The sequence below is a fragment of the Pseudomonas sp. FW305-25 genome, assembly GCF_017351415.1.
Classification (GTDB): domain Bacteria; phylum Pseudomonadota; class Gammaproteobacteria; order Pseudomonadales; family Pseudomonadaceae; genus Aquipseudomonas; species Aquipseudomonas chlororaphis.
In genome coordinates, this window is sequence record NZ_JACNDE010000007.1 from 170,388 (window position 1) to 214,156 (window position 43,769).

Here is a 43,769-nt window from a genome sequence, read left to right on the forward strand (position 1 = left end):
AGGCCCGATCCCAGAATCCGGACATGATGTTGACTCCTGTATGGCAAACGAATGGCTGGAAATACCGCTGTCTCGTAGGAGCGAGGCTTGCCCGCGATGGCGGATTCATAGCCACGTATGCGTCGACTGCAAGGACGCTATCGCGGGCAAGCCTCGCTCCTACAGAGGGAGTTATTTGCTGCCGGCGACCTGCTGGTACAGCGCATCGGCGTTGGCGTTGGTCACCGGCACCCACGGCAGGATGTACAGCTTGTCGGTACCGTCACCCCATTTCAGGTCCTGGGCATAACGCTCCCAGATCACCGACTGCGGCTTGTAGTCCTTGCCGGCCAAGGTGCGCAGGGCCACGTCCAGGGCACCCTGGGACTGAGCCTGGGCGTCCTGCAGGAAGGTGGTGATGTCGCCTTTTTTCGCCGCCTGGATCGCATCCGGCATGCCGTCGATGGAGGTCACCGGCACGTCGCTCGGCGACAGGCCGCGGGACTTCACGGCCTGCAGGGCACCGAGGGCCATGTCGTCGTTCTGCGCGATGATCCCGGAGATGCCGCCGTTGGGGTGGGCATTGAGCCAGTCCTCGGTCAGCGACAGGGCCTCGGCGCGGGACCAGTTGGCGGTCTTCATTTCGATGACCTTGATCCCGGGGTTGTTCTTCAGCACCTCCATCTCGCCTTTCTCGCGGTCGATCTGGGCCGACTGGCCGATCGGGCCCTGGATGATCACTACGTTGCCCTTGCCCTGGAGCTTGTCGACCATGGCCTGGGCCTGCAGGCGGCCGCCCTCGACGTCGTCGTTGCCGACATAGGGCACGCTGGCGCTGGCGACCTTGGTGTTGGAAGCGATCACCGGAATGTCGTTTTCCTGGGCGCGGGCCACGGCGCCGACGCCGGCCTTGGTGTCGATCGGCACGAAGATGATCGCGTCGTAGTGCTGGGTGACCATGGTCTCGATCTGGTTGTTCTGGGTCAGGGCGTCGTAGTTGCCGTCGAACACGGTGATCTGCACCATGCCGTCCTTGACCGCCGGATGCTGTTTCAGCTCGCGGACCCAGTTTTGCATGAACTGGCCCTTGAGGCCGTAGACCGCGGCGCCGATCTTGTAGGTCTTGCCCTCGGCCAGGGCCATGCCGCTGGCGAGCAGGGAGGCCGTGGCCAGGGCGAACAGGGAGGTGCCAAAGGTGGTAGGAGAAAGCTTCATGGGGAACTCCGTTATTGTTGTAGTCGTGCCATGGAAAGGACGGGGGGAGTCAAGGTTTCTTCTTGCGCCAGACATCGATGAGCACCGCGAACACGATGATCAAACCCTTGGCGACTTGCTGGTAATAGGAAGACACCCCGAGCAGGTTCAGGCCGTTGTTGATCACGCCGATCAACAGGGCGCCGAACAGGGTGCCGACGATGCTGCCGGTGCCGCCGGAGAGGCTGGTGCCGCCGATCACCACCGCGGCGATGGCGTCCAGTTCATAGGAAGTGCCGGCCTGGGGCAGGGCGGAGGTGGTGCGGGCCGAGAGCACCACACCGGCCAGGCCAGCCAGCAGGCCCGAGACCACGTACACCGAGAACATCACCTTGCGTACGCCGATCCCCGAGGTGCGGGCACTCTTTTCGTTGCCGCCCACCGCGTACACGTAACGGCCGTAGGTGGTGTAGCGCAGGACCATCCAGAAGATCAGCGCGACGATGGCGAAGATCACGATCGGCACGCCCACCGGGCCGATCTTGCCGATGCCCAGGGCCAGGTAGTTGTCCGGCAGGTCGGTGACCGGGCTGCCGTCGTTGAGAATGAAGGTCATGCCGCGGGCGATGCTGAGCATGCCTAGGGTGGCGACAAAGGGCGGGATCGACAGGTTGGCGACCATGAAACCGTTGACCACTCCGAGCATCGCCCCGGCGAACATCCCGGCGCTGACCGCGGCCAGCAGCCCGTAGCCCTGGGTGGCCACCAGGGCGCTGCACAGGCCGGCGAAGGCGAGGATCGAACCCACTGAGAGGTCGATGCCCTTGGTCAGGATCACGTAGGTCATGCCCACCGCGAGAATGCCGTTGATCGAGGTCTGGCGCAGGATGTCCATCCAGTTGCGCCAGGTCATGAAGTACTCGCTGGCAAAGGCCATGACCACGCACAGCAGGATGAATACCAGCGGCAGGCCGAAGCGGTCGAGGGCCAGACGCAGGCGGCTGCGGGGTACCGGGCCGACGGCGGTGGAGGCGGGTGTGGCGGCGGGGGTGACAAGGGTCTTGGCATTCATGAGGCGAGACTCAGCAGGGCTTCCTGGGAAAGAGCGGTATCGGTGCTGATGGTGACCAGGCGGCCGCCCTTGAACACCGCGATGCGATCGCTCAGGTGGAGCAGTTCCGGGGCTTCGGACGAGACCACTATGGCCGCGCCGCCAGCCCGCACGAACTCGTCCAGCAGGTGGTAGATCTCCTGCTTGGCGCCCTCGTCGATGCCCCGGGTCGGTTCGTCGCACAGCAGGCACACCGGCTGGGTCGACAGGCACTTGGCGAGCACTACCTTCTGCTGGTTGCCGCCGCTCATGGAGGCCACCGGCAGGTCCAGGGAGGAGACCTTGATCTGCAGGCGCTTGACCATGTCCCGGGCCAGCGCCTGTTCCTTGCGGGCGTTGATCAGCGACCAGCTCGACAGCTGCCGGTAGGCCGACAGGGCAATGTTGGAAAGGATGCTGCCGCTGAGCACCAGGCCGCTGTCCTTGCGGTCTTCGGTGACCAGCGACAGGCCGGCGCGAATGGTCGCCGCCGGTGCGCCGACCGGCAGCGGCCGGCCTTGCAGGCTGACCGTGCCGGCGTCGGGTTCGGTGAGGCCATAGAGGCAGTTGAGGAATTCGCTGCGGCCCGAGCCCATCAGACCGTAGATGCCGAGAATCTCGCCCTGGCGCAGTTGCAGGCTGATGTCCTGGAACTCGCCGTCGCGGCTCAGGCCCTGGACTTCCAGGCAGTTGTGCGCCGTGCATTCGCGCCCGACCTTGTGGTCGATGCGTTGCAGTTCCTGGCCGACGATCCCGCGTACCAGGTGGGCGCGATCGATGTCGGCCATGCGCCCGCTTTCGACGAAGGCGCCGTCGCGGAAGATGCTGTAGTCGTCGGCGATCTGCGCCAGCTCGCTCAAGCGGTGCGAGACATAGACGATCCCGGCGCCGCGGGCGGTGAGGCGGCGGATGGCCTTGAACAGGGTCTCGGTTTCGCGCTCGCCGATGGCCGAGGTCGGTTCGTCCATGATCATCACCTGGCAGTCATGGCTGAAGGCCTTGGCGATTTCCACCAGTTGCACCTGGGCCACGCTCAGGCGGTGCATGGGGCTGTCGGGGTCGACCTCGAACTCCAGGCTTTCCAGCAGCTCGCGGGTGCGCCGGTTGAGGGACTTGCGGTCGACGATGCAGCCGGCGCGGCGTGGTTCGCGGCCGAGCCAGATGTTCTCGGCGACGCTCATGTAGGGAATCGGTTCCAGTTCCTGGGTGATCATCGCTACCCCGGCGGCCAGCGCCTCGCCGGGGCGATTGAACTGCACCGGGCGGCCGTTGAGCGCAATGCTGCCGGCGTCACGCTGGGTGATGCCCATCAGGATGCTGAGGAAGGTGGATTTGCCGGCGCCATTGCCGCCGCACAAGGCGTGCACGCTGCCGGCGCGCAGGGCGAGGCGGCCATCGCGCAGGGCAGGGATCCCGGCATAGGCCTTGGCGACATGTTCAGCCTGGAGCAGTAATGGCGTGGCCATCGGCGTGTCCTCGTGCTGTGAATTCTTATTAGGTCGCAGAGTCATGTTTCGCTGTGATCATATGTGTATCAAATGAAATTCTGATCAGTCAATCTCTTTCAGGGTAAATCTGTATCGGCGGTCACTCATGCATTCGTAACCCTTTGTATAGGGCTTTGACTCGGCTGTCAGGTAAATCCTGCTTGACAGTGAGGGGGGTAATGCTTGAGAAATGACTGAACAAAGTTTCATATAGTGATCATATGATCATTCTTGCTCTCACCCAGACAGCGGAGCGAAATGCCATGAACACAGCCTTTTCAGTGGCCATCGGATGTGATGAAGCGGGTTTCGAGCTCAAGGAGTTGCTCAAGCGCCATATCGAGACCCTGGGCCATGCGGTGGAGGATTTCGGCACCCATTCCCTGGAGCCGGTGCTCTACCCGGACATTGCCCTGGCGGTGGCCACGGCCATCGGCGCCGGGCATCACCGCCTGGGGGTGCTGGTCTGCGGCACGGGCATCGGCATGGCCATCTCGGCCAACAAGGTGCCGGGCATCCGCGCGGCCCAGGCCCACGACACCTATTCGGCCGAGCGCGCACGCAAGAGCAACGATGCACAGATTCTCTCCATCGGCGCGCGGGTGGTGGGGGCCGAGCTGGCCAAGAGCATCGTCAAGTCGTTCCTCGAGTCGGAGTTCGAGTCCGCGCGCTCGGGGGCCAAGGTCGAGCGGATCAACGCCATCGAGCGCGATGGCCACCGGTAGGCGCCGACTCCCATGGAACCGACTGCCCATGTGGCGGAAGCGGTTGTAGACGCGACCTGCATCGACTAGAGAGAATGCGCCTTTGATGCCCATACGGAAGCCAGTCCACATGAGTGACAGTACCCCGCGCGGAGCCAGCGACATCGATCTGATGACCGAGGTGGCGATGCTCTATTACCTTGAGAACGTCACTCAGGAGGCCATCGCCAAGCGCTTCGATCTGTCCCGGGCCAAGGTCAGCCGCCTGCTCAAGCGCGCGCGGGACGAAGGCATAGTCGAAGTCCGGGTGTTGCAGCATCCGGCGATGAACAACGAGCTGGAGCAGGCGCTGGTGGAGCGCTTCCAGCTGGATCGGGCGCTGATCGCGGTCGACCACAGCGACCCCGACACCCAGCGCTCGGCGGTGGCCAGCCTGGTGGCCAACTACCTGAACAAGACCCTGAGCGACGGCATGATCGTCGCCGTCGGTATGGGCCGCAATGTCGGCGCGGTGGCCGACAACGTGTTCCTGCCGGTGACCCGCAACTGCACCTTCGTCTGCGCCATCGGCGGTTCGTTGCGCGCCGGCGAGTACATGAACCCCGACCATATCTGCCGGCGCCTGGCCCTGCGTTTCGGCGCGGAAAGCGAAACCCTGTACGCCCCGGCGCTGGTGGCCAACCCGGAACTGCGCAGCGTGCTGATCAGCAACGACACCGTGCGCTCGACCCTGGACCGCGCCCGGCGCGCCGACATTGCGCTGATCGGCATCGGCGACATGAGCGAAAACAGCAACATGGTGCGCATGGGCTGGTTCTCGCCCCAGGAAATCGCCCAGGCGCGGCTGTCCGGCACCGTGGGCGACATGATGGGCTACGACTTCATCGACATTCATGGCCAGCCGGCGGTCAACGCCATCCAGGGCCGGGTGATCGGCCTGACCGTGCAGGAGCTGGTGCGCATTCCCGATGTGGTGGCCATCGCCAGTGAGAACACCAAGGCCGCCGCGACCCTCGGCGCCTTGCGCTCCGGGGTGATCAATACCCTGGCGACCACCGTGACCAATGCCCACACCATCCTCGCGCTGGACGATGCGACGCGTAAGGGCTGAGGTCGGTGGAGTGCTTCATGAACCAGCCTGCTCCTGCAAAAAATCGCCTTTGCAGGAGCAGGCCGGTTCACGATAGCGCGGGTCCAGGCAGCCCCCGATAAGATCTTGAAATGATTTCCCCATGGGAAATTCCCCTTGGGGTTGTAGGATTCAAGTCCGTTTTTCTTCACAGGACTTGCATGAACACCCTCTCGGAGCCTCCCAGTCGTCCTTATCCCTGGACGCCTCAGCCTTTCCCCGCTCGATCCGCCTCACGGTGCCTTTCGCCAGTCATAAGGCGCGGCCGTTACCCCGAACTCGCTGTTTTTCGCTGCTCGCCGCCGGTCGTCGTGACCGTTGGGCGCTGGCCTGCGTTCGCCGTTCAAAGGCCCTGTGGCCTTGCCTTGCCGTGTCCGGCTGTTTGATTTCACTGGAGAGATAGAGTCGTTTTTATGGAATGGATAATGGACCCCACGGCCTGGCTTGGCCTGTTGACCCTGATCGTGCTGGAGCTGGTGCTGGGGATCGACAACCTGGTGTTTATCGCGATCCTCGCGGACAAGTTGCCGCCCCACCAGCGTGACCGCGCGCGGATCATCGGCCTGTCCCTGGCGCTGATCATGCGCCTGGGCCTGCTGGCGAGCATTTCCTGGTTGGTGACCCTGACCGCGCCGCTGTTCGAGGTGTTCGGCAAGAGCTTCTCCGGTCGCGACCTGATCATGCTGTTCGGCGGTGTGTTCCTGCTGTTCAAGGCCACCATGGAGTTGCATGAGCGCCTGGAAGGCCATGTCAGCCAACGCGCCGGCAATGCCGCTTACGCGTTGTTCTGGCCGATCGTCGCGCAGATCGTGGTGCTCGATGCGGTGTTCTCCCTGGACGCGGTGATCACCGCCGTGGGCATGGTCGACGAACTGGCGGTGATGATGATCGCGGTGATCATTTCCATCGGCCTGATGATCGTCGCCAGCAAGCCGCTGACCCGCTTCGTCAACGCCCACCCGACGGTGATCATGCTGTGCCTGGGCTTCTTGATGATGATCGGTTTTGCCCTGACCGCCGAAGGCCTGGGTTTCCACATCCCGAAAGGCTACCTGTACGCGGCCATCGGTTTCTCGATCCTGATCGAGCTGTTCAACCAGATCGCCCGTGCCCGCCGCAAGAAATCCATGCAGGGCCTGCGGCCGATGCGCGAGCGCACGGCCCACGCGGTGATGCGCCTGCTCGGCGGTCGCCAGTTGGCGGTGGAGGAGGTGGGCGAAGAGATCGCCGACCTGCTGGACAATGGCCAAGCGCCGAGCACCGAGCTGTTCGACCGCCGCGAGCGGGTGATGATCAGCGGCGTGCTGCAACTGGCCGAGCGACCGATCCGCACCTTGATGACGGTGCGCGCCGACGTCGACTATATCGACCTGGCCGACGATGCCGAAGCCATCCGCAACAGGCTGATGCATTCGTCCTACTCGCGCCTGCCGCTGATTCGCGACGGCGCGGTGGAAGAGCCGCTGGGCTTCGTGCACAAGAAGGAGTTGCTCAAGGAATACCTGGCCGGCAACGAGCCGAACCTGGAACACCTGGCGCGCACGGCGATCAACCTGCTGGACAGCTTCTCGATCCTCAACGCCCTGGAGCAGATGCGCAAGGCCTCGACCCACATCGCGTTCGTGATCAACGAATTCGGCGATTTCGTCGGCGTGCTGAGCATGACCGACATCCTCGAATCCATCGCCGGCGAGTTGCCCGACGCCAGCGAGATCGAAGGCCCGGACATTGTCGAAGAGCAGGGCGGTTTCATGGTCAGCGGCGCCTTGAACCTGGCGCAGATCCGCCAGCGCACCGGCTTCGACGCCGAACCGACCGAGGACTACCAGACCCTGGCCGGGCTGGTGATGAGCCTGCTGGACCGCTTGCCGGTGATTGGCGACCGACTGCAATGGCAGGGCTGGACACTGCAGGTGGTGACGGTGGAAGAGCGGCGAGTGACCCGGGTGCTGCTGCACCGGCAGGATGCCGCCTGAGCCATGAGCTGACAGAAAGCCGGACGCGAGTCCGGCTTTTTTTTGCCTGGAGCATGACCCGAGCCAAGGCCAGGCTCCGGCTGATTAAGTTTTACTTAAAAGCTTTCAACCCCGTGGCTGATTATCATTGCCGGGTGGCTGCCGCAGACTGGTTTCGTATCTCCATGCACCCTCGTTCTTGCAGCGCGGGTCTTGAAACGAGCGGTCTATGTCAGTCAATCCCGCAATACCCCCGCAGCCAGCCCGGGTCGAATGCCCGGCCATGGCGGAGCTTTCCGCCACGGCGGCCGTCCACTCGGCCCTGGCCTGTTGCCAACTGCTGCTGCAACTGACCCAGGAGCGCGCGCCACAGGCCGCCGACCCGGGAACCGAACGCGACCTGCGCCGGGCGCTCAAGGACTACGCCCGGGGCGCCGGTGCCGACCTGCGCCTGGAGCGTCTGGCGCTGGCCCGGCTGACCCCGAAGATGCTGCCCCTGGTCTGGCGCGACCGCAGCGGCGCGTTCATCCTGCTGGCCCGGTTGTCCGACGCGCAGGCGCTGATCCAGCGACCCTCAGCCCATACCCCGGATGTGATCGACCGCGCACAGTTGGCCGAAGAGTGGAGTGGCGAGGTGATTCGCCTGCGCCAGGGCGGCCTGCGCTTCGATCTGTCCTGGTTCGTTCCGGAGCTGCTGCGCCACCGGCGGATCCTCGGCGAAGTGCTGCTGTGCTCGCTGCTGCTGCAAGTGCTGGCCCTGGCGACCCCGTTGTTCTTCCAGGCGGTGATGGACAAGGTCATGGTGCACCGGGCGCTGTCGACCCTCGACGTGCTGGTGATGACCCTGGTGGTGGTCGGCCTGTTCGAGGTGCTGCTCAAGGGCCTGCGCGAATACCTCTCGGCGCACACCGCCAATCGCATCGATATCGGCCTGGGGGTCAAGCTGTTCCGCCATCTGCTCGGCCTGCCGCTGCTGTACTTCAAGCAGCGCCAGGTAGGCGCGATCATCACCCGGGTCCAGGAGCTCGACAGCATCCGCGAGTTCCTCACCGGCTCCTTGCTGACCCTCTGTGTGGATGTGGCCTTCACCCTGGTGTTTTTCGCGGTGATGGCCTGGATCTCCTGGCCGCTGACGCTGCTGGTGCTGCTGACCCTGCCGCTGTATGTGCTGCTGGCCTGGGCCAGCAGCGGCCCGCTGGAGAAGCGCATCGAGCGGCAGTTCTACAGCGCCGCGCGCAACACGGCCTTTCTCAATGAAAGCGTGAGCAGCAGCGAAACCATCAAGAGCCTGGCGGTGGAGCCGCGCATGCAGCGGCGCTGGGAGGCGCAGACGGCGGAGATGGTCGAGGCCGGTTTTGCCAGCCAGACCCTGGGTAGCGCGATCAGCCAGATGGTCACACTGTTGCAGAAAGTCACGGCGGTGGCGGTGATCTGCTGGGGCGCGAGCAAGGTCATCGACCTGCAGATGACCATTGGCCAACTGATCGCCTTCAACATGATGCTGTCCCACGTCAGCCAGCCCCTGGCCAAGCTGATCGAGGTCTGGCAACAGTTCGTCCGGGTGCGGGTGTCGGTGGACAAGCTGGGCGACATGCTCAACCTGCCGGTGGAGCAGGCCGAGGGCGACCAACGCCCGGCGCAGGCCCTGCGCGGCGAGGTGCGCATCGAGCAAGTGACGTTCCGCTACCGCCCGGAACTGGAGCTGGTGCTGCGCGGCCTGGACCTGCACATCGCCGCCGGCCAGACCCTGGGCATCGTCGGGCCGTCCGGGTCGGGCAAGAGCACGCTGACCCGCCTGCTGCAAAAACTCTATACCCCCGATGCCGGGCGCATCCTCATTGACGGCATGCCGCTGCAGCAGCTGCAGCCGGCCTGGTTGCGCAGCCAGATCGGCGTGGTGCTGCAGGAAAACTACCTGTTCAACCGCAGCGTGCGGCACAACATCGCCCTGCGCCATCCCACGGCGTCCCTGGAAAGTGTGATCGCCGCGGCGCGCCTGGCTGGCGCCCACGATTTCATCCTGCGCCTGCCGCTGGGCTACGACACGGTGCTGGCCGAAGCCGGCAGTTCCCTGTCCGGTGGCCAGCGGCAACGCATCGCCATTGCCCGCGCGCTGATGGGCGATCCGCGGATCCTGATTTTCGACGAAGCCACCAGCGCCCTGGACGACGAATCCCAGGCGCTGATCCAGGACAATATGGCGCGCATCGCCGAGGGCCGCACGGTGATCATCATCGCCCACCGGCTGTCCGCGGTCCGCCATTGCCAACGCATCATCGCCCTGGAACAGGGGCGTATCAGCGAGTCGGGCAGCCATCAGCAACTGCTGGCCAACGGCGGCTGTTATGCGCGCTTGTGGGCGCTGCAACAGGCGCTGCGCAAGGAGGCCCAATGATGCGCGGCGCATTGACCCATTTGCGGCGCGCCTGGCAGCAGCTGCGCGAGGCGCCGGCGCTGCGGGGGCGTAGCCGCGACGAATACGAGTTCCAGCCCGGTTACCTGGAGATCGTCGAGCGCCCGCCCGCGCCCTGGGCCCGCGGCACGGCACTGGTGTTGATCCTGTCGATCCTGCTGGCCCTGGGCTGGGCAATCCTCGGGTTCCTCGACATTCATGCCAGCGCCGCCGGGCGCCTGATGGTCTCCAGCTACACCAAGGTGATCCAGGCCCATGAGGCCGGCGAAGTGCGGGCCATCCATGTGCGGGACGGGCAGCGGGTCAAGGCCGGCGACGTGCTGGTGGCGCTGAACCCGATCGGCATCGACGCCGAATTGAGCGAGTTGCGCGCGCAACTGGCGTTCAAGCGCCTGGAGCTGGCCCGGGCCCGCGCGCTGCTGACCCCGGACCCGCTGGGCAGCTACCAGGCGCCGGACGGCCTGGACGCGGAACAGCTCGCGGCGGCGCGGGAACAGTTGGCGAGTACCTGGAAGGAGATCCGCGCCAACCTCGACAGCCTCAATGCCGAGATCGCCATCAACCAGGCCAACCAGCGGGCCCGCAATGGCGAGATCGCCGCCCTGGGCAAGCTGGCCAGCAACGTCCGCCGGCGCCTCGATGCGCGCCGGGCGATGGCGGCCGAACAACTGATGCCCCGGGTCGAATTGCTCGAACAGGAAAAGGAGCAGCTGGAGGTCGAGCGTTCCCTGGCCCAGCAACATGCCGAGTTGCAGGTACTCAAGGCCCAGGCGCAGAACCGCCGGGAGCAGCGCGACAGCTTCCTGGCCAGGACCCAGCGCGAACAGCACGACCTGCTCAACCGCAGCCACCAGGATGTCGCCGTGCTCGAACAGCAACTGATCCGCGGCCGCGACCGGCAGCGCCTGCAAACCCTGCTGGCGCCGGTGGACGGGGTGGTCCAGCAACTGGCGGTGCATACCCTGGGCGGCGCGGTGCAGCCGGCGCAGCAACTGCTGGTGATCGTGCCCGAGGGCGCCGAGCTGGATGCCGAGGTCATGGTGCTGAACAAGGACGTCGGTTTCGTCAGGGCCGGCCAGCCGGTGGAGATCAAGGTCGACGCCTTTCCCTACACCCGCTACGGCACCTTGCGCGGCACGGTCGAGCATGTCTCCGGCGACGCCATCAAGGACGAACAACTGGGCCTGGTGTTCCCCACTCGGATCCGCCTGGAGCGCGCCGCGATCGCCGCGGGGCAGGAGTGGATGCCCTTGCAGGCCGGGATGAGCGTGACCGGCGAGATCCGCACCGGCGAGCGGCGGGTGATCAACTACCTGCTGAGTCCGATTCGCGAGTATCAGTCCGAAGCGTTGCGGGAGCGTTGAGCATGACCACCGCCTTCAATCCCGCGGCCGAACAGTCGCCGACTATCCTCGATACCGGCCTGCATGCACTGGCCTGGGCTGCCCGACGGTTTGACCTGAGCATCAGCGTGGCGCAACTGAACCACCGCCTGGGGCGGGTCGAGGGCCTGGCCGACAGCCTCGACTTGCGCCGCTGCGCCGGCTGGATCGGCCTGCGGGCGCGGGCGCTGCAAAGCCAGGTGCAGCGTTTGCAGCACCTGCCGTTGCCGGCCCTGCTGGAAACCTCCCAGGGCTGGGCGGTGCTGGACGCGGTGGACGGCGACCAGGTGCGGCTGTTCTGGCCGTTGCAGGGGCAGTGCCAGAGCTTGTCTCGCGAGGAACTGGCAGCGCTCTGGCAGGGCCAGGTGCTGCTGCTGGCCGAGCGGCATGTCGAACCCAGGGCGCGCGGTTTTGGCATCGGCTGGTTCCTGCCGTCGATCCTCAAGCACGCGCGGCAGTTTCGCAGCGTGCTGCTGGTGTCGCTGATGCTGCAACTGGTGGCGCTGGTCACGCCGCTGCTGTTCGAGAACATTATCGACCGGGTCCTGGTCAGTCGCGGCCTGTCCAGCCTGCAGGTGCTGGGCATCGCCATGCTGGCCCTGGCGCTGTTCGAGCCCTTGTTCGGCCTGCTGCGTTCCTGGCTGTTCAGCAACGTGGCGAGCAGGATCAACGCCGAGTTGTCCGCGCGCCTGTACCAGCACCTGATCCAGCTGCCGCTGGGCTATTTCCAGGGGCGGCAGACCGGCGAGATCATCGCCCGGGTCGGCGAGATGCAGCAGATCCGCCAGTTCCTCACCGGTTCGGCCCTGACCCTGGTGCTGGACCTGGCCTTCTGCGGGCTGTTCATCGCCGTGATGTATGCCTACGCACCGCTGCTGACCTGGGTGGTGGTCGGCTCCCTGGCCTTGTACTTCCTGTTCTGGCTGTGCGTGGGGCCCTTGCTGCGCAGCCGGGCCTTGCGCGAATACGAGTTGAATGCGGCCAACACGGCCTTTCTCACCGAGGCCGTGACCGGCATCGAGACCATCAAGACCGGGGCCATCGAAAGCGGCTTCCAGCAGCAGTGGCAACGCCAGCTGGCGGCCTATGTGCGCGCGGCGTTCCACACCCGCATCGTCGGCATCTGGGCCGGGCAGGGCATCGGCGTGATCCAGAAACTCACCGCGGCGCTGTTGCTGTGGTGGGGGGTGATGCTGGTGCTGGACGGCCAGTTGAGCCCCGGCCAGCTGGTGGCCTTCAACATGCTGGCCGGCCATGTGGTGGAGCCGATCCTGCGCCTGGCCCAGGTCTGGCAGGACTTCCAGCACACGCTGATTTCCCTGCGGCGCCTGGGCGACATTCTCGACACTGAGTGCGAAAGCGGCAGCGGCGGCCTGGCTTCGGTGCCGGCGTTGCAGGGCGGGGTGAGTTTCCAGGGCGTGCGCTTTCGCTATGAGGAGGACGGCCAGGAAGTCCTGCGTAGCCTCGACCTGGAGATCCGGCCGGGGGAATTCGTCGGCATCACCGGGCCTTCCGGCTCCGGCAAATCGACCCTGACCCGCCTGTTGCAGCGCCTCTATGTGCCCCAGCACGGCCGGGTGCTGGTGGACGGCATCGACCTGGCTATCGCCGACCCGGTGGCCCTGCGCCGCAACATGAGCGTGGTGCTGCAGGAAAGCGTGCTGTTCGCCGGCAGCGTGGCCGAGAACATCCGCCTGTGCCGGCCCCAGGCCAGCGATGCCGAGGTGCAGCATGCGGCCAGCCTGGCGGGAGCGGCGGCCTTTATCGAAGCCCTGGCCCAGGGCTACGAGACCCAGGTCGGCGAGCGCGGCGGCCAGCTTTCCGGCGGCCAGCGCCAGCGCATCGCCCTGGCCCGGGCCCTGCTGAGCAACCCCGGAATCCTGCTCCTGGACGAAGCCACCAGTGCCCTGGACTACGAGTCGGAAGCGGCGGTGATGGCCAACCTGCAAGGCATCGCCCAGGGCCGCACGGTGATCAGCGTGGCCCATCGCCTCAATACCCTGCGCCACGCCGACCGGATCCTGGTCATCGATCAGGGCCGGGTGCTCGAACAGGGCACCCACGAACAACTGCTCGCCCTGGACGGGCTGTATGCCCGGCAGTGGGCCTTGCAGATGAAGGATTGAACCCACTGACGGCAGGAGTACGCACGAACCAGGCATGCCTCCCCATCCCGGATATTCATAGCGACAGGCAGCCTTTCGCGACACGAAGGGCTTCGCTCAAAACAGACAAAGGATCACTGCAATGGCTTCCATGTCCAAGGACTTCACGCGCCTGCTCAATACCCTGATCGATCAACAGGTCAAGGCGGCAGGCAGGCAAACCGAATGGTTCAACATGAGCGCCGACGAGCGCGCCACGTACATCGCCCAGGTCGGCGAGCGCCTGCTGGAAATGCAGCAGAGCACCCTGAGCGTGCTGGCCGCCCAGCACTATCAGATGCAGGACAACCCGGTCTCGGTCGGCGACCAGTTGCAGACCCTGCAACAACGCCGCAAACAGATGAACGCCATTCCCGACACCCCGGCCACCAGCGCCTACAAGCTGCAACTGGACCGCGACATCCAGTTGTACAGCCGCCAGCAGACGGCGATCACCCACTATGACAGCACCTGGAACAAGGCCCTGGGCATGCTCAGCCCCGGTGGCGCCAAGCAGCTGGACATCAAGGGCCTGAAGGCCGATGCGCTGGCCAAGCAGGACAAGCTCGACGGGCGGATCAAGCGCCTGGAGCAGCAGTTGACCATCCAGGTGGCCGACTCCACCTTCAGCCAGGCCTACGTGACACTGTTCTCCGAGCTGCAGGCCTACAAGGACGTCAGCGCCCGCTACAACACCTTGCTCAAGGCCGCGCCCGAGCAGCAGGCCGCGAGCCTCGGCGCGCTGGCCAAGGCGCCCCGGGCCTCCGACGATCTGCCGGTGAACATTTCCCTGCTGATGATGGAAGAGCGCCCCGGCTATATCCGCATGAACGTGGCGCTGGTCAATGCCAGCACCGATGGGCGTTTCAAGGACTTCTTCCTGGAGAACGGCAGGCTGGTGGTGCCCACCGACGGGGTGCTGAACTTCTCCTTCGGCACCGCGGCCCGCTCCCTGGCCTGGCAGCAACAGTACCGGCTGAAGAACGAGCCGCCGTCCTTCCGCTCGCCGACCTACGCGCCGATTCGCTCGGTGCTGGTCAAGACGTCCTTTGTCGAGCAGTACTTCGCCAACCACCTGGTGTCGGAAAGCTCCTTGCGCGAAGGCTTCAAGGCCCAGGTGCTGGGCAACGGCCACAAGCTGCTGTTGACCAGCGTCGATCGCAAGGTGCCGAACCAGGTCGGCATCCAGGTTTCCGGCCAGTCGCCCACCACCACCGTTACCCGCGAAGTGCCCCTGGCCGGCGCCTTGAGCGAGCTGATCAACCAGAACGCCGACATCGCCAGCTTCCAGACCATTGGCCTGGAGGGTTTTCGCCAGAACAGCTACCACCCCGACCGTGACGGCGTCTTCGTCAATATCCACGAGCTCGAACGCTCGGTGGGCCTTGCCGAGCGCCAGTACCTGCTGGAAATGCCTCAGGGCGGCGAGTACCGCGCTGCGACGCCTTTTGCGCTGATGACCGTCGACGGCGACAAGGTCAGCAGCAGCCACCTGAGCAAGGCGCAGACCGACGCCCTGTATCAATACAACGCGGCGTTTTTCGACAAGCTGGAGCAGCTGCGCGATGGTGGCATCAAGGCCAGCCGCCTGTTCGAAGGCAGCCGCGAACGCGCGGCCTTCACGCAGCAGCTGACCCGCTTGCTCGAACGCAACCACATCACCCCGGCCGGGGTGCTGATGCCGGAACACAGCCGCGCCAGCCTGCGCGATATCAAGGGCAACAACCTGAACAAGGTGCTCTGGGAGCAGGCCTTCGCCGCGTCGGTCTGGCAGAGCCGCGACAACGACGCGCTGCTGTTCGGCCTGGCCGACAAGCTGGTGAACAACCAGGCGGTGGCCAAGGTCCTGCAAGGCGGTTATGTGCAGAGCGACATTGCCCAGGCCAAGTTGCTGCTGGCGCCGCTGTACGAGCCATGGCGGGCCCGGGCGATCGACGCGGAAACCCAACGGGTCGCCGCGGCCAACGCGGCGCAGCATCCTGGCAACCCGAAAGTGCATGTCTTCGATCAGGTGGCGGTCGAGCGTTCCCTGGACAGCCAACTGCTGACCCTGTTGCTGCGCGGCCCCGAAGGGCTTGCGCCGGCCGATGGCAAACTGCGCCCGACGGTCGAGGCGCTGCTGTCGAGCGACCAGGGCCGCAGCCTGCGCAAGCAGGCGCTGTTCCATGCCCTGCGCCCGGTGGCCGACAGCTTTTCCAAGGCCGCAGTGCCGGTCAATGCCCATGCCGCGCTGGCGCCGCCAAGTGGCGCCGACAAGGTCATGATCAACAACCGGCTGAATCAGCCTGACCCTTACCTGATCCTCAATACCCACCCGGAGCAGGTCCAGGCCGATACCACCTTCCTGATCGCGGACGACAAGTACCGCAGCTACAGCCAGTTCCGTCCCGACCCGGGCAATGCCGCCACCCGCTACATGAACGACCTGGACACGCCCTTCGTGGGCGGCATTTCCGGGACCACCCAGACCGTCAGCAATGCCTTGCCGGAGTTGTTCGGCGGTGCGCTGAGCGTCAAGCAGTACTGGCAGTTCCAGATGGCCAACGCGGCCTTCATGATCCGCAACGGTTATCACTCGTTCTTCGAGACCCTGTACGTCGCCGCCCGTTATGAACCCCAGGGGCCGGGCAGCATCGGCCAGGACCTGTTGCAAATGTTCGACCGCTACCGCGCCGAAGGCAGCCAGGAGGCGCTGCACGGCGAGCTGTACGACGGGGTGATGGCCCGCGTGCTGCCCATCGTCAACCAAGGCTTGCCGGCGGCCGAGGAGTTCCATCCGCCGCGTTTCACCAGCGTTGGCCCGCTGCCCGCGCTGCTGGGGCAGGCGGCCAAAGACCTGCAGCTCAAGACCGGGCTGGCGTCCCTGGGCGCCGGGTTCGAACCGCGCCAGGGCAGCGCCGACATTCGTCAGTTCGCCGCCGACCCTGTGCAGTTCGCCAAGACCCATACCCTGAGTGCCGAGGCCCTGGTCAAGTCGGGACGCCTGCCGGCCCAGGGCAACGTGCAGTTGGTCAAGGTCGCGCCGAACCTGTACGAGCTCGAATACACCGAGCACAGCGCCAATGACATTGCCGGCAGCGGCGTCGACAGCGTGCCGGCGTACTTTCTCGGCTACAACGGGCCGAACCAGGCCAATGCCGCGCCAGCCTATGTGGACATTCCCAAGCACGCGGCCGCGGGCAGCTTCCTCTTCACCGGCACCTTGTCGGGCTGCTCGCTGGTGGTGACCAGCCTGGACGCCAATACCTTCCGGGTCTACCACGACGGCCGGGTCAACAGCTCGCTGCTGTACGACAACGTGGTGATGGCGGTCGACTACAAGGACTATCAGGTCGCCGGCACCGCCGAGGGCCTGGCCGCGGCCTACATGCAGTACGTCGACGGCCAGTGGCAGCTGGTGTTCCAGCGCCAGGAGTACCAGCGCGACGGCCAGATGGTCTGGCCGAAGCTGCGCGACGGCGCGCAACCCCTGCAGATCCAGAACGCCGACCCTCAGGTGGTGGAACGCAACCGGGCCGAGTTCGCCGCCTACCGCGAGCAGGTGCACCAGAACCTGAAGAAAGTCGCGACCCAGTTCGGCGTGTCGGTCGACGGGGTGGCCGACGGTGTCTACCGCGATGGCGCCTTTTCTCCCGAGCATCCGGCGATCGCCGCCTGGAACCAGCTGCGCGAAGCGGTCCAGGCCAAGGTCAACGCCGACATCCAACAGCTGGCCGACAAGCGCTACCAACTCCAGCAAGACCGGCGCGGGGCCAGCGACAAGGGCCTGATCGACCAGCAGATCAAGCAGCTCAACCTCACCCAGGACTACTATCGGGCGCAGTACGACCCGGTGTTGCGCGAAGCCGGCTCGGTGGAAAAGACCTGGCTCTGGCAGCAGATCAAGGCCAAGGAGGGTAGCGCCGCGGTGGTGCGCACCGACGATACGGCGATCCAGGGCGCAGGCGAGGAGCGCGCCAGCAGCGTCGGCGAGCGTTATGCGATTGCCGAGGCCTATCAGCGCGGCGCGCGGGGCACGGCGTTCAGCGACGGCTTGCGCGATTTCCGCGAGATCAAGATTCCCGGGGTGGACGACCGGATGTCGGCCCTGAAGATGAAGCAGCTGTTTCTCGACGGCACCCTCACGCCCCGCGAGCGTGGCGCCCTGAGCGGGCGCATCACGGAAACCGCCCAGGCCGAGTACATCGACAAGGTGCTGCGCCAGACCGCGGTGTTCAGTGAAGACTTCCACAAGGCCGGCAGTGTCTTCGACCGGCTGGCGCCGCAGGACTTCTACCTGTCGCTGGTGGGCGACCGCTCCGGCGGCCGTTGCTACCCCCTGGTCCGGGCGATGGCCGTGGCCCTGGCCAGCGGTGGCGAGGCGGGCGTCAACAGCCTGGTACAGAAGCTGTTCCTGGCCTCCGCCGACCCTCAGGCGGGCAGCTCGACGCTGCTCAAGAACAGCCTGATCCGCCTGCATTCCAATGTCGAAGCGGTCCAGGCTTCCAGGGAGCTGGGGCAGGTCAAGTTGTCCGAGGTGGTGTCGCGGCTGGCCGCCAGCAGCGGCACCTCGATGTTCGCCCTCAATACCCAGAACCACTCGATGATGGTGGGCAGCACACAGACCGCCGAGGGCCGTCGCTACTACTTCTATGACCCGAACGTGGGGATCTTCGCCTTCGACTCCAGCAAGGGCTTGACCAAGGCCATGCAGCAGCACCTGGTGACGCGCAACCTGGCCGCGCACTATGGCTCGTTCGGCACAAAGTCGCTGCCGGCGTTCAACCTGATCGAGATCGATACCGGCAAGATGGCCGAGGTGCCGGTGGGCAACGGGCTGAATGTGGCCGATCTGTCGCGGCCCGAGGAGCTGGCCGGAGTCATCGGCCAGCGCCGCCAGGTCGAGCAGGCAGTAGACGCCCGGCAGCGCGTCAGCGAAGACCTGCGCCTGGGGGCGGCGTTGACCACCTTCGACGCCGAGCAGTGGGGCGCGCGCTTCGAAGTCGCCAGCACCCGGCTGGCCCGGGAACACCAGTTGGGCAGCCAATGGATACCGATCATTGCCAACATCGAGGCACAGCAGGAGGGCGGCTATCGGGTCCAGTTCATCAACCGTGACCAGCCCGAGCAGACCCGCTGGCTGGCCACCGACGATGGCACCTTTGTCGAGTTCCGGCGTTTCGTCGACGAGCACATGCGGGTGTTCAACCAGCACTTCACCCTGGAGCACGGGCAGATACGGCCGCGTGCCGGAGTCGGCGAAGCGGCGCCGGTGGATGGCTTGAACGCCGGCTTCGCGGTGCAGACGCTGATCCAGTGGTTCGCCGACAAGAACCGCAAGGACACAGCCCAGGGCACGGTTTCGCCGGACCTGGCCACTGCGCTGAAGATCCACAGCTACCTGGGCCTGGCGCAGATCGGCCATGGCACCTTGCAGGACGTGGTCAAGGTCACCGAACTGGTACAGACCGCGTTGCGCGGCGAAGCCATGGCTGCCGAAACCTCGCTCAAGGACTTTGCCTCGACCCTGGGCCACACCGTCAACGAAGGCGCGGGCGTGCTATTTGGCGGGGCCATGGTCGGCCTCGATGCCTATGAACTGGCCCATGCGGAGAACGATGTGCAGAAGGCGGTGTTCGGCACCCAGCTGGCGTTCGATTCGGCCAGCTTCGTCACCGGCGCGGCCGGGGTCGGCGCCGGGCTGCTCGGCGCCTCGACGGCGGCCGCGGTGCTCGGCGGCGCGGGGGTGATCCTCGGCGGCCTGGCGGTGGGCTTCACCGCGCTGGCCCAGGCCTTTGGCGCGGTGGCCGAAGACGCCAAGGCGGTCGGGCGCTATTTCGATACGCTCGACAAGGCCTACAAAGGCAACGGCTACCGTTATGACGCGGACAAGAAAGTGCTGGTGCCGCTGGCCGGTGCGGTGGTCAAGCGCCTGGACCTGCGTAACAACCAGATCGGTTTCGACAGCCAGTACATTTACCGCACCCACCACGGCTCCACCGGTTCCGGGGCGATCAACTACTTCTTCTGGGCCGGGGATTTCCCGCGGATGATCCACGATCGTGGCCAGGCGATCGAGGTGCGCAGCGGCATCGGCTACAAGGACGCCACGCGTACGCTCGAGCATGGCGACAGCACAGCGGTGATCCTGCCGGGCACGCCCAAGTCCTACATCAGCTACGAGTACATGATCCTGCCGGGGTCCACCACCCGGCATGACCCCGGTTTCGACGTGATCCGCAGGCTCGAGGAGGACCGGCGTTTCGACTACGACTTCTACATCTTCCCGAGCGAGGAGACGATCCGGAGGATTCGCCAGGAGTACGTCGAGACCCCGATCGAGGTGCTGCTCGACTCGCGCGACCGGCAACTGGTGATACCCGAGCTGCCCAAGGAACTGCACGGCTATCTGAACTACCAGATCAAGGGCGCGGGCGGGCGTTATCTGGTCGGCCTCAATGAAGGCACCCGGGTCGATCTGTCCAGCGAGGCAGGCACGCCGTCGCGCTGGATCATCGACAGCAGCCAGCTGGCGAGCGAGAGCATCAGCGTGTCCAAGGACCAGTTGGTGGTCGGTGGCGTGGTGGTCAAGCTCGACCCGGCAAGCAACGGCCAGGTGCTGGTGGTCAACGCCAGGGGCGAGGTGCGCGAAGTCGATTTCGCCGGCATGAGCGCTCGGGTGGTGGAGGAAGACGCGAGCAAATGGCAGCTGCCTGGCCAGCGTATCGAACAGCACCTGAGCGAGCTGGCCAAGGCCCATCAGCTGCACGGTCAGTACGTGGTCGTCGATAACTACCGCCACGAGGGGCGCAATGTCGGCCGGGCGTTCTACGACGTCGCCAAGGACCGCATGCTGTTCACCGACACCCAGGTGGAACAGGCCAGGAACGCCCAGTTGGGGGCGGTCATCGGCGAGCATGCCTACTTCGTCGACGCCGAGAACGCCGCGGCGTGGCGGGTCGAGATCGCCACCGGCAAGGTCGACGCGCAGTTCGCCCCGTCGTTCAACCAGAGCGCGGGCCGGATCAGCCGGTTCTGGCAGGAGGGCGACGCGGTCTACCTGGCCCGTCGTTATCAGCTCAAGGAGCGCGAGGCCGAACTGAACTTCCGCATCACCGGTGACCGGATGGAGCTGGTCGGGGTGGTCGGCGATGACGCATTGCTGCAACTGTCGGCCCGCACCGACCAGCATGGCGATGCGCTCAAGGCCCTGCTCCAGGGCTACCAGAGCCAGGTCACGCAGCGGGCCACCCCGGTGTACAGCCTGGGCGCGCCGATGATGGAACCGAGCGCTGCGGCGCTGGTGACGGTGTTTGGCCTGGATAACGCGAAAGTCGCGCACCGCTACTGGGTGCGCACTAGCGACGGCACGGTGATCAAGCCGAACCTGGCGCCCCCGGCGGGTCAGCAGCCGCCGCCGGATGCCCAGGGCAAGCCCCAGAGCGCCTGGCCGATTCCGGCGGACCTGGTGTTCGCCGGCAGCATGCCGCAGCCGGCTGGCCAGGAGGTGTTTTTCTTCTACAGCCAGAAGCAGAAGGTGCTGTTCCGCCAGGAAGGGCCGGGGCAGAAGGTCCTCGACGGTAGCCAGCCGAGCGCCTTGCGCCTGGCCACGCCGGCCCTGGCCAATGTGCTCGAACTCAACGGCCATCTGGTGGCCGTGACCGAGGATGGGCTGGTCGCGCGGATCGAGGCGACAGGGCGCCTGAGTTATGAAGCGGTCAACGAGCATTGGCTCAAGGGCCGCAGCACCTGGTGGCAGGACCTGGCCAGTGTCAACGGTAGCAGCGCCACCCTGGCGGTATTCGGGGCCAAGGCCGCCGACGGCAAGAGTGCGCTGCCGGTGTGGTACCACAACGGCCAGGTGATCGTGGCGGCGTCCTCGCTGCAAGGCAAGCCGCTGCAATTTCTCGGCTTCGACAGCGCCAGCTCCAGCGCGCGGCTGTTCGAGCCCGAGAGCGGCAAGCTCTACCTCCAGGCACCGATGACGTCCGAGGCGTTGGCGACCGCGTTCGGCGGCGACGAGGTGCTTGAGGCTTCGGCACAGCTGCCCGCCGCCACGCTGCCGATGCCCGAGGTGCAACTGCGCTCGGCGGTCCAGGTGGATGCCGGGCTGCGGTTGACGACGGTGCAGGGGGAGATCCTGCTGCGCGCCAACAACGGCGATGTGCAGCTGGTGGCGCTCGACAAGGGCTGGCAGCAGCAACACCTGGGCAATCTGCCCCAGGCGCTGGCGCAAGTGGCTGGCCAGTGGCGAGCCAAAGGCGTGCTGACCTTGCAAGGCGCCGAGAGCCAGGGCTGGTTCGATGTCGCCAGCGGGCGGATGTTCGCCAGCACGGGCATTCCCGCCGCGAGCGACCTGCGTTTTATCGGGGTGGCTGCCGAATCGCAGCGCTCGGCGTACGTCTACAGCCCGACGGAACAGGCGCTGTACAAGGTCAAGGAAGGGGCTGCGCAGAAACTCGGTCACTACGCCAATGTCGAGCGTATCGGCTCGTCGCTGCTGCTGCAGGGCGGCGGCGGTCGTCAGGACGAGCTGGCGCCGCCGCTGATCGCCGGGGTCGACAGCGTGGTGCTGCATGGCGGCGGTGCCAACGACACCTATCGCTTCAGCCCCGCGATGTGGGCGCATTACCGCACGGTGGTGATCGACAACGATGACCCGGGCCAGGCCCTGGACCGCCTGATCCTGCCGGTGGCCGATGGCAAGAACATCCTCGTCAGCCGTCGGGGCGAGGACGTGCTGCTGACCGACGCCGGCACCGGCACGGCCTTGGTGCTGCGCCAGGTGTTGGGCAGTGAGGCCGCGGCGCACCGGCATCTGCAGATCGAGCTGCAAGGCGACTCGTCGGTGATCAGTGTCGATCATCTGGTGAAGGGCTTTGCCCAGGCGGGATCGGCCAAGGACGTTTTGTTCGAGCTGTCCTCGCGCGAGCGCCAGGCCGTGCCGACGGCGAACGACATCGCCTCGGTGACGGAGGCCGAGGGGCCCAGCCTGGCCAAACTGAGCGGGGCCATGGCGGCCTTCGCCGACACCGGCGGGGCGCGTGAGCACCTGCCGCAAAACCGTCAGGCCGCCCAGGCGGTGCTGGTGCCTTCACTGACCTGACCACGCGGGAGCAACCACAGGAGGGGCGCCAAGCCTCTCCTGTCTCCTGGCCCACCTTGTTTGGAAACAGAAACAGACCATGACCAACCCCATGATTTCGCGGCAGCGAGCCCTTGCCGGCTGGCTGCCCGTCCTGCTATCGCTGGCCGCGTTGCCGGCGGCCTCCCTGGCGGTGGCCGCCGAACAGCCGCGTAAGGCCCTGCCCAGCGACCTGTGGCGGGTGTACCTGGATGCCCAGCACAACAACAGCGAGCTGGCGGCGGCCCGTGCCGACCAGGCCGCCCGCGCCGAGGCGGTGCCCCAGGCCCGGGCCGGGCTGCTGCCCACGCTGTCGGCCAGCGCCGAGCTGAACGGCACCAGCACCTCCCTGCAACAGCCACGGCAGGACACCCGGCGCAGCGGCACCAGCTACCAGGCGGTGCTGAACCAGCCGATCTTCCGTGCCGATCGCTGGTTCAGCCTCAAGGCCGCCGAAGCCGAGGACCAGCAGGCCCAGCTGGAGCTGGCGGCAGCCGAACAGAAACTGATGCTCGACAGCGCCCAGGCCTATTTCGGCCTGCTCAAGGCCCAGGACGCCCTGGCGGCGGCCAAGGCGGAAGAGGCGGCGCTCAAGCGCCAGCTGGAACTGGCCGAGAAGGGTTTGCAGCTGGGCCTGTCGGACCGTACCGATGTGCTCCAGGCCGAGGCCGGGCATGACACCGCGCGGGCCAACCGGATCGTCGCGCAGAAGCGCACCGACGATGCCTTCGAAGCCCTGGACACCCTGACGCACCAGCAATACGCGGCGATCCAGGGCGTGCGGCATGACATGCCGATCTTGTTGCCCGAGCCCAACGATGCCCGGCGCTGGGTCGATACCGCGGTGCGCCAGAACTTGACCCTGCTGGCCAGCCAGCAAGCCCTGGACGCGACGCAGCAGACCCTGAGCGCGCGCAAGGCCGGGCACGCGCCGACCCTCGACGCGGTACTGCGTTACCAGACCGGCGACAACGACAACCTGGGGTATGGCAACAGCGATATCCGTGGCAGCGGCTACGGCGGCAATGTCGAGCAGCGCTCCGTTGGCCTGCAGTTGAACATTCCGCTGTTCAGCGGCGGCCAGACCTCTTCCCAGGTGCGCGAGGCCCACCAGCGGATGAATCAGCGCGAGTACCTCAACGACAACCTGCGGCGCCAGGTGGTGGAGCAGACCCGCAACCTGCATCGCGGCCTCAACAGCGGCGTCGATCAGGTCAAGGCCCGGCGCCAGTCGATCATCTCCAACCAGGGCGCGGTGCTGGCCTCGCAACTGGGCTTCCAGGTCGGCACCCGCAATATCGTCGATGTGCTGGAAGCCCAGCGCCAGTTGTATAACGCCGTGCGCCAGTACAACGACAGCCGTTATGACTACATTCTCGACACCCTGCGGCTCAAGCAGTCGGTGGGAACCTTGTCGCCCCAGGACCTCAAGGCGCTTGGTGATTACCTCAAGGCCGACTACGATCCCGACCGCGATTTCCTGCCGCCGGAGTTTCCACGCCGGCTGGCGGCGCGTTGAGCTGTTTGTCAGGGCACAGGCGTATGCGCACGGGTTTATCAGGTAAAGGGGCGAGGTGTTGCACAGGCTAACCAACTTCTTCGACAGCCACAGACGGTGTTGCTACGCCCTGGGCGTGGTGCTCGCGGTCGGCGCCGCGGTGGCGCTGGGCAACTACTACCGCCTGCAGGTCGAGGACGTCTACCAGGCCAGTATCGAGATGCAGACCCAGGAGTACGCGGCGGATCTGCAGCAGTGGAAGTCCGACGGTTTTGCCATTGGCGCGCTGTCGATCCTGGGGCGCCACAACCCCTCGCTGAAACGGGTGATCCTGGAGCGCGAGCCCTCCGCGGAATTGATGGCGCAGGCGGCGATCCCGTTGAAGACGCTGTCCATGGTGGTGGGCGCCAACCACGCCTTTGTCCTCAACCGCGACGGGGTGGTGGTGGCGGCCCACGATCACCAGGGCCAGGCGCCGCTGGGGCTGAATGTGGCCTTCCGGCCCTACTTCAAGGTGGCGCTCAACGGCGGCAGCAGCGTCTATGGCGCGATCAGCGTCACCACCGGCACCCGCATGTTCTACATGGCGGTCCCGGTCTACGAGTCGCGCACGCGCCAGGACCAGGTGATCGGGGTCCTGGTGGCGCGTTTCGACGGCAAGATGCTCGACACCAGCCTGAGCAAGCAGTATGGCGACGACCTGAAAATGATCCTGTCGCCCAGCGGCGTGGTGCTGGCCGCCAGCACCACGGATTTTCTGCTCAAGGCCGATCGCGCCTGGTCGCTGCGTGAATTCGGCGGCGAGATCCGCCGCCAGTTCGGCGACTACCCGTTCGCCCACGGGGTGCCCGAACGCTTGCCGTTCGATACCCGTCAGCCGCAGGTCAAGCTGGACGGCCGGCGCTATAGCCTGTCCCGGGTCGATTTCGACTGGAACGACCCCAGCGGTCCCTGGACCCTGGTCACCCTGGGCGACCTGGATACGGTGCTGCCGGCCGAGCAGGTGCTGCTGATCAAGGGCTTGAGCGCCGTGGTGTTCCTGCTGTTGCTGTGGGGCGGCCTGCGGCGCCTGGCCGATGCCCGGCGGCACAAGGCCGACGTGGCGCGGATCGAGCAAAGCGAGCGACGCCTGGACATGGCCCTGCAAAGCGGCGCGCTGGGGCTGTGGGACTGGAACGTCAGCCTGGGGATCGTCATCAATAACGATGTCTGGCTGCGGATCCTCGGCTACAGCAAGGAGGAGCTGGACCAGACCTTTGGCAATGGCCTGGATCGCTGGGCCTGCCTGGTTCATCCCCAGGACCATGAGCCGGTCATGGCCAGGCTCAGGGCGCACCTGAACAACGAAGTCGAGGAGTACCGCGCCGAGTACCGCATGCGCAGCAAAAGCGGACGCTGGTTGTGGGTGCTGGACATCGGCCGGGTCATGCAGCGCGATGCCGATGGCACTCCAACGCGGGTCACCGGCGTGCTGCAGGACATCACCCAGGCGGTCGAGGTGCAGCAGTCGATCGTCGACAGCCAGACCAAGTTGCAATCAATGATCGCCAACATTCCGGGGGTGGTGTTTCGCAGCCTGCCGGACGCCTCGCGGACCATGGTGTTCGTCAGCGAGGCCATCGAGGGCCTGAGCGGTTTTGCGGCGGCGCATTTCCTCGCCGGGCACAGCTATCGCGACCTGGTCCACCCCGACGACCTGGAGATTTTTGCCGGCTGCCTGGGCAGCGCCAGCTACATGCTCGAATACCGGATCATCACCGCCAGCCAGGAGGTGCGCTGGGTCTACGACAAGGGCCAGACCATTGTCGTGGACGGGGTGCCGCAGTACCTGGACGGGGTGATTTTCGACATCAGCGAGCGCAAGGCGGTGGAAGCCCAGGTCCAGCAATCGCGGCGCGACGCCGAGCTGGCGACCCAGGCCAAGTCGGAGTTTCTCGACAGCATGTCCCATGAAATCCGCACGCCGCTGAACGCGATCATCGGCATGGCCCACCTGGTGCAGGACATGCCCCTGGAGCGGGTGCAGCGCGACTACATCGAGAAGATCGACCGCGCGGCGCGCAACCTGGTGGGCACCATCAATGGCGTGCTCGACCTGTCGAAGATCGAAGCCGGCAAGCTGAGCATGGAGCAGGTCTGCTTCGACCTGCGCGAACTGGTGGACGATGTGTTGCTGCTGGTGCGCCAGCGCGCGGAAGAACAGGCGCTACAGCTGCGCCTGGACATTCCGGCCCTGCTGCCGCGCAGCTATGTCGGCGATCCGCTGCGCCTGGCCCAGGTGCTGACCAACCTGGTGGACAACTCGATCAAGTTCACCGAGGCCGGGCATGTGTGCATCGGCGTGTGCCTGGTGCGTCAGTGGAACGACAAGGCCCTGCTGTGCTTCAGCGTCACCGACACCGGGGTGGGCATCAGCGACGAGCAGCAGGCGCGGCTGTTCAATGCCTTTGTCCAGGCCGACCTGTCGATCAGCCGGCGTTACGGCGGCAGCGGCCTGGGGCTGACCATCTCGAAAAAAATCGTGCAGATGATGCAGGGCGACATCTGGGTGCACAGCAAGCCGGGGCAGGGCGCGGTGTTCAAATTCACCGTGCAGTTGAACGTGCCGCAACAGCGGCCGCAGGCCTTGCCCGCGGCGAGTTGCAGCGCGCCGGCCACGCCATCGGTGGCCGGTGCGGCGGGGCTGTGCACGGTCAACGACTATGCGCGATTGCTGGCGGGGACGCGGGTGCTGGTGGTCGAGGACAACCGGCTGAACCAGGATGTGTTGCAGGGCCTGCTGCAGCGCGCCGGGGTCCAGGTGGTGCTGGCCGCCAACGGCGCCGAGGCCTTGCAGAGGTTGCTCGAGGACGGGCGCTTCGACGGGGTGCTGATGGATTGCCAGATGCCGGTCATGGACGGCTACGGCACCACGCGCAAGATCCGCGGTTACCCGCACCTGCGCTCGCTGCCGATCATCGCGGTGACCGCCAGCAGCCAGATCGATATCCAGGGCCGGGTGCTGGCCGCCGGCATGAGCGATCTGGTGAGCAAGCCGCTGGAGGTCACGGCCTTCTATCGGACCCTGGTGCGCTGGATCAAGCACCTGGAGCTGCCCGCGGGGGAGATTGCGACAAGCCTGCCCAGCGGCGTCTCGACCCCGGGCTACGAGGGCATCGACTCGGCGCTGGGGCTGGCGGTGGTGAACCAGGACCTGGCGCTGCACCAGAAGCTGCTGGCGGATTTTCGCGATGACCAGCAGCAGGTCATCGAGCGCCTGTGGCTGGCCCATGCCACCGAGGACCTGCAGGCCATCGGCTTTCTGGCCCACAGCCTGCAAGGGGCGGCCGGCAACATCGGCGCCACCGCGGTCAGGCAGGCGGCCAGGGAACTGGAGGAACAGTGTGCCGGGCAGGCCGACCTGGTGCCCTTGATCCGCCAGCTGGCGCAGTGCCTGGAACCGCTGCTGGCCGGCCTGGTGGGCTTGCCAACGGCGGGTGCCGAGCCTCCGGTCCGGGAGAACGAGGCACTGGGCACTGAGCAGCTGTTAAAACTGGAGCGACTGGCCAAGCTGCTGCACAACCATAATGCGCAGGCCCTGGCGCTGATCGATGAGCTGTGCGAGCAGAGCCGTAGCGGTGCCCTGCGGGCGATTCAGGAGCGGATCTACCGGCTGGAGTTCCAGCAGGCCTATGCGCTGCTGGTCGAGTTGCGCGCGGCCCAGGGCTAGCGCGCGGCGCGGGTCAGTTCGAGGTAGCGGGCCATCCGGTCCGTGCAGTGCTCCACCAGGCACTGGTGCAGGGCTCGCAGCGACTCGGTGATTTGCGAGCGGTGCGATACCACCAGGCTCAGCGGCGCGGCATCGGCCTGCCAGCCGGGGAGCAGGGGCAGCAGACGCCCGGCGAGCAGGTCCTCGACCACGTTCAACAACGGCAGGTAGACCACGCCGTGGCCGGCCACCGCCCAGCGCCGCGCGGCGTCGCCATCGTCGCAGCAGAAATGCCCCTGTACCCGCACGTCCTCGACCTGACCCGGCGCATGGAAACGCCAGCGGCTCTCCGGCCGGCCAATGCTGTGGCAGATGATGCATTCGTGCTCGCTCAGCTGTTCCGGCGATTCGGGCGTGCCATGTTCGACCAGGTAGCCGGGCGCGGCGCAGGCGATGAAGTGGTGCTGCTTGAGCACCGGCAGTTCGACCAGGTCCAGCGCCAGGCTTTTGCCGTAGCGCAGCGCCGCGTCGAAGCGGCCCTTGAGCAGGTCCTCTTCCTTGTCGCTCAGGGCCAGCTTGATATACAGGCGCGGGCGTTCCTGCTTGAGCCGGGCGAGCAGCTCCAGCAGCAGGTTGCGGCCCAGGTCGGAAGACACCGTGAGCTCCAGCATGCCGTCGTCGTGGGTCAACGAGCGCTTGCCGTTGGCCAGGATCTTCAGGGCGTGCTGCGCGCTTTCCAGGTAACGCACGCCTTCGGGGGTGAGTTTCATGGTGCGGGTGGAGCGGGTGAACAGGCGCACGCCGAGACGGTTTTCCAGGCGCTTGAGCGCCAGGCTGGCGGCGGCCGGGGTGATCGACATGATGCGCGCCGCGGGCGACAGGCCCTGCAGCTCGGCAATCAGCACGAACAGTTCCAGGTCGGCGAGGTTAGGCATGGGCAAGGCTCACTGTCCGTTCACGGGCCGAAAAAGCTCTGTGACGAACTCAGCAAGGCCGCCGAGAGCGACGCCGGGCCGCAGGCGATGCATTGCTCGAACCCCGGCTGTTCATACATCCGCGCCATGGCCTGGGCGTGCCGGCCGGAAAGGTCGCCGCCGGGTTGCAGCAGGCTCAGGTGGTAGTCCAGCGCCAGGGCGAACAGGCGGGCCGAGAGCGGGAGATCGAGGCTTGCCGGGCTGCGGTCGCCCTGGAGCAGCGCCTCGGCATGGGTGATTTTCCAGGCGAGGTTGAGGATGCGGTCTTCCGGGTCGGCGTGGGCGAGAATCTCCTCGATCAGCACCCGGCTGTGGGCCAGGGCCTGGCCGATGCTGCCGCCGGGCTGGTTGAGGCCCATCAGGGCCAGGCAGGCGGCGCTGCGAAACGCCGCGGGGTCGCTCTGGGTCACGCCGCTGTCGAGCAGGATCGACAGGGTGTCGAGCAGCGCCTCGAGGCGGATCCGCGGGTTGCCGGCCAGCTGCAAGGCCAGGGCGCCGATAAAGCCGTCGCGCATGTCGCTGCCGGCCGAGGGCTCGGCCGCCGGTTGCGGGCTGTGCAGGGGTTTGTCGCGGTAACCCAGTTGCGTCGCCACCCGGGCCAGCACCACCGGCGGCGAAATCGGCTTGGCGATGTAGTCGGCGGCGCCGAGCAGCAGGCCCAGGCGTTCGTCTTCGACGCTGCTGCGCGAGGTCAGGAAAATCACCGGGATGGCCGCGGTCGCCGGGTGGCTCTTGAGTTCGCTGAGCACCTGGAAGCCGTCCATCTCGGGCATCAGGATATCGAGGATGATCAGGTCGGGGCTGGCGCTGCGGGCCAGGGCCAGGCCACGCTCGCTGTTCTTCGCCAGCAGCACTTCATATTCGCTCGTCAGGGTTTTCGAGAGCACGATCAACGACTGCGGGTCGTCGTCGATCGCCAGGAGGGTATAGGGCTTGGGGGCGTGCTCTGCGGGCATGACGGGGGCGCCTGATCAAGAGAGGGCGGCAGTTTATCTTATTTGATCGGCCGGTCGCGTTGGTGCGTTGCCGCAGGGGTCATGGGTGAAAGGTGTAGCGATCCTTGCCCGTGTGCTTGGACTGGTACAGCGCCTTGTCGGCCTTGAGCAGCGCCTGGTTCAGGCTGTCGTCGTCCTCGACCCGGGCCAGGCCGATGCTGACGGTCACCGGGTACCGGGCCCGGGCTTGGCGCACCACCTGGCACAGGCGTTCGGCCAGTTGCTCGACGTCGTCGCGCCGTACCCCGCCCAGGTAGATGGCGAACTCTTCGCCGCCCAGGCGCGCGTAATCGAAGCCGGCCATGACCGTGCGGATATCCGTGGCCACCCGCTTGAGCACCTCATCGCCGATGTCGTGGCCATACAGGTCGTTGATTTTCTTGAAGTTGTCGACGTCGATCATCGCCAGGTAGTGGTCATGCTCCCGGGGCTGCGCCGCCAGTTGTTCGCCGGCGCGGGCCATGAACGAGCGGCGGTTGGGGATGCCGGTCAGGCTGTCGTTGTAGGCCTGTTCCAGCAACAGCTTGGACATGATGTAGGTGTGCAGCTTGGCCTGGCGCAGCTTGATGAAGCTGTAGAGGGTCAGGGCGGTGAGGAACAGGGCGTAGATCAGCAGCATGGCGCCCTTGAGTTCCAGCACCGAGGTCTGGGTCATGATGAACGGGTCGAGCACCACCCAGGTCAGCACGAGGGTGGCGAAGAACGACCAGCGCCGCAGGGGCAGCACCGAGGCGCTGTAGAGAATGCTCGAGGCGCCGAGGATCAGCCAGTCGGGGCGCAGGTCCAGCGGCATGCCTTCGATCACCAGGCGGATACCCGCGCCGATGATCAGCACGAAAAGCAGGTTGAGCCACTGGAAGTACCGGGCGTTCTTGATGAAGGCCAGCATGATCGCGTTGATCGCCAGGGCGACCAGGAACGCCATCGAGTACAGGGTGAAGCCCTGCTTGCCGGGGAAGCTGACGATCAGGTTGAACAGCAGCCAGATGCTGATGCTGGCGACGTAGATCAGCAGGCAGAAACCGTGCAGCCGTTCGAAGTCGTACTGGGCGAACTCGGCCTTGAGGGCCGGCGGCGTGGCCTGTTTCAGCACTTGCGCTTCAATGGTCTTGAGCATTACGGGCCTTGGACGTGAACGGGTGGACGGGAGCGATAAGCCTCCTGGCGAGCGCGCGGACTGCGCAGGGCCTCGGGGCTGAATGAAAGCAGTGGGCGTGGGACTTGTCCAACCGCGGCGGGCACCGGTGTGGGCGTCCTTCAACGTCGCGGTGCGGTTTGTTCAAGGTGGGGCGGCTTGGCGATCAGGTTACGCGCTTGAGGGCGACGCAGATACGTGATGGTCGCCGTCGGAGCGCGTAAGCGCGCGGAGCATGCCGGTCGACATGCGCAGCAGCAGAGGCCTCGACGAGACCTCTGCGCCTGGGCTTCAGCCTGGTTGACGCTGTTTCAGCGCCGCATCCTGGGCATTGAAAGTGCGCGCCGCGGCGGCCACTTCCTTGCGCACGATGGTCTTGCCGATCGGCGCCAGGGCAATACCCGCCAGCTTCAGGTGCTGGATGCCGAAGGGAATGCCGATGATGGTGATAAAGCACAGCAGCGCCGACATCACATGCCCCAGCGCCAGCCAGATCCCGCCGAACACGAACCACAGCACATTGCCGATCACCCCCAGGCCGCTGGTGCCGATATCGTCCTTGTTGTTCAGCTCGCGTCGGCTGATCGCCTCCTTGCCAAACGGAAAGAACGAGAAGGCGCCAATCACGAAACAGGCCCGGCCCCAAGGGATGCCGACGATGCTGATAAAGGCCAGGATGCCCCACAGCCACCAGCACAGGCCCATGAAAATGCCGCCGAGGATAAACCAGAGAAAATTGCCGATGGCGCTCATGTGAAGCTTCCTTGTTTGAACCGTGAAGGGTGTCGAACAGGCCCCGTTCGAGGCCCGTGCAGGTATAGACGCTTATTCCTTGCGCCGAGTCAGGCCGGAGACGATCGCCACCAGCAACAGGCTGATGCCCCAGCCGATGAGGGTTTCGAGCCACACCAGAAAGCGGATGCTATGCCCCCAGTCCCAGTTCCAGAACTCCACCCAGGCGTTGGGGGAGGGCGTCGTGGTGATCGGTCCCCAGTCCTTCTCCTGTTGCAGATCGACCAGTGACAACAGGATGTCCAGCGAATAGGCACCAGGGCTGAAGCCAGTGTACTCACCACGCAAGGCATCGCAGGTGTACCAGTTGCCGATCCCTGAAGGGATGGGTGTATCGGGTGAGCGCTTTTGCCAGCCTTCTCCATACTCCTTTCGGCAAGTGGTATAGGCGTCGCTCTGGAACACCAGCGGGTTGCTTGGGGCGAACACGTTCTGCTCGACGGCGGCGTACCAGTAGACGGCGGTGAAGGCTAGCCAGATGCCGAGAATCCAGGCCAGCAGGCGCATGGGGCGATAGCCGTAGCCGGTGAGGGCGCCATAGAGCACATGGGGGACAATACCAAGCCAGCGAAATCCCCGAGGCCAGTGAGCCGTTCTCTTGCCCACGGAGCCTACCTCGCGCAAACGCCTCTCGAAGGCGATCCCGACTTCCTGGGCTTCATCGGCATGTCCCATTTCTTCGAGCTTGTGTTTCAGGTGTCGCCAGGGCTGTGGGCGAAATCCGCTCTTTTCGCCTTTTAAACCATCGGTCCCTGCTGTAAACGGTGTCTGTTTGTCTAGCCAGGCAAGTCGGGCTTTGGCTTTTGTTCCATTGCTCAGGAAGTCATAGGAAAACCCGTCCAGTTGCAAGCCCTTACCCCAGGATCGAGTGTCGTCGTTCAAGGTTGTTACTTTTGTATTGTCGAGGAGGGCTTTCTGAAGGGGAATCGCTAGCTTTCTAACAATCAATGAGCCCGCGATATGTGCATGCTGGGCGACCAAGGCATAGCCGCCTTTTCCATCAAGTCGGGCTCCTTCGAGGTTAAGTTGGCTTCCTATCTTGATAGCAGATAGTCGAACGGTACCTTCAGATCTGAAGTCAGTTGATAGATTGACATTGCCTTTAATCACGGAGCTGTCCATTGCCAATGAGACGTCTCTTGTTGCAATGATGTGGCAGGAGGTGCAATTCAACTGGCCGTTGAGGGTAATACCCGCCAGGCGAACTTCGCCAAAGGCGGTGAACCCTCCACGCATGTTTATGTTTCCGCTGATATATATGCGGTCTGCCCGTATGGCACTAGAGCCTTGGCCGTTAATAGTGCTCTCACTGAGGGTTAACGAGCCTTCAACTCTGGCGCCTGTCAAGTTTACTGAACCGAAAGAGAACAGTTGTCGCATGGAAAGGGAGCCAGTTATTGACGCGAGTGGGGCCTGGATTCCTGCCCAGGCACTACCGTCCAGGCTCACTCGACCATCGATGGACGCACTGTTCAAAAAGAGCGTATTGAAGCAAAGGCAGTTTTGCAGCAAGAAGGCTGTAGGTATCTTGCTTGAGCGAAGGTCCAATGTTCCCTCGATGTAAGCTCCACGGAGCCTTACACCTTGCTCATGCAAGATGTTTTCCTCGTTACCGCCCAGAATAAGAAAACGAAGGAAGTCGGCACGGATGGTATTTTCCGATGTCGCCTGTTCTGGTCGGTGGTTGTCGAAGCTGGCTATTTTTCCTGAGAGCGCACACCTCAGCAGTTTTTTTTCGGCTGGCTTCAAATGCTGAAGCTCATATGGCATCCGGTTACGAGAGGGGATCATTTAGCCATCCCGTTGACTTGGCGCGTGCCGCTAGGCAGTACCTCAATCTGCAAGCTTTTGGCCTGCACGGCGTCGCGATAGGCCTCGGTAAAACCTGGGTGCCCCTCTGCGAGTGGAGCGATCTGTTGTTTGATGCTGCCACCAGCAAGGAAAGAGAAATCGCAAAACGCGAGCAAGGAACTCATAAATACATCCATGTAAGATCGCCGATCGGCAAAAAAGTGGCGCTATGCTATCGGCTTGTCGCCCCTGACAAAAGCACAAACCCTGGCTTCCCCCAGAAGTAACCACCTGATGTTTCTACAGATTGGCCACGACCGGTCGACACAGCGACCTGTGGCGGTTGCCGGGTCGAGTGCTAAATAGCGCGCGCTTCAATCGTTAGTGAAATGAAGCATTAACTCCTGCGCACCCGCACGACATTCCCCTTTATCCGAGAGTTTCGAACAAATGGAATTGAGCCCGTTGTCCAGCCCATCCCGTCTTGTCGCACCCCGGCTGAGGCTACCGTTGATCCTGGCCAGCCTGTTGTCCCTGGCCGGTTGCCAGACGCCAAAAAGCACCGCGCCGACCCTTCAGCCCACGGCAGAAGCATCGCTACAGCAGAACGCCCAGGCCTTCAGCGATCAGTTCAGGGCCTTGATGGTGCGCAATGCCTTTGCCGCCAACAGCCAGGCGTTGGTAGGGACAGTGGATCTGGTGGTGAAGATCGATCGCCAGAACGAGCTGCGCAGTTGCGAGACCCGGCCCAACGCCCACCTGGCCCCGGTCCCGGCCCTGGAAAGCCTGGCCAGGCAAGTGTGCTGGGACAGTCTGTTTCCCAAGGTGCCGGTCGAAATGTACGGGACCGAGGAGGAGATGGTGATTGTCGCGCCGCTGGTATTTCCGGCCCTCGACGAGTCCGAACCTGAGCGTCAGTGGCGAGCGCGGACGGTCCAGGCTTATGCGCAAAGCCGCTTCTTCTGGACCCAGGCCCTGGGCAAGCAGCCTGTCGACAGCATTGGCAAGGCCCATGTGCGCTTTGTCGCCAATGCCCAGGGGCAGGTGCAGGAGTGCCTGGTCAACCTCGATCCGGTTGCCGAGCGGCGGGACTCTTTCAAGCTGGACAGCGACCTGCAAGCGCGCCTGACCGCGCAGTGCAAGCAGCTGAACCTGCGGCAGATGCCCGGCTTCAAACTCGATGACAAGGGGCTGGCGCGGGGCAGTGTGCTGGTGGAATACGCGCCGTGGAAAGGCGGTCCGAAATACAACTGACTGCCGTCACAGGGATCTGTAGGAGGAGCCGCTCGACCCTCGATGGCTTGCGATCAGCGAAGCTGGGGCGGTCAGGCGCAGCGCGTTTTCGTTGACGATTTATCGCGAGCAAGCTCGCTCCTACAAAGGCGACATGCAGTTCAGGAGTCGCACTCAGGGATCGACCTGCGCCATCAGCTCCGGGATCGATTCCGGGCGTTTGGCGTAACGCTGGGCCAGCACCGCGCAGACCATCAGCTGGATCTGGTGGAACAGCATCAGCGGCAGGATCAGCACGCCCATGGTGCTGCCGGCGAACAGCACCTGGGCCATGGGCACGCCGGTGGCCAGGCTCTTCTTCGAGCCGCAGAAGAGGATGGTGATGCGGTCTTCCTGGTTGAAGCCGAACAGCTTGCTCAGCAGGCTGGAGGCCAGCAGCGCCAGCGCCAACAGCACGCAGCAGGCCAAGACCAGCCCGCCCAGGTTCCACAACGGAATCTGGTGCCAGATGCCTTCGTTCACCGCCTTGCTGAAGGCGCCGTAGACCACCAGCAGGATCGAGCCCTGGTCGACGAATTTCAGCCAGTTCTTGTTGCGCCCGACCCAGGCGCCGATCCAGCGGCGGGCGATCTGCCCGGCGATGAAGGGCAGCAGCAATTGCACGCTGATCTTGACGATGGCATCCAGGGTCGAGCCGGCATCGCCGTGCACATTCAGCAGCAGGGTCACCAGCAACGGCGTGAGGAAAATCCCGAACAGGCTGGACGCCGCGGCGCTGCAGATCGCCGCCGGCACGTTGCCCCGGGCCAGGGAGGTGAAGGCAATCGCCGACTGCACGGTGGCGGGCAGGGCGCAGAGGTAGAGCATGCCCAGGTACAGGTCGTTGCCGATCAGCGGCGACAGCAGCGGTTTGAGCGCCAGCCCGAGGATCGGGAACAGCACGAAGGTCAGGCTGAAGATCAGCAGGTGCAGGCGCCAGTGGCCGGCCCCGGCAATGATCGCCTCGCGCGACAGCTTGGCGCCGTGGAGGAAGAACAGCAGGGCGATGGCGGCGTTGGTCAGCCAGCCGAAGCCTAGCGCCACCTGGCCGCTGGCGGGCAGGAAGCTGGCCAGCAGCACCACGCCGATCAGGGTCAGGGTGAAATTGTCGGGCAAAAGACGTGAGCGACTCATAACGGGATCATCCAGGGGTTGCCAGGGCGGTGGGCTGACTCTAACGTGATGGCGGACTGCCGACTAACGCCAATGAGCCAGTAAATGCCGCCTAAAGGACATGAAAAGATCGTCCGACGCAGTATTCCCGGTCTGCCGAGCTTGCCTCGACCGGTGTACGGGCGCACCGAATCCCTGCCCAATCGGGCGCTGACCCGGCGCCACAGCCACCCCTGGGTGCAATTGTCCTACGCCATCCAGGGCGTGCTGGAAGTGCAGACCAGCGCCGGGCGTTTCATCGCCCCGCCGCAACGGGCGGTGTGGATTCCCGCTGGCATGCCGCACAAGGTGTTCAGCTCGCCGCGCACCGAAATGCGCAGCCTGTACCTGGATTGCCGTGTCACCGCCTGGGCCGGCGAAACCTGCCAGGTGCTGGCGGTGAGCAGCCTGCTGCGCGAATTGATCCGCGCCTTCAGCGAGCTGCCGGTGGAATACGCCGAAGACGGCGCCGACGGGCGCCTGGCCCAGGTCCTGCTGGACCAACTGGCCGCCGCGCCGCAACTGGACCTGATGTTGCCGCTGCCCCAGGACCCGCGCCTGCGGCAGATCTACCGCAGCCTGCAAGCGCACCCGGACCAGCCGACCACCCTGGGGCAGTGGAGCGAGAAACTGGGGGTGACGGAGAAAACCCTGAGCCGCCTGTTCCTGCACGACACTGGCCTGACCTTCCGCGCCTGGCGCCAGCGCCTGCGCCTGCTGGGCGCCCTCACGCCCCTGGAGAACGGCGAGCGGGTGACGGACGTGGCGCTGGCCTGCGGCTACGACTCGACCTCGGCTTTTATCGCCGCGTTCCGCCAGCAGTTCGATGCCACGCCCGGGGAGTTTTTTCGCTAGCGCTTTCTTCTGATACTTCTGGTCTGCTCTCAAGGTACTTGTCTGCACAAAGGTGCTATTTTGAGTGCTCTTAACAGCACTCATGAGAGCACTCCATGACCCATGTCCTTCTGTCCAACGTCGTTGCGAGCATTTCCGAACTCAAGAAAAACCCCATGGGCACTGTTGCGGCCGGTGGCGGCTCCTCCGTGGCCATTCTCAATCGCAACGAACCGGCGTTTTACTGCGTTCCGGCCAAGGAATACGAAGCCATGATGGAGCGCCTGGAAGACATGGAACTGCTCGCCTTGTGCCGTGAGCGAGAGAGCGACCCGACCGTCAAGGTTTCGCTCGATGACTTATGAGCTGGAGTTCTCCGAGAAAGCCTGGAAGGAATGGCAAAAGCTGGGCCCCACGCTGAAAGAGCAATTCAAGAAGAAGCTGCAGGAACGCCTCGTCAACCCCCATGTCCCGGCCGATCGCCTGAGCGGTTTGGGCAATGCCTACAAAATCAAACTGCGCACGGCTGGCTACCGTCTGGTGTATCGGGTGGTGGATGAGGTGTTGGTGGTGACGGTCATTGCCGTGGGCAAGCGGGAGCGGGGGAGTGTCTATCAGCAAGCCAGGAAGCGTTAGCCGGCCAGGAGAGCTTCAAGACGCCGCCCAGGCTGTGCGCAATCTAGCCGCTGCCGCAGGCTGCGATCGGGCGCTTGCGCCCGGCACGATCCGGCTTTTGGAGTGCACTGGCGTCGGTGGCCGCCCCTCAACCCTGGACTTTGTACCCGTCATCCAGGGCGAACGGCCACCTCGTCATGCAAAAAACTAAGCCGGCGTCAGCCGCTCGGCCTTGGACGGCGCGGCCACGGCCAGTGGCGCGAAGCTGTGGGGCTGGGCCATGTTCCACATGCGCGCGTAGAACTCCGAACTGATGGGGCGTTGCAACAGCTCGCCGGGTTCGAGGAACACGTGGATCTGCGAGAACAGCCGGACCTCGGTGGTGGTCAGGCGCCGTACCAGGTGCTTGGCCTGCAACTGCGCCGGGTGGTCGAGGCCGGCGGCGCTGAGCATCTCGCCGAGGGCGACCAGGGTGTTGCGATGGAAGTTGTGCACCCGCTCGGCCTTGTCCGTGACCTGCAGCGCTTTCTGGCGCAGCGGGTCCTGGGTGGCGACGCCGGTGGGGCATTTGTTGGTGTGGCAGCTTTGCGACTGGATGCAGCCGATGGCGAACATGAAACCGCGCGCGGCGTTGACCCAGTCGGCGCCGATGGTCAGCACGCTGGCGATGTCGAAGGCACTGATCACCTTGCCGCTGGCGCCCAGCTTGATCTGCGAACGCAGGCCGGCGCCGACCAGGGTGTTATGCACGAACAGCAGGCCCTCGCGCATGGGCATGCCGATGTTGTCGGTGAACTCGCGAGGCGCGGCGCCGGTGCCGCCTTCCTTGCCGTCGACCACGATAAAGTCCGGCTGGATGCCGGTCTCGAGCATGGCCTTGACGATGGCCATGAACTCCCAGGGATGACCCACGCAGAACTTGAAGCCCACCGGCTTGCCACCGGACAGGTTGCGCAGCTTGACGATGAATTCCAGCAGTTGCATGGGCGTGCTGAACTCCGAGTGCCGCGCCGGCGACACACAGTCGTGGCCCATCTGCACGCCTCGGGTCTTGGCGATTTCGGCGGTGACCTTGTGCTTGGGCAGGATGCCGCCATGCCCTGGCTTGGCGCCCTGGCTGAGCTTGATCTCGATCATCTTCACCTGCGGATGGCTGGCCTGCTCGGAGAAGCGCTGGGCATCGAAATGGCCGTCCAGGGTGCGGCAACCGAAGTAGCCGCTGCCGATTTCCCAGATCAGGTCGCCGGCGAATTCCTGGTGATAGGGGCTGATGCTGCCTTCCCCGGTGTCGTGGGCGAAGCCACCGAGCCGGGCGCCTTTGTTCAGGGCGCGGATGGCGTTGGCGCTCAGCGCGCCGAAGCTCATGGCCGAGATGTTGAACACCGAGGCGCTGTAGGGCAGCAGGCAATCCGGCCCGCCGACCACCACGCGGAACTGGCTGGGGTCGCAGGCATCGCCCGGGACCATGGAATGGCTGATGAATTCGAAGCCGGGCTGATAGACGTCGGCCAGGGTGCCAAAGGCCTTCTCCGCGGGCTGGTTCTTGGCGCGGGCGTAGACCATCGAGCGTTGCGAGCGGGAGAAGGGCAGCTTCTCGTCGTCGCCTTCCAGCAGGTACTGGCGGATCTCCGGGCGAATCGACTCGATCAGGTAACGGATATTGCCGATGATCGGGTAGTTGCGGCGCACCGCATGGTGGCTTTGCAGCAGGTCGTTGAGGCCGACCAGGCTGAGCACCCCGGCCAGCACGATCAGCCCCTGGCCCCAGGGGCTGGCGGGCCAATGCAACAGGCCGAACAAGGTAAGGGCAAGGCAAAGGATCAGGGTCGCGTAGCGACTGAGCAGCGATATCTTCATGGTCGTTCCTTGGGCAAATCGTAAGACATGGGTTCAGGCGGGCAGGGCGGGTTCAATCCGAGTTACGGATCTGCCGATAGCGCTCCTGCAGCTCCTGGCGCTGCTGTTTGCGCAGCAAACCCTGGGCGTAGCGGCGTTGTTCGGTGGCGGTTTCCGGCACGAAGGCGCGCACCGGGTGCGGGCGCCCGTCGGGGTCGACGGCGACCATGGTGAAGTAGCAACTGTTGGTGTGGCGCACCGTGCGTTCGTGGATGTTCTCGGTCATCACCTTGACCCCGACCTCCATCGAGGTGCGCCCGGTGTAATTGACCGAGGCGAGGAAGGTCACCAGTTCGCCGACATGGATCGGCTCCTTGAAGATCACCTGATCCACCGACAGCGTGACCACATAGCGCCCGGCATAGCGCTTGGCACAGGCGAAGGCCACCTCGTCGAGCAGCTTTAGCAGGGCGCCGCCGTGCACGTTGCCGGAGAAATTGGCTTTGTCGGGCGTCATGAGCACGCTCATGCTCAATTGATAACTGCCTGGTTCCATGGGTGACCTCATCAGTAATCGATGCTGTCCGCATAGGCAGGCTAGAGCCCCGCGGACAGTATTTGGCTGGAGATCGGAGGGTAATAAGAAGCCTTGATAGTTAGCTAGCTATCTTTTGCAATGAGCTGTTGTGGGGATTGCAATAATGCTTGCGATCCACCAGGGCAGAGCCCCGGCCCCACGCTTCCACCCTGTAGGCGCGAGCTTGCTCGCGATGACGGTGGTGGCGTCGCTGGTGGTGCTGGCCGGTATACCTATGCATCCCCGCGCTAATGGTCCTTTGTTGGGGACTGGTTCACCCACATGGGTAGCAGATTCGTTCAAGCACATAGGTAACACCACGGACTCTGTAGCCGCTGCCGCAGGCTGCGATCGGGCGCTAGCGCCCGCCAAACCTGAATCCGCGATTTGAGCAGTGGAATAGGGTGGTGGCCTGTATGGGGGGTACTGCGGTAGCCACGATTTCTCGGCATGACACCGACCTGTAGGAGCGAAGCTTGCTCGCGATAGCGTCCGTCCCGGCGCTGCATTTTTTGGACGGGGTACATATCCGTTTCTGCGGTAACGGCCGCTTATGGTTTCGCCCTTACGGCGAGTCCCTTTTTACAAACGCCTAAAAAGGAACCAAAAACGCTTGCCCCTGCGTACGGCCCTCGCTGCGCTCAGGTTCCCTCGCTCCGGTCCTGCTCCGTGGGCCGCCGCCACAGGCCATCCATGGCCTGGGGCGGCTAACTCGGCATCCCTGCCGAGTTGCCCACTGCGCAGAACCTCCACTCGGCCTCCCGATGGGGCGGGTGGATCAAGATCAAAAAAAAGCCAAAGCCAAAGCCAAAGCACAGCAAGAGCAAAGGCCAGGGCGGTTCGGTTTAAGGCTCTGGCAGCTCCATCGCCCGTTGCTCAACCACATGCAACACATCGCATCCGTCCTGCAACAACAAGGTTGCCACGCTGGAGAAGCGCATCAGGTCGAGGTCGTCGGCGTTGCGGCTGGTCATGCCGGACACGCTGTCCAGCATGTCCCGGGCAGCGCGGATACGCAGGCCAGCGTAGGTCAGCAGGTCAAGCAAGGGGGCTTGCGGGTTGATGAAGGCAACGGGGTGGTCGGTGGTGTTGGAAGAGGTGAGGGGTTGGAAATCCATAACGGTGACGCTCCATGAAGGAATTTTAGGGTTTGCTCATGGAGATTCGGACGGCCAAGTCCGGTCACTGAAAACTAGCGACGCGATGACTATAAAGAGATTAAATGAGCCTAGACAAGGGTGTTAGAAAGACTTTCAAGAAATAACGAAAAATCCTACAAATCATGAATGAATGGAATATGTTGGGTTTTATTAGTTCTGAGGCAAGGATGTCAAATAAGGCTAAAGTTAGCCGCTACTTTCTGGTAGTGGTAGCGGCTAACAAGAAGCTTGCTATATCACGCTAGTTTGCGATCCTCTAGGTCTTCAATTTTTTTCCACTCGATACAGTTTTCAGGCTTTGGTTTTTTTGCGTCTAGTAAAAAGTCAAAAAGTTCTTTTACTTTAGATGCGGACTCAGGGTCTGTCTGTATTCGTACGAATGCACGGTAAGGCTTTTCGTCTTTTTCTTCCTTTCCAAAAAGAGCAGTTTCAAAGCATGTCTTACATGCAACAAGGCGGACTCTTTCCTCGGCATTTTCTAAATCGAGCACAGATGCGATGGTCTTGTTCATGCCCCATGCGGGATTGCCTTTTCCTGCCACAGTTAAAGGGGTGTCGGTATCATGAAGGATGGTAAATTGTTTCGAAAACTGCAAAAGCACCTTTGCAACAGACGGGATGATTCCCTTTCCGCGAGCTCGGATGATCTGGACATCTTTGTATTCGTCGATGTGCATATCTCTGATAATAGAAAAAGCGGTGTATTCTGTATCGCCCTCAACGATTATCTGTCGACCACCGAAGAAAAATTCATTCACATATGGATCGCATATGTTAAGCATTTTTAGATTTTTTCTATCGTCGGCGTCAAGTTTTGCTCTTGATGGTCGGTAAAGTGTTGTGCTTTCTACTTCTTTTCCTTCTTCGCGGAATACTCGAATTATTGTTGTGTTATCTTTTGATAGGTCAATAAATGTTGGGGAGTGAGAAGTGATCATTACCTGCCAGTTTCCACTTTGAGGAAGGTCGTAAAGCACAGCTCTAGCTTCACGTATGGCTGAAGGATGTAAACAGATTTCAGGTTCATCTAAAAGAAGTACATGTGGTCTTGTACCCTCGCTATCACTTACTTCAGAAAGATATTTTAGTGTGGCCCAGAGAAGCGTACGCCGTGCACCGCTGCCTTGATGAGCAATTCCAGATAGGTACCCATCTTTTGGTCCCATTAATAAGTCGGCAGATGTTTTAAATGGTGTGTATGCTTTATCTATGTCTAATTCTGGTTTGGCATCAAACTTAATTAGGTGGTTAGGGAATAGCCGGTCAAGGTATTTAGATATCTCTGCTTCAATTGTTGCGACTTCTTGTTCTGTGGCTGAAACAGCTTTTGTTTGTAGGTCTTTTATTTTTTCGATAACTAATTGGTAGTCTGACTGCTCTTGATCTGGGTTGGTTTTTATTTCTAGTAATTTTTCTTTTAATAGAGAGGTTATAAGGGAGGTTATTTCGTTGGCTTGTGTATCTGGTGATGCAAATGCGTCAATTCTATGTGGGCGTGGGCGTTTTGAGTTGGCAACATTCGGGGCTCCCCAAGGAACTTGTTGGTCCCAATCATTTCTCTGTACGTCGTAGCCCTGTCTAACCGGATCTTTGTTTGGGCTATCCCATGTCCACTGTTCGCGAATTAAGAACTCATTGTTTGCTAGCGGTTGCAACCATCGTTCGCCGGGAGCCTTATCGAAAACTACTGTCTGTAATTCAATGTTGGGTAGCTTGTTAGGGTCAACAATTCCATTGGGGAAGTCCTGGATGCCAAGCTTTCCTTCTTTGGAGCCGTGAGACATAACAGTTTCGTAAGCTTTTAAAATACTACTTTTTCCCGCATTGTTTGCGCCTACTAAAACAACAATTTCATCCAGCTCGATTTCAACGGGAGAGTTTCCAATGGATCTAAAGTTTCGAATTATTAACTTGTGAAGTCGCGGGCGCGGTGCATTGTCAGACGTAAGTGAAATGGTTTCGGCTGCTGCTGTTTTTTGCTTAGCCATGATGAATCCTTCATCCTACTAAAGCACTATTGGTGAGGTTCTCCAGGATCTCTCCGGGATCGTCTTGATCGTGGTAGGTTTTTTATGGATGTCAAATTGATATTATTGATTTTGGTGCAAGAGTTATCGTTCTGAGTCAGTACACAAAATGGATAAGGTTGAAAGATTCTCTTTCATATAATGCGAATCCTATGTTCCTTCTGTATTACTTTTGTTACTCGAAATCCTTCGCCCCTAGCCCACGCTCATTTCCCATGGCACACTCTCTCTAATTTTCCGTTGTGATGGTTGCTTATCCGCTATAGCGGAATTATGGCTTGCTCTCAATATGTTTTGAGCTTTCTCAGGGGGCACATAGCAGGCGCGGCTATTAGCGGTAGCTGGTTGAAGGTTAGGCGCTGCGATTGGCCTGTTTTTTGGAGAGCAAGTATTTCAACCCCTTCATTTTTCAATCAGGAGAAAAAACCATGAGCATCACCCGCTACGGCACCGGCAGCACCGCCGGCGGTGGCCAACCCCGTCCTTTCGCTCGCGCGGTTGAGGCCGATGGTTGGTTGTATGTGTCCGGTCAGGTGCCGGCGTTGGATGGCGAAATTATTCATGGCGGGATCGTTGAGCAGACCCATCAGACGATGCGCAATGTGGTGGCGATTCTGGAGGAGGCGGGGTATGGCCTGGAGGATGTGGTGCGGGTTGGGGTGTGGTTGGAGGATCCGCGGGATTTCTGGAGTTTCAACAAGGTGTTTGGTGAGTATTTCAAGCCGGAGCATGCGCCGGCGCGGGCCTGTGTGCAGGCCAGCATGATGGTGGATTGCAAGGTTGAGATTGATTGTGTGGCTTATAAGAAGAAGTAGGACTGTGGACCGCTGATCGCGAGCAAGC

General features: G+C 63.6%; 28 protein-coding genes and 1 pseudogene (1 of these 29 only partly in view). 14 read left to right on the forward strand and 15 right to left on the reverse strand.

Going from position 1 to position 43,769, the window contains the following annotated elements:
- The 4 genes from J4E58_RS09690 to J4E58_RS09705 all read right to left on the reverse strand — a co-directional run.
- Window positions 1–25, reverse strand: partial view of an SDR family oxidoreductase gene (locus J4E58_RS09690; protein ID WP_087091506.1) — the 5' portion only. It extends 734 nt beyond the left edge of the window; 25 of the gene's 759 nt are visible here — the first part of the coding sequence; the start codon lies at window positions 23–25; its stop codon lies off the left edge, out of view.
- A gap of 146 nt (window positions 26–171) precedes the next feature.
- Window positions 172–1,194 carry a substrate-binding domain-containing protein gene (locus J4E58_RS09695; RefSeq protein ID WP_087091505.1) on the reverse strand — a complete coding sequence of 341 codons (1,023 nt, stop codon included), beginning with the start codon at window positions 1,192–1,194 and terminating at the stop codon, window positions 172–174.
- A 49-nt stretch (window positions 1,195–1,243) separates the two neighbouring features.
- Complete coding sequence (locus tag J4E58_RS09700; protein ID WP_087091504.1) at window positions 1,244–2,245, reverse strand: ABC transporter permease; 1,002 nt, start codon at window positions 2,243–2,245, stop codon at window positions 1,244–1,246.
- Window positions 2,242–3,729 carry a sugar ABC transporter ATP-binding protein gene (locus J4E58_RS09705; protein WP_087091503.1) on the reverse strand — a complete coding sequence of 496 codons (1,488 nt, stop codon included), beginning with the start codon at window positions 3,727–3,729 and terminating at the stop codon, window positions 2,242–2,244. Before J4E58_RS09705 ends, J4E58_RS09700 begins: the two co-directional genes overlap by 4 nt.
- 284 nt (window positions 3,730–4,013) lie before the next feature.
- Here J4E58_RS09705 and rpiB point away from each other — a divergent pair, with 284 nt between their 5' ends.
- From rpiB to J4E58_RS09750, 9 genes are all read left to right on the forward strand, one after another.
- Entirely contained in the window at window positions 4,014–4,475 is a 462-nt protein-coding gene (gene rpiB, locus J4E58_RS09710; RefSeq protein WP_087091502.1) for a ribose 5-phosphate isomerase B, read from the forward strand.
- A gap of 109 nt (window positions 4,476–4,584) precedes the next feature.
- Window positions 4,585–5,565 (forward strand): sugar-binding transcriptional regulator, encoded by a 981-nt coding sequence (locus J4E58_RS09715; RefSeq protein ID WP_016705332.1) that lies wholly within the window; start codon window positions 4,585–4,587, stop codon window positions 5,563–5,565.
- A gap of 431 nt (window positions 5,566–5,996) precedes the next feature.
- Window positions 5,997–7,559, forward strand: coding sequence for a TerC family protein (locus J4E58_RS09720; RefSeq protein ID WP_087091501.1), 1,563 nt, complete (start codon window positions 5,997–5,999; stop codon window positions 7,557–7,559).
- A 262-nt stretch (window positions 7,560–7,821) separates the two neighbouring features.
- Window positions 7,822–9,933: a type I secretion system permease/ATPase gene (locus J4E58_RS09725; protein ID WP_087091500.1), complete on the forward strand. Its 2,112-nt coding sequence runs from the start codon at window positions 7,822–7,824 to the stop codon at window positions 9,931–9,933.
- On the forward strand, window positions 9,930–11,315 hold the full coding sequence (locus tag J4E58_RS09730) for an HlyD family type I secretion periplasmic adaptor subunit (protein WP_087091499.1): 1,386 nt from the start codon (window positions 9,930–9,932) through the stop codon (window positions 11,313–11,315). The genes J4E58_RS09725 and J4E58_RS09730 overlap by 4 nt, the downstream gene beginning before the upstream one ends.
- Before the next feature lie 2 nt (window positions 11,316–11,317).
- Complete coding sequence (locus J4E58_RS09735) at window positions 11,318–13,459, forward strand: type I secretion system permease/ATPase (RefSeq protein WP_087091498.1); 2,142 nt, start codon at window positions 11,318–11,320, stop codon at window positions 13,457–13,459.
- A gap of 121 nt (window positions 13,460–13,580) precedes the next feature.
- The gene (locus J4E58_RS09740; RefSeq protein WP_087091497.1) at window positions 13,581–22,562 is read left to right on the forward strand and encodes a TcdA/TcdB pore-forming domain-containing protein; all 8,982 of its coding nucleotides are present in this window, start codon (window positions 13,581–13,583) and stop codon (window positions 22,560–22,562) included.
- A 79-nt stretch (window positions 22,563–22,641) separates the two neighbouring features.
- Window positions 22,642–24,099, forward strand: a complete 1,458-nt coding sequence (locus J4E58_RS09745) for a TolC family outer membrane protein (protein WP_087091496.1) — start codon at window positions 22,642–22,644, stop codon at window positions 24,097–24,099.
- A gap of 118 nt (window positions 24,100–24,217) precedes the next feature.
- Window positions 24,218–27,787: a PAS domain-containing protein gene (locus J4E58_RS09750; RefSeq protein ID WP_087091844.1), complete on the forward strand. Its 3,570-nt coding sequence runs from the start codon at window positions 24,218–24,220 to the stop codon at window positions 27,785–27,787.
- Here the strand turns inward: J4E58_RS09750 and J4E58_RS09755 are convergent.
- From J4E58_RS09755 to J4E58_RS09780, 6 genes are all read right to left on the reverse strand, one after another.
- Entirely contained in the window at window positions 27,784–28,701 is a 918-nt protein-coding gene (locus tag J4E58_RS09755) for a LysR family transcriptional regulator (RefSeq protein WP_087091495.1), read from the reverse strand. The two genes, J4E58_RS09750 and J4E58_RS09755, sit on opposite strands and share 4 nt — an antisense overlap.
- A 20-nt stretch (window positions 28,702–28,721) precedes the next feature.
- The gene (locus J4E58_RS09760; RefSeq protein WP_087091494.1) at window positions 28,722–29,696 is read right to left on the reverse strand and encodes a two-component system response regulator; all 975 of its coding nucleotides are present in this window, start codon (window positions 29,694–29,696) and stop codon (window positions 28,722–28,724) included.
- A gap of 79 nt (window positions 29,697–29,775) precedes the next feature.
- The gene (locus tag J4E58_RS09765; protein WP_053261726.1) at window positions 29,776–30,852 is read right to left on the reverse strand and encodes a diguanylate cyclase; all 1,077 of its coding nucleotides are present in this window, start codon (window positions 30,850–30,852) and stop codon (window positions 29,776–29,778) included.
- 309 nt (window positions 30,853–31,161) lie between these two features.
- A complete protein-coding gene (locus J4E58_RS09770) occupies window positions 31,162–31,623 on the reverse strand; it encodes a YccF domain-containing protein (RefSeq protein WP_009044436.1) in 462 nt (153 codons plus the stop codon).
- A gap of 72 nt (window positions 31,624–31,695) precedes the next feature.
- Window positions 31,696–33,453: a hypothetical protein gene (locus J4E58_RS31935; RefSeq protein ID WP_256583124.1), complete on the reverse strand. Its 1,758-nt coding sequence runs from the start codon at window positions 33,451–33,453 to the stop codon at window positions 31,696–31,698.
- Window positions 33,450–33,638 carry a hypothetical protein gene (locus tag J4E58_RS09780; RefSeq protein ID WP_087091493.1) on the reverse strand — a complete coding sequence of 63 codons (189 nt, stop codon included), beginning with the start codon at window positions 33,636–33,638 and terminating at the stop codon, window positions 33,450–33,452. Before J4E58_RS09780 ends, J4E58_RS31935 begins: the two co-directional genes overlap by 4 nt.
- Window positions 33,639–33,963: 325 nt before the next feature.
- On the opposite strand from J4E58_RS09780, the gene J4E58_RS09785 reads away from it, so the two are divergent.
- Window positions 33,964–34,707, forward strand: coding sequence for a hypothetical protein (locus tag J4E58_RS09785; RefSeq protein WP_087091492.1), 744 nt, complete (start codon window positions 33,964–33,966; stop codon window positions 34,705–34,707).
- A 153-nt stretch (window positions 34,708–34,860) separates the two neighbouring features.
- On the opposite strand, the gene J4E58_RS09790 is transcribed toward J4E58_RS09785, so the two are convergent.
- Entirely contained in the window at window positions 34,861–35,859 is a 999-nt protein-coding gene (locus J4E58_RS09790) for a bile acid:sodium symporter family protein (RefSeq protein ID WP_087091491.1), read from the reverse strand.
- Window positions 35,860–35,943: 84 nt separating this feature from the next.
- Here J4E58_RS09790 and J4E58_RS09795 point away from each other — a divergent pair, with 84 nt between their 5' ends.
- The 3 genes from J4E58_RS09795 to J4E58_RS09805 all read left to right on the forward strand — a co-directional run bounded on the left by J4E58_RS09795 (window position 35,944) and on the right by J4E58_RS09805 (window position 37,347).
- Window positions 35,944–36,732: a helix-turn-helix transcriptional regulator gene (locus J4E58_RS09795; protein WP_085534323.1), complete on the forward strand. Its 789-nt coding sequence runs from the start codon at window positions 35,944–35,946 to the stop codon at window positions 36,730–36,732.
- A 95-nt stretch (window positions 36,733–36,827) separates the two neighbouring features.
- A complete protein-coding gene (locus J4E58_RS09800) occupies window positions 36,828–37,076 on the forward strand; it encodes a type II toxin-antitoxin system Phd/YefM family antitoxin (RefSeq protein WP_087091490.1) in 249 nt (82 codons plus the stop codon).
- Window positions 37,066–37,347 (forward strand): type II toxin-antitoxin system RelE/ParE family toxin, encoded by a 282-nt coding sequence (locus tag J4E58_RS09805; RefSeq protein WP_007930524.1) that lies wholly within the window; start codon window positions 37,066–37,068, stop codon window positions 37,345–37,347. Before J4E58_RS09800 ends, J4E58_RS09805 begins: the two co-directional genes overlap by 11 nt.
- Before the next feature lie 186 nt (window positions 37,348–37,533).
- Here the strand turns inward: J4E58_RS09805 and J4E58_RS09810 are convergent, their stop codons facing one another.
- From J4E58_RS09810 to J4E58_RS09825, 4 genes and pseudogenes are all read right to left on the reverse strand, one after another.
- Window positions 37,534–39,183 carry an FMN-binding glutamate synthase family protein gene (locus J4E58_RS09810; protein ID WP_087091489.1) on the reverse strand — a complete coding sequence of 550 codons (1,650 nt, stop codon included), beginning with the start codon at window positions 39,181–39,183 and terminating at the stop codon, window positions 37,534–37,536.
- 33 nt (window positions 39,184–39,216) lie between these two features.
- Window positions 39,217–39,718 (reverse strand): annotated as a pseudogene (locus J4E58_RS09815) (acyl-CoA thioesterase).
- An 866-nt stretch (window positions 39,719–40,584) separates the two neighbouring features.
- On the reverse strand, window positions 40,585–40,857 hold the full coding sequence (locus J4E58_RS09820) for a hypothetical protein (protein WP_007927368.1): 273 nt from the start codon (window positions 40,855–40,857) through the stop codon (window positions 40,585–40,587).
- Window positions 40,858–41,135: 278 nt separating this feature from the next.
- Window positions 41,136–42,887, reverse strand: a complete 1,752-nt coding sequence (locus J4E58_RS09825) for an ATP-dependent endonuclease (protein ID WP_087091488.1) — start codon at window positions 42,885–42,887, stop codon at window positions 41,136–41,138.
- A 467-nt stretch (window positions 42,888–43,354) separates the two neighbouring features.
- Here J4E58_RS09825 and J4E58_RS09830 point away from each other — a divergent pair, with 467 nt between their 5' ends.
- Window positions 43,355–43,741 carry a RidA family protein gene (locus J4E58_RS09830; RefSeq protein ID WP_007927369.1) on the forward strand — a complete coding sequence of 129 codons (387 nt, stop codon included), beginning with the start codon at window positions 43,355–43,357 and terminating at the stop codon, window positions 43,739–43,741.
- The last annotated feature ends 28 nt before the right edge of the window (window positions 43,742–43,769 follow it).

Excerpts from the sequence above, each read along its gene's own strand:
- J4E58_RS09695 (WP_087091505.1), bottom strand. The coding sequence starts at position 1,194 with ATGAAGCTTTCTCCTACCACCTTTGGCACCTCCCTGTTCGCCCTGGCC.
- J4E58_RS09700 (WP_087091504.1), bottom strand. The coding sequence starts at position 2,245 with ATGAATGCCAAGACCCTTGTCACCCCCGCCGCCACACCCGCCTCCACC.
- J4E58_RS09705 (WP_087091503.1), bottom strand. The coding sequence starts at position 3,729 with ATGGCCACGCCATTACTGCTCCAGGCTGAACATGTCGCCAAGGCCTAT.
- rpiB (WP_087091502.1), top strand. The coding sequence starts at position 4,014 with ATGAACACAGCCTTTTCAGTGGCCATCGGATGTGATGAAGCGGGTTTC.
- J4E58_RS09715 (WP_016705332.1), top strand. The coding sequence starts at position 4,585 with ATGAGTGACAGTACCCCGCGCGGAGCCAGCGACATCGATCTGATGACC.
- J4E58_RS09720 (WP_087091501.1), top strand. The coding sequence starts at position 5,997 with ATGGAATGGATAATGGACCCCACGGCCTGGCTTGGCCTGTTGACCCTG.
- J4E58_RS09725 (WP_087091500.1), top strand. The coding sequence starts at position 7,822 with ATGGCGGAGCTTTCCGCCACGGCGGCCGTCCACTCGGCCCTGGCCTGT.
- J4E58_RS09730 (WP_087091499.1), top strand. The coding sequence starts at position 9,930 with ATGATGCGCGGCGCATTGACCCATTTGCGGCGCGCCTGGCAGCAGCTG.
- J4E58_RS09735 (WP_087091498.1), top strand. The coding sequence starts at position 11,318 with ATGACCACCGCCTTCAATCCCGCGGCCGAACAGTCGCCGACTATCCTC.
- J4E58_RS09740 (WP_087091497.1), top strand. The coding sequence starts at position 13,581 with ATGGCTTCCATGTCCAAGGACTTCACGCGCCTGCTCAATACCCTGATC.
- J4E58_RS09745 (WP_087091496.1), top strand. The coding sequence starts at position 22,642 with ATGACCAACCCCATGATTTCGCGGCAGCGAGCCCTTGCCGGCTGGCTG.
- J4E58_RS09755 (WP_087091495.1), bottom strand. The coding sequence starts at position 28,701 with ATGCCTAACCTCGCCGACCTGGAACTGTTCGTGCTGATTGCCGAGCTG.
- J4E58_RS09760 (WP_087091494.1), bottom strand. The coding sequence starts at position 29,696 with ATGCCCGCAGAGCACGCCCCCAAGCCCTATACCCTCCTGGCGATCGAC.
- J4E58_RS09765 (WP_053261726.1), bottom strand. The coding sequence starts at position 30,852 with ATGCTCAAGACCATTGAAGCGCAAGTGCTGAAACAGGCCACGCCGCCG.
- J4E58_RS09770 (WP_009044436.1), bottom strand. The coding sequence starts at position 31,623 with ATGAGCGCCATCGGCAATTTTCTCTGGTTTATCCTCGGCGGCATTTTC.
- J4E58_RS31935 (WP_256583124.1), bottom strand. The coding sequence starts at position 33,453 with ATGATCCCCTCTCGTAACCGGATGCCATATGAGCTTCAGCATTTGAAG.
- J4E58_RS09780 (WP_087091493.1), bottom strand. The coding sequence starts at position 33,638 with ATGAGTTCCTTGCTCGCGTTTTGCGATTTCTCTTTCCTTGCTGGTGGC.
- J4E58_RS09790 (WP_087091491.1), bottom strand. The coding sequence starts at position 35,859 with ATGAGTCGCTCACGTCTTTTGCCCGACAATTTCACCCTGACCCTGATC.
- J4E58_RS09795 (WP_085534323.1), top strand. The coding sequence starts at position 35,944 with ATGCCGCCTAAAGGACATGAAAAGATCGTCCGACGCAGTATTCCCGGT.
- J4E58_RS09800 (WP_087091490.1), top strand. The coding sequence starts at position 36,828 with ATGACCCATGTCCTTCTGTCCAACGTCGTTGCGAGCATTTCCGAACTC.
- J4E58_RS09805 (WP_007930524.1), top strand. The coding sequence starts at position 37,066 with ATGACTTATGAGCTGGAGTTCTCCGAGAAAGCCTGGAAGGAATGGCAA.
- J4E58_RS09810 (WP_087091489.1), bottom strand. The coding sequence starts at position 39,183 with ATGAAGATATCGCTGCTCAGTCGCTACGCGACCCTGATCCTTTGCCTT.
- J4E58_RS09820 (WP_007927368.1), bottom strand. The coding sequence starts at position 40,857 with ATGGATTTCCAACCCCTCACCTCTTCCAACACCACCGACCACCCCGTT.
- J4E58_RS09825 (WP_087091488.1), bottom strand. The coding sequence starts at position 42,887 with ATGGCTAAGCAAAAAACAGCAGCAGCCGAAACCATTTCACTTACGTCT.
- J4E58_RS09830 (WP_007927369.1), top strand. The coding sequence starts at position 43,355 with ATGAGCATCACCCGCTACGGCACCGGCAGCACCGCCGGCGGTGGCCAA.